The sequence below is a fragment of the Mesorhizobium sp. M1329 genome, assembly GCF_040318035.1.
Lineage (GTDB): Bacteria > Pseudomonadota > Alphaproteobacteria > Rhizobiales > Rhizobiaceae > Mesorhizobium.
Genome location: NZ_JAMYLN010000038.1, coordinates 1 through 56,294 on the forward strand (window position 1 = coordinate 1; position 56,294 = coordinate 56,294).

Annotated in this window: 38 protein-coding genes and 18 pseudogenes; 40 read left to right on the forward strand and 16 right to left on the reverse strand. The window is 59.2% G+C overall.

What is annotated here, in order from left to right:
- Positions 1 to 202 precede the first annotated feature (202 nt).
- The gene (locus NKH21_RS27820) at positions 203 to 1,243 is read right to left on the reverse strand and encodes an IS110 family RNA-guided transposase (protein ID WP_352868981.1); all 1,041 of its coding nucleotides are present in this window, start codon (positions 1,241 to 1,243) and stop codon (positions 203 to 205) included.
- Between the two features lie 219 nt (positions 1,244 to 1,462).
- On the opposite strand from NKH21_RS27820, the pseudogene NKH21_RS32875 reads away from it, so the two are divergent.
- The 7 genes and pseudogenes from NKH21_RS32875 to NKH21_RS27845 form a co-directional block, all read left to right on the forward strand.
- Positions 1,463 to 1,594 (forward strand): annotated as a pseudogene (locus NKH21_RS32875) (hypothetical protein); the annotation flags it as partial.
- Positions 1,530 to 1,799, forward strand: a pseudogene (locus NKH21_RS32880) (transposase); the annotation flags it as partial. The pseudogenes NKH21_RS32875 and NKH21_RS32880, both read left to right, overlap by 65 nt.
- A 23-nt stretch (positions 1,800 to 1,822) precedes the next feature.
- The gene (locus tag NKH21_RS32885; protein ID WP_502911920.1) at positions 1,823 to 2,527 is read left to right on the forward strand and encodes an IS5 family transposase; all 705 of its coding nucleotides are present in this window, start codon (positions 1,823 to 1,825) and stop codon (positions 2,525 to 2,527) included.
- Positions 2,527 to 2,870, forward strand: a pseudogene (locus NKH21_RS27830) (hypothetical protein). Before NKH21_RS32885 ends, NKH21_RS27830 begins: the two are co-directional and overlap by 1 nt.
- 303 nt (positions 2,871 to 3,173) lie before the next feature.
- Entirely contained in the window at positions 3,174 to 3,713 is a 540-nt protein-coding gene (gene ectA, locus NKH21_RS27835) for a diaminobutyrate acetyltransferase (RefSeq protein WP_352868983.1), read from the forward strand.
- Positions 3,714 to 3,768: 55 nt separating this feature from the next.
- Positions 3,769 to 5,076 carry a diaminobutyrate--2-oxoglutarate transaminase gene (gene ectB / locus NKH21_RS27840; RefSeq protein WP_352868986.1) on the forward strand — a complete coding sequence of 436 codons (1,308 nt, stop codon included), beginning with the start codon at positions 3,769 to 3,771 and terminating at the stop codon, positions 5,074 to 5,076.
- A 10-nt stretch (positions 5,077 to 5,086) separates the two neighbouring features.
- A pseudogene (locus tag NKH21_RS27845) lies at positions 5,087 to 5,478 on the forward strand (ectoine synthase).
- Positions 5,479 to 6,087: 609 nt separating this feature from the next.
- Here the strand turns inward: NKH21_RS27845 and NKH21_RS27850 are convergent.
- Complete coding sequence (locus tag NKH21_RS27850; RefSeq protein ID WP_352868989.1) at positions 6,088 to 6,225, reverse strand: hypothetical protein; 138 nt, start codon at positions 6,223 to 6,225, stop codon at positions 6,088 to 6,090.
- Here NKH21_RS27850 and NKH21_RS27855 point away from each other — a divergent pair.
- The 5 genes from NKH21_RS27855 to NKH21_RS27875 all read left to right on the forward strand — a co-directional run bounded on the left by NKH21_RS27855 (position 6,218) and on the right by NKH21_RS27875 (position 9,806).
- Positions 6,218 to 6,427, forward strand: coding sequence for a hypothetical protein (locus NKH21_RS27855; protein ID WP_352868992.1), 210 nt, complete (start codon positions 6,218 to 6,220; stop codon positions 6,425 to 6,427). The two genes, NKH21_RS27850 and NKH21_RS27855, sit on opposite strands and share 8 nt — an antisense overlap.
- A gap of 78 nt (positions 6,428 to 6,505) precedes the next feature.
- Positions 6,506 to 6,979, forward strand: a complete 474-nt coding sequence (gene tnpA, locus NKH21_RS27860) for an IS66-like element accessory protein TnpA (RefSeq protein ID WP_352453912.1) — start codon at positions 6,506 to 6,508, stop codon at positions 6,977 to 6,979.
- Positions 6,960 to 7,313: an IS66 family insertion sequence element accessory protein TnpB gene (gene tnpB, locus NKH21_RS27865; protein WP_352469379.1), complete on the forward strand. Its 354-nt coding sequence runs from the start codon at positions 6,960 to 6,962 to the stop codon at positions 7,311 to 7,313. Before tnpA ends, tnpB begins: the two co-directional genes overlap by 20 nt.
- A gap of 54 nt (positions 7,314 to 7,367) precedes the next feature.
- Positions 7,368 to 8,939, forward strand: a complete 1,572-nt coding sequence (tnpC, locus tag NKH21_RS27870) for an IS66 family transposase (protein WP_352868995.1) — start codon at positions 7,368 to 7,370, stop codon at positions 8,937 to 8,939.
- Positions 8,940 to 9,002: 63 nt separating this feature from the next.
- On the forward strand, positions 9,003 to 9,806 hold the full coding sequence (locus NKH21_RS27875) for an ACT domain-containing protein (protein ID WP_352868998.1): 804 nt from the start codon (positions 9,003 to 9,005) through the stop codon (positions 9,804 to 9,806).
- Between the two features lie 43 nt (positions 9,807 to 9,849).
- Here the strand turns inward: NKH21_RS27875 and NKH21_RS27880 are convergent, their stop codons facing one another.
- Positions 9,850 to 10,608 (reverse strand): IS4 family transposase, encoded by a 759-nt coding sequence (locus NKH21_RS27880; RefSeq protein WP_352869000.1) that lies wholly within the window; start codon positions 10,606 to 10,608, stop codon positions 9,850 to 9,852.
- Positions 10,609 to 11,348: 740 nt separating this feature from the next.
- Here NKH21_RS27880 and NKH21_RS27885 point away from each other — a divergent pair.
- From NKH21_RS27885 to NKH21_RS27910, 6 genes and pseudogenes are all read left to right on the forward strand, one after another.
- A pseudogene (locus NKH21_RS27885) lies at positions 11,349 to 11,867 on the forward strand (IS5 family transposase); the annotation flags it as partial.
- Between the two features lie 8 nt (positions 11,868 to 11,875).
- Positions 11,876 to 12,829 (forward strand): annotated as a pseudogene (locus NKH21_RS27890) (IS110 family RNA-guided transposase); the annotation flags it as partial.
- 520 nt (positions 12,830 to 13,349) lie between these two features.
- Positions 13,350 to 14,703 (forward strand): annotated as a pseudogene (locus NKH21_RS27895) (IS701 family transposase).
- 405 nt (positions 14,704 to 15,108) lie between these two features.
- Positions 15,109 to 15,867, forward strand: a complete 759-nt coding sequence (locus NKH21_RS27900) for a class I SAM-dependent methyltransferase (RefSeq protein WP_352869003.1) — start codon at positions 15,109 to 15,111, stop codon at positions 15,865 to 15,867.
- A gap of 47 nt (positions 15,868 to 15,914) precedes the next feature.
- Entirely contained in the window at positions 15,915 to 17,075 is a 1,161-nt protein-coding gene (locus NKH21_RS27905) for a M24 family metallopeptidase (RefSeq protein WP_352869006.1), read from the forward strand.
- A gap of 117 nt (positions 17,076 to 17,192) precedes the next feature.
- A complete protein-coding gene (locus NKH21_RS27910) occupies positions 17,193 to 17,981 on the forward strand; it encodes an aspartate/glutamate racemase family protein (RefSeq protein WP_352869008.1) in 789 nt (262 codons plus the stop codon).
- Here the strand turns inward: NKH21_RS27910 and NKH21_RS27915 are convergent.
- The 6 genes and pseudogenes from NKH21_RS27915 to NKH21_RS27940 all read right to left on the reverse strand — a co-directional run.
- Positions 17,862 to 18,383, reverse strand: a complete 522-nt coding sequence (locus tag NKH21_RS27915; RefSeq protein ID WP_352869011.1) for a transposase — start codon at positions 18,381 to 18,383, stop codon at positions 17,862 to 17,864. The two genes, NKH21_RS27910 and NKH21_RS27915, sit on opposite strands and share 120 nt — an antisense overlap.
- A gap of 498 nt (positions 18,384 to 18,881) precedes the next feature.
- Positions 18,882 to 19,187 (reverse strand): hypothetical protein, encoded by a 306-nt coding sequence (locus NKH21_RS27920; protein ID WP_352869014.1) that lies wholly within the window; start codon positions 19,185 to 19,187, stop codon positions 18,882 to 18,884.
- Between the two features lie 41 nt (positions 19,188 to 19,228).
- Positions 19,229 to 19,417: a hypothetical protein gene (locus tag NKH21_RS27925; protein WP_352869017.1), complete on the reverse strand. Its 189-nt coding sequence runs from the start codon at positions 19,415 to 19,417 to the stop codon at positions 19,229 to 19,231.
- A gap of 81 nt (positions 19,418 to 19,498) precedes the next feature.
- Positions 19,499 to 19,810, reverse strand: a pseudogene (locus NKH21_RS27930) (transposase); the annotation flags it as partial.
- Between the two features lie 859 nt (positions 19,811 to 20,669).
- Positions 20,670 to 21,635: a MurR/RpiR family transcriptional regulator gene (locus NKH21_RS27935; protein ID WP_352869020.1), complete on the reverse strand. Its 966-nt coding sequence runs from the start codon at positions 21,633 to 21,635 to the stop codon at positions 20,670 to 20,672.
- Between the two features lie 419 nt (positions 21,636 to 22,054).
- Positions 22,055 to 22,249 (reverse strand): annotated as a pseudogene (locus NKH21_RS27940) (3-keto-5-aminohexanoate cleavage protein); the annotation flags it as partial.
- Between the two features lie 289 nt (positions 22,250 to 22,538).
- On the opposite strand from NKH21_RS27940, the gene NKH21_RS27945 reads away from it, so the two are divergent.
- The 5 genes from NKH21_RS27945 (at position 22,539) to NKH21_RS27965 (ending at position 29,157) form a co-directional block, all read left to right on the forward strand.
- Positions 22,539 to 23,318, forward strand: a complete 780-nt coding sequence (locus NKH21_RS27945; RefSeq protein ID WP_352869022.1) for an enoyl-CoA hydratase/isomerase family protein — start codon at positions 22,539 to 22,541, stop codon at positions 23,316 to 23,318.
- Position 23,319: 1 nt separating this feature from the next.
- The gene (locus tag NKH21_RS27950) at positions 23,320 to 25,512 is read left to right on the forward strand and encodes an acetate--CoA ligase family protein (RefSeq protein ID WP_352869025.1); all 2,193 of its coding nucleotides are present in this window, start codon (positions 23,320 to 23,322) and stop codon (positions 25,510 to 25,512) included.
- The gene (locus NKH21_RS27955) at positions 25,509 to 26,324 is read left to right on the forward strand and encodes an enoyl-CoA hydratase-related protein (protein WP_352869027.1); all 816 of its coding nucleotides are present in this window, start codon (positions 25,509 to 25,511) and stop codon (positions 26,322 to 26,324) included. Before NKH21_RS27950 ends, NKH21_RS27955 begins: the two co-directional genes overlap by 4 nt.
- A 736-nt stretch (positions 26,325 to 27,060) precedes the next feature.
- Positions 27,061 to 28,251: a M24 family metallopeptidase gene (locus NKH21_RS27960; protein WP_352869030.1), complete on the forward strand. Its 1,191-nt coding sequence runs from the start codon at positions 27,061 to 27,063 to the stop codon at positions 28,249 to 28,251.
- Positions 28,252 to 28,368: 117 nt separating this feature from the next.
- On the forward strand, positions 28,369 to 29,157 hold the full coding sequence (locus NKH21_RS27965) for an aspartate/glutamate racemase family protein (RefSeq protein ID WP_352869008.1): 789 nt from the start codon (positions 28,369 to 28,371) through the stop codon (positions 29,155 to 29,157).
- A 214-nt stretch (positions 29,158 to 29,371) separates the two neighbouring features.
- Here NKH21_RS27965 and NKH21_RS27970 read toward each other — a convergent pair whose 3' ends face one another.
- From NKH21_RS27970 to NKH21_RS27980, 3 genes and pseudogenes are all read right to left on the reverse strand, one after another.
- The gene (locus tag NKH21_RS27970; protein WP_352495909.1) at positions 29,372 to 29,716 is read right to left on the reverse strand and encodes a hypothetical protein; all 345 of its coding nucleotides are present in this window, start codon (positions 29,714 to 29,716) and stop codon (positions 29,372 to 29,374) included.
- Positions 29,716 to 30,819, reverse strand: a complete 1,104-nt coding sequence (locus NKH21_RS27975) for an IS5 family transposase (RefSeq protein WP_352869033.1) — start codon at positions 30,817 to 30,819, stop codon at positions 29,716 to 29,718. The genes NKH21_RS27970 and NKH21_RS27975 overlap by 1 nt, the downstream gene beginning before the upstream one ends.
- Positions 30,820 to 31,178: 359 nt before the next feature.
- Positions 31,179 to 32,157 (reverse strand): annotated as a pseudogene (locus NKH21_RS27980) (IS256 family transposase); the annotation flags it as partial.
- A gap of 275 nt (positions 32,158 to 32,432) precedes the next feature.
- Between NKH21_RS27980 and NKH21_RS27985 the strand changes: the two are divergent.
- Together NKH21_RS27985 and istB are read left to right on the forward strand one after the other, a co-directional pair.
- Positions 32,433 to 33,249: pseudogene (locus NKH21_RS27985) on the forward strand (IS21 family transposase); the annotation flags it as partial.
- Positions 33,186 to 33,740 (forward strand): annotated as a pseudogene (istB, locus tag NKH21_RS27990) (IS21-like element helper ATPase IstB); the annotation flags it as partial. The pseudogenes NKH21_RS27985 and istB, both read left to right, overlap by 64 nt.
- An 87-nt stretch (positions 33,741 to 33,827) precedes the next feature.
- Here istB and NKH21_RS27995 read toward each other — a convergent pair.
- Positions 33,828 to 33,989: pseudogene (locus NKH21_RS27995) on the reverse strand (IS701 family transposase); the annotation flags it as partial.
- A gap of 210 nt (positions 33,990 to 34,199) precedes the next feature.
- On the opposite strand from NKH21_RS27995, the gene NKH21_RS28000 reads away from it, so the two are divergent.
- The 4 genes and pseudogenes from NKH21_RS28000 (at position 34,200) to NKH21_RS28020 (ending at position 40,157) form a co-directional block, all read left to right on the forward strand.
- On the forward strand, positions 34,200 to 35,492 hold the full coding sequence (locus tag NKH21_RS28000) for an ATP-grasp domain-containing protein (protein WP_352869035.1): 1,293 nt from the start codon (positions 34,200 to 34,202) through the stop codon (positions 35,490 to 35,492).
- Between the two features lie 188 nt (positions 35,493 to 35,680).
- A pseudogene (locus NKH21_RS28005) lies at positions 35,681 to 36,089 on the forward strand (transposase); the annotation flags it as partial.
- Between the two features lie 813 nt (positions 36,090 to 36,902).
- Entirely contained in the window at positions 36,903 to 38,753 is a 1,851-nt protein-coding gene (locus NKH21_RS32890; RefSeq protein WP_502911921.1) for a KamA family radical SAM protein, read from the forward strand.
- A gap of 513 nt (positions 38,754 to 39,266) precedes the next feature.
- Entirely contained in the window at positions 39,267 to 40,157 is an 891-nt protein-coding gene (locus NKH21_RS28020; RefSeq protein WP_352869038.1) for a MurR/RpiR family transcriptional regulator, read from the forward strand.
- A gap of 641 nt (positions 40,158 to 40,798) precedes the next feature.
- Here NKH21_RS28020 and NKH21_RS28030 read toward each other — a convergent pair.
- Both NKH21_RS28030 and NKH21_RS28035 read right to left on the reverse strand, forming a co-directional pair.
- Positions 40,799 to 41,008 (reverse strand): annotated as a pseudogene (locus tag NKH21_RS28030) (transposase); the annotation flags it as partial.
- 724 nt (positions 41,009 to 41,732) lie between these two features.
- Positions 41,733 to 41,883: pseudogene (locus tag NKH21_RS28035) on the reverse strand (IS3 family transposase); the annotation flags it as partial.
- Positions 41,884 to 42,183: 300 nt separating this feature from the next.
- Between NKH21_RS28035 and NKH21_RS28040 the strand changes: the two are divergent.
- The 8 genes from NKH21_RS28040 (at position 42,184) to NKH21_RS28075 (ending at position 52,235) form a co-directional block, all read left to right on the forward strand.
- The gene (locus NKH21_RS28040; RefSeq protein WP_352869069.1) at positions 42,184 to 43,023 is read left to right on the forward strand and encodes a transporter substrate-binding domain-containing protein; all 840 of its coding nucleotides are present in this window, start codon (positions 42,184 to 42,186) and stop codon (positions 43,021 to 43,023) included.
- Between the two features lie 60 nt (positions 43,024 to 43,083).
- On the forward strand, positions 43,084 to 44,058 hold the full coding sequence (locus NKH21_RS28045; RefSeq protein ID WP_352869041.1) for an amino acid ABC transporter permease: 975 nt from the start codon (positions 43,084 to 43,086) through the stop codon (positions 44,056 to 44,058).
- 122 nt (positions 44,059 to 44,180) lie between these two features.
- Positions 44,181 to 44,924 (forward strand): amino acid ABC transporter ATP-binding protein, encoded by a 744-nt coding sequence (locus tag NKH21_RS28050; RefSeq protein WP_352869072.1) that lies wholly within the window; start codon positions 44,181 to 44,183, stop codon positions 44,922 to 44,924.
- Between the two features lie 245 nt (positions 44,925 to 45,169).
- Positions 45,170 to 46,594, forward strand: coding sequence for a dipeptidase (locus NKH21_RS28055; protein ID WP_352869044.1), 1,425 nt, complete (start codon positions 45,170 to 45,172; stop codon positions 46,592 to 46,594).
- Positions 46,595 to 47,072: 478 nt separating this feature from the next.
- A complete protein-coding gene (locus NKH21_RS28060) occupies positions 47,073 to 48,329 on the forward strand; it encodes a sarcosine oxidase subunit beta family protein (protein ID WP_352869047.1) in 1,257 nt (418 codons plus the stop codon).
- Positions 48,330 to 48,347: 18 nt separating this feature from the next.
- Entirely contained in the window at positions 48,348 to 48,614 is a 267-nt protein-coding gene (locus NKH21_RS28065) for a sarcosine oxidase subunit delta (RefSeq protein WP_352869050.1), read from the forward strand.
- Positions 48,611 to 51,697: a 2Fe-2S iron-sulfur cluster-binding protein gene (locus NKH21_RS28070; RefSeq protein ID WP_352869053.1), complete on the forward strand. Its 3,087-nt coding sequence runs from the start codon at positions 48,611 to 48,613 to the stop codon at positions 51,695 to 51,697. The genes NKH21_RS28065 and NKH21_RS28070 overlap by 4 nt, the downstream gene beginning before the upstream one ends.
- The gene (locus NKH21_RS28075; RefSeq protein ID WP_352869056.1) at positions 51,690 to 52,235 is read left to right on the forward strand and encodes a sarcosine oxidase subunit gamma; all 546 of its coding nucleotides are present in this window, start codon (positions 51,690 to 51,692) and stop codon (positions 52,233 to 52,235) included. The genes NKH21_RS28070 and NKH21_RS28075 overlap by 8 nt, the downstream gene beginning before the upstream one ends.
- 1,738 nt (positions 52,236 to 53,973) lie before the next feature.
- Here NKH21_RS28075 and NKH21_RS28080 read toward each other — a convergent pair.
- A complete protein-coding gene (locus NKH21_RS28080; RefSeq protein ID WP_352869059.1) occupies positions 53,974 to 54,177 on the reverse strand; it encodes a hypothetical protein in 204 nt (67 codons plus the stop codon).
- A 95-nt stretch (positions 54,178 to 54,272) separates the two neighbouring features.
- Here NKH21_RS28080 and NKH21_RS32895 point away from each other — a divergent pair.
- The 3 genes and pseudogenes from NKH21_RS32895 to NKH21_RS28090 form a co-directional block, all read left to right on the forward strand.
- Positions 54,273 to 54,433, forward strand: a pseudogene (locus tag NKH21_RS32895) (transposase); the annotation flags it as partial.
- A gap of 634 nt (positions 54,434 to 55,067) precedes the next feature.
- A complete protein-coding gene (locus NKH21_RS28085) occupies positions 55,068 to 56,066 on the forward strand; it encodes a D-alanine--D-alanine ligase family protein (RefSeq protein WP_352869063.1) in 999 nt (332 codons plus the stop codon).
- Between the two features lie 119 nt (positions 56,067 to 56,185).
- Positions 56,186 to 56,294, forward strand: a pseudogene (locus NKH21_RS28090) (IS630 family transposase); the annotation flags it as partial.

Below are 56,294 nucleotides of genomic sequence, written 5' to 3' on the forward strand. Positions count from 1 at the left end.
CAGATTTCCGGCAAAATCAAAGCCGAAATCAGGGGGAAAATCCTAAATTGAATCAAAGCGTTCCGAGTTTTTCACGGGCGACTATCCAGGATCTAGCCTGCCAACGAGATCGCCTTGCCCATCGTCCCCGGGAACGATCCGGATCACCCTCTCGGGTAAATCACTGCCTGTATGTTCCTCTTCGTTTATCTGTTCTCCTGTTTCATGCCGACTCGGGTCCGCCGGCTTCCTTGCCAAAGCGGAACGCGGTCGCATCGCTCCACATGCGATGCAGGATGACGGCGAGCTTGCGGGCAACCGCGACCCGGGCTATCGCCATACCGCGCCGTTTGGCGACATTCATGCCCCATGCCCTGAGGCTCGACCATTTCCTGCTGAGCAAAAGCAGCGAATCCGCCGCCTCATAGAGGGCCGTGCGGGCGAGTTCGTCACCGCATCGGCTGACCTTGCCCTGAATGTCCGTTTCACCGGATTGATAACGTGCCGGGGTCAGACCCAAATGCGCTCCGACATCCCTGGATCGGCGAAAGCGGTCCGGCTGATCGACCGTGGCACGAAAGGCGAGCGCGGTGATGGGTCCCACACCGGGCACGGACATGAGGCGCCGGCAGACTTGCTCCTTGCGGGCGATATTGAAGACCTGCTTTGTCAGTCGCCCGAACTCGCGCAACATCGTTGCCACGATCGCCAGAAGCGGCTCGACAAGCGCCATGATGACCGTATCTGCGCCAATCAGTTCGCGCACGCGATGGGCGAAAGCTGCGCGGCCTGGAGTGCCGAGCTTGATGCCGGCCTCCCGCAGAATCGCCCTGACGACATTTTCGATCGTCCGCATTTCATTGAGGACCGTGCGTCGCGCAACGAGGAGGGATCGCCAGAGCCGACACTGCTGGCTTTTCACATGCACCTGCCGATACCAGCCGGTGCGCATGATCTGCGCCAAGGCGCGGGCGTCGTTGCGATCGGTTTTGTTCGGCATCGTTTTCATCGCCGCGTTGGCCTGCCGGGTCTCGATGCAGATCGCCGGCAATCCTTCGGCGCGAATACCGTCATAAAGCCAGGCTGTCAGCGAACAGGCTTCGAGCCCGATGCGCTCCAGCGGCAGATCGATTTTCCGCAAGGCTTCATAAAGCGGCCTCGGCTCACTCGCCGCCCGCCCTTCCTTCACGATCCGGCCGCTCTCGTCGACGACACAGATCGCGGTCTCTTCCAAAGACACGTCAAGTCCGGCAAAATACTTCATGGCTGCTCCTCCTGATGTTTGTGGCGATCTACATCGACCACGTTCTCACATCTCGACAGGAGCAGCCGCCCTCAATTTGGCTCGGGCGAGACCCCAATCACCCCATCTGTTGAAAAAGTGGCTCGCAGCGGGCCTGTGAGCGTGATTCAGCGTCTCCGGAGAGATTCGGAGAACGAGGCATGCGCGGCGGAGACGAACGGTCTGGCGAACTGTTCAGTTATGTTTGGATCTGGAGGCTCGGGTGCGGCGCGATCATCCGTTGCGCCGCATTCGGGCGATTGTGAACGAGGCGCTGGCGGCGTTGAGCGGGAATTGGCGGCGCTGTATTCGCCGATGGGGCGGCCTTCGATCCCGCCGGAAAAGCTGCTGCGAGCGATGCTGCTACAGGCGTTTCTACTCGATCCGCTCGGAGCGGCTTTTGATGGAACGGCTGGAATACGACCCTCTGTTTCGCAGGTTCGTCGGCATCGGCATCGATGACGCGGCCTGGGACCATTCGGTGTTCTCAAAGAACCGCGACCGGTTGCTGGAAGTTGATATCGCGGCGAATTCTTAGGCGCAGTGCTGGCGCAGCCCAAGGTGAAGAAGCTTCTGTCTACGGACCACTTCTCGGTCGATGGCACACTGATCGAGGCGTGGGCATCGATGAAGAGCGTCAAACCGAAGGACGGCCCAAGCGGGGGTCATGGCGAGCCACCGGCTGAAGGGGGCGGGCGAAACGCGGAAGCGGACTTCCATGGCCACAAGCGTTCTAACGACACACATGCCTCGACCACCGATCCGGATGCCCGGCTCTATCGCAAGGGCAAAGGCAAGGAGGCCAAGCTGTGGTTTATGGGACATGGCTTGATGGAGAACCGCCACGGCCTGTTGGTCGACGCCTGCCTGACACTGGCCGACGGACATGCTGAGCGGATGGCCGCACTGCACATGATCGAACCTCGAGCGGAGCGGCCACAGGCGATCACGCTCGGCGCCGACAAGGCCTACGACGCGGAAGACTTCGTCAATGAGCTACGCTCGATGAGGGTGACGCCGCATCTAGCGCAGAACACGAGCGGCCGCAGTTCCGCGATCGACGGGCGCACGACGCGACATGGCGGCTATGCCGTCAGCGAGCGCATCAGGAAGCGCATCGAAGAGGCGTTCGGTTGGATCAAGGTCGTGGCCGGCCAGCACAAGACCAGGTTCCGCGGCCGCGACCGTGTCGGATGGGCCTTCACCTTCGCAGCCGCTGCCTACAATCTGGTGCGACTGCCAAAGCTCATGGCGGAGACCGGCTGATGGCCAAGGTTCCCGGCTTCGCCAAGGCCTTCGCCGGCCGCTGGCGCATCATCGAGATGGAAGTTTGGGATAACGACTTCCTCGATCTCGTCGAGGAAGCCCATCTGACATTCAAAGGCCCGGCGGATGGCGAGATCGCCTTCGGCGCACTCAAGGGCTTCCTCGATGTCCGATATGGGACCCGCGACGGCTCAGCCTGCGCGGAATTCTCGTGGAGGGACATGATGAGAACGACTCAGCCTGTGGCCGCGGCTGGGTTGTCTTTGGCACTGCAGGCCGCCTTGTCGGCCACTTCTACATCCACAACGCCGACGATTCAGGCTTCGTTTGCGAAAGAGCCTGACTTCTTCAACAGCCTGCTAGTTTAGGTCGCTGACTTGGCTCTTCGAGTTGCCGCTCATGCCTATCCTTGACCAGACGACCATCGACTAAACGCGTAGAGATCCACGATCCCGGCATTTTCCAACCCAATTTAACAAAACATTAATCCCTATCATTTCAGCGAATGTTATCTTCCAGTCCGCTGCGGGTCTCGGATTGAAGTATTGGAAGAAAAGATCTTTGCGGTTGTTGATGGAAATCTGGTCAAGAAAGTCGTTGGCCTCTCCGGTCGAGAGGCGGTGCGAGTGTTCGCTGGAAGGCTCCGATGGTTCATAATGGTCAGAGGTTCTCGTTGCGATCCGATGGTCAGTTGGAGCGACTGACATTCCGAAGACCGACGAAGATTCATGCAGCCGATGTATGGGAACTCATAGCGAAGTGCCCGCAACTAGACCGCAACTCGCTGTATTGCGAGCTGCTGCTTTGCAGTGATTTCGCCGACACCTGCGTTCTCGCTGAGCGTGCCGGGGCGGTGGTTGGCTGGTTGTCGGCTTATCGGCGGCCGAGCGAACCCGCGACGCTCTTCGTTTGGCAGATTGCCGTGCATCCTGAGATACGCAACACAGGGCTGGGCAAGGGCCTGATCATGTCCGCCCTGAAGAGACGATCTTGCCAGCATGTGACGCACATCAAGGCCACGGTGACGCTCAGCAACCCGACCTCCGGATTGTTTTTTGCTGCCCTGGCTCGGGACCTCGGCGCACCAATCCAGCAAGCTCTCTGGTTCGATCGCCAAGCTCATTTTAAGGGGCGGTATGATAGCGAGTACCTGCTAGCAATCGGCCCTATCGAATGCTCCCCTTAGCTCCGCAACCATTCCGGCGGGTCTGCCAAGTCAATGTCCAAATGAGGAAGCAACGATGATTGTCCAAAGTCCATCAAATCACGAGGAGGAATTTGCGATCTTCAACCATCTCGAGTCTGAAGTGCGCAGCTACGCCCGCAGCTTTCCCGTCGTTTTCGCGGCGGCGCGAGGGGCTCAGCTGTTTGCGCGCGATGGGACAGCCTATCTCGACTTTCTCATGGGTTGCTCAAGTTTAAACTATGGCCACAACCCCCCTGAGCTGAAGGCCGCGCTCATAGACTACATTGCGGGCGACGGCCTCACGCATGGCCTTGATCTGTATAACGAAGCCAAGGAGTCCTTTCTGTGGGAATTCCACGAGACGATCCTAAGGCCACGACAATTAGACTACGTCGTACAGTTTCCCGGCCCGACCGGCGCCAACGCGGTCGAGGCCGCCCTCAAGCTGGCGCGCAAGATCACTGGTCGGGCCAACATCATAGCCTTCACCAACGGCTTTCACGGCGCGAGCCTTGGCGCTCTCTCCTGCACCGGCAACCGATATCACCGCGCTGCCGCCGGCCAGCTGCTCGGCGGCGTGACGCGGCTACCCTATGACGGCTATCTTGGGTCCTCTGTAGACACGGCCGATTACCTTGATCGCCTGCTCTCGGATCCCTCCAGCGGCGTGGACGCCCCGGCGGCGGTGATTGTCGAGACAGTTCAGGGCGAAGGCGGTCTGAATGTCGCCGGCACGGAGTGGCTGCGCAAAGTGGCGGCCATTGCGCGCAGACATGGAGCACTGCTGATCGTCGATGACATTCAGGCGGGTGTTGGCCGGACCGATGCATTTTTCAGCTTCGAAGCTTCGGGTCTCCGTCCGGACATCGTCACGATGGCGAAATCGATATCGGGCTATGGCCTGCCTATGGCCCTCGTCCTAATTGATCGTCACCTCGACAAGTGGGAGCCGGGAGAGCACAACGGCACATTCCGCGGCAATTGCCACGCTTTCGTGACCGCCCGGGCAGCCCTTGAGCACTTCTGGCGGACGGACAGCTTGGCAGCGTCCGTCAGGGAGAAAGGCAATCTGCTGAAAAACCGCTTTGAGCAGATCGCGCAGAAATACGACCCAAGCCGCGTGTCAGCCAAGGGTCGTGGCATGATGCGGGGCATCGATCTGAAGTCCGGCGAGGTTGCCCGTCAGGTCGTCAGCACCGCCTTCCAGAGGGGCCTCATTGTCGAGACCGCCGGTCCCAAAGACGAGGTCGTGAAGTGTCTGCCACCTCTCGTCAGTGGGGAGGATCAGCTTAGCCAAGGCCTCGACATCCTCGAAGACGCTGTCGATAGCGTGATCGGCAGCGCAATGAATACGACAGCCTGAGAGGTGAATCATGATCGTCAAGGATTTCAATGAGGAGAAACTGACAGCCCGCCGTGTTGAGACGTCGAGCTGGGAAAGCGTTCGGCTGGTCCTCAAGAACGATGGGATGGGCTTCTCCTTCCACATCACCACGATCCATTCGGGTGCCCGGCTCAAGATGCACTACCGAACCACCTTGAGGCGGTCTACTGCGTCTCTGGAACGGGTTCTATCGAGGATCTGCAGGCAGATGAGGTCCATGTCGTGCGACCCGGCGTCATTTACGCGCTCGATAAGCATGATGCTCACCTGCTCTCTGCCGAGACCGAATTGGTGTTAGCCTGCGTTTTTGTACCTCCCTTCGAGAGCCGCGAGGTGCATGATGAGACTGGCGCTTATCCTCTGGTCTCCGAAGCTGTGTGACATCGCCACAGGGACGACTCCAAAATTGGGGGGTCGGCTACTTCGCCTCTCGGCCGTTCTAGCGGGTCTAGCGGGCCTCCTAGAAGACAAGTCTACCAGACCGGATGACCCGAGGAATTGCTGGCAATAGAAACGGTCTGCGCCAATGCAAACGACCGAGGTCCAAATAAATCCGATGGATGGTCGCGAAGCCGCGCTTAGCCGGAGAGCAACACTGAAAATTGGGGATTTCCTTGCTTAACTTGAAGTCTGGCATACATACCGTAGAGAAGATCGGAGGCACGTCGATCTCCGATGTAGCTGCCGTCGAGAACGTCCTGGTTGCGGGACGCAAGGGAAGTGCTCTCTACAATCGAATTTTCGTCGTATCCGCCTACAGCGGGATGACGGACCGGCTTCTCGAGCAGAAGAAGACTGGCGAGGCCGGCGTGTATACACTCTTCGCTCGGATCAGCTTGGGTCGAAGCGATCGCAGAGACCCATCAAGAGATGAGGAGGATCAATGCGGAAATCTTTCGCGGCACATCGCAAAAGCTCGTCGCAGATGAGTTCGTGAGCGAACGCATTGAAGGAGTGCGCAGCTGCCTTTTGGATCTACAGCGGCTTTGCTCATATGGTCACTTCAGGCGCGAAGAGCACCTGAATACCGTGCGCGAGATTCTGGCCGCGCAGGGCGAAGCTCACAGTGCGCACAACACCGCTCTGCTGCTCAGGGGTCTCCGGCGTGGAGGCGATCTTCGTGGACATGACGGGCTGGCGCGAAGAAGCTGAAATGAGCCTTGACGCGCGAGAGAGAGCGCTGTCCGTAATCGATCTCGGCAAGCAACTACCGATCGTCACGGGTTACAGCTTATGCCCGGGTGGCATGGTGCGGGTCTATAGCCGGGGCTACACCGAGGTCACATTCGCTCGAATCGCCGCCCTCACAGGTGCCAGGGAAGCAATGTAAGCGCGAATTTCCCCGCACCTTTTGCTGTTGAGTGCTCTGATGCATGAGGTGTCCACCAAAATAGGTGGACACCAAGTGATGGAAGAAGATGAGCAGAAACTGCGGGTGAGGCTTGTCGGTCGGGACGGGCGACGCCGATACGACCCGGCATCGAAGGACCGTCTTGTCTCGGCCTGTCTTGAGCCTGGCGTGTCGGTATCGAGGCTTGCGCTCGAACATGGGGTCAATGCGAACCTTCTTCGGAAGTGGATAAAGAAGCGGGCGGAGACCCAGTCCCTCCCACAGCCCCCACCATCGGCGTTCATCCCGGTTCAGATTGAAAGCACTTCCGATCGGGCCTTGCTGCGACAGAGCAGCATGGCTGCGGTGGATTTGCCGGGGACTTGCGATGGGGCACGTAGGTCGGCATCGAAAAGGACAGCGCCTTTTTCCTCTCCAGCCAAGGTGAGCGCGTCGCTGCCGAACGGCGTGAAGTTGACGCTGGAATGCGGTGATGTGGATGCGTTGACGGCGACCATCGGAGCACTGGGTCATGTTCAGACTGGGCGCTGACCTGAAAGTCTACCTGCACCGCGAGCCGATCGACTTCCGGGCCGGCATCAACAGCCTTGCGGTTCTGGTCCAAGAGACGATGGCGCTCGATCCGTTTGCTCCGGCGGTTTTTGCGTTCTGCAATCGCCGTCGCGACCGGATGAAGCTCCTGTTCTTCGATCGGTCGGGCTTTGTGCTGGTAATGAAGCGGCTGACCGAGGACAAGTTCCGGTGGCCGCGCCGGGAGGCAGCGGTGGTCACGCTTACGACCGAGCAATTGCACTGGATCCTCGACGGCATCGACATCGATGCGATGGTCCGCCATCCGGTGCGGCAATATCAGGTTGCCGGTTGAGGGCTCTCGAATTGAGCGGTTGACGCGGCGGCATGCTTTCGATTCAAGAATCTGATGAATCGACCCGGCGAACCGACTGTTGAAGCGTTGATGGCGCGTATTGCTGCGCTGCAGGCGCAGAACCGTCAACTCACCGAACGCGTCGTCAAACTCGAGGAAGAGCTGGCGCTTGCACGACTGCATCGTTTTGCGCCGCGCAGTGAAAAGCACATTGACCGCCTCTTCAATGAAGCCGAACAGGCCGCGGATGAGGACGCCGCCGACAACGAAGATGGCGGCGTCGTTGTCCTGCCGGACACGGGCTTGCCGGCGAGCGAAGGGGCGACGGGAAAGAAGCGCGGCCGCAAGGCCTTGCCGGAAAACCTGCCGCGCGAGCGCGTCGAGTATGACCTTCCCGACGATCAGAAGGCTTGTCCTTGCTGCCGTCACCAGATGCATCGCATGGGCGAGGCCGTTACCGAGCAACTTCATATCGAGGTGAAGGCGAAGGTCCTGCAGAATGTGCGGTTCAAATATGCTTGCCGTCATTGCGACCGTACCGGCATCAACACGCCGGTCGTGACCGCGCCGATGCCCGCGCAACCCTTGCCTGGCAGCATCGCCACGGCTTCGACGCTGGCCTTCGCGCTCGTTCACAAATACGTCGACGGCACACCGCTCTACCGCCTGGCGCAGGCCTTCGAGCGCGCGGGCGTTCCTGTCAGCCGTGGCGCTCTGGGTCACTGGGTGATCGGCTCGAGCGAAAAGCATCTCGCCCGCATCTATGACGTGCTGAAGCTGCGGCTCAGATCGCAGCCCCTCATCCATGGCGACGAGACCACGGTCCAGGTGCTGAAGGAAATGGACAGAGAGGCCACCAGCACCTCGTACATGTGGGCATACCGGAGCGGCCACGACAGTGACGAGCCGATCGTGCTGCTCGATTATCAGCCGGGTCGCGGCCAGATACACCCGCAGACCTTCTTGGGCGATTACCGCGGCATCGTGATGAGTGACGGTTATTCCGCCTGGCGCACGCTGGAAGGGGCAACGCATCTTGGCTGCATGGCCCATTCCAGGCGGCGCTTCGTCGATGCCCTAAAGGCGAGGAAGAAAGGCGGCGGCCCGCCGGAACAGGCGCTCCGGTTCTTTGAACAGCTCTATCGGGTTGAAAGGCAGGCGCGGAACGAAATCCCCGATGACGGCGAAACGCGAGATCACTGCATTCGCCGCTTCCGCCAGCAACATAGTGTCCCGATCCTCCAGGCTCTCAAGGCATGGCTCGACGACATCGCCCCAAAAGTCTTGCCGGACAGCAAGCTCGGCGACGCCGTCTCCTACACCCTGAACCAATGGGGATATCTGACTCGTTACACCGAGGACGGCAGCATGCCGATCGACAACAATCTTCTCGAGCGTGACATCAGAATCTTTGCCACTGGCCGGAAAAGTTGGCTGTTCAGCGATACCGTCGACGGAGCCAGGGCCAGCGCCGTCATCTACAGCCTGATGTTGACCTGCCGCGCCTGTGGCGTCGAGCCGTTAGCGTGGCTGCGCCACGTCCTCACCGAGCTGCCTCAACGCGCTGTCGATACTGATATCGACGACCTGCTGCCCTTCAACTTCGCCAAAACCGCCGCAGCCTGATCCGCCCGGACGCGTCCATCTGAAAGCGACCGTCGTTGAAAGGCGGCGTCGACGTGCGGGGAAATGAGCGCTTTCGAAGCAATAATCCAAAAGGAGTTCCATCTATCAACAGCCGATCCCAAGATTGTCGGCATCAACCGGGTTCACGTTGTCGGCCGTACCAACTATGAGGTCGCCAATCAGCTGTCTAACCTCCAATTGGAAGCAATTCATTCGGTCGTGTCCAAGGAGTTGCGTCGCGCAAATATCCCTCTTCGTGTCAAGAATACGTTTGATCCTCAGAACGGTGGAACCCTCATCACTCGCGACTATGTCTCTGACTCCCCCCAGGCAGAAATCATCGCAGGCCTCAGAGGAGTGCATGCGCTAGAGTTTTTCGAGCCGGAAATGGTGGGTGTGGCGAACTATGATGCTGCCATTCTCAAAACGTTGAAAAGGCAAGACGTCCGCGTCTTTATGAAAGCATCGAATGCAAATACCATCACGCATTACCTCGCCGCGACGCCCGACGCAATCGCCCTCGTTGTCAAGGCGCTGCAAGGTGATTTTCCAATGGCTAACATAGCAACAAGAAAGGTGGGCATTGTTTCAGCCATCGGAAGCGCTCTTAATCCTCAGGGCATAACTGCCATTGCGGCGCAAGCGCTAGCGGATGCCTGCATAGAGGTACTGGGAGTACATCAACTCATGAGCAACGTAGACATAATTTTCATTGTAGATGAGTTGTACTTTGATGACGCAGTTAGGGCGCTTCACGGCACCCTGATCGAAGATTCCCGGCTGCGTGTTGCGGCTAAGCGTTCTCCTCGTGTGGCGCGGGCTGCGCCAACCAATCCCGTCCAGCACGTAGGCGAGCTGCGCCGCTGAACCGTACCGTCGGCGGCGACGGCGTACCCCTCCGGTGAAGCTTTCAATTACCGCATCGTCGGCTTGATCCAATGGAGATGCCAAAGGCGATGTCGTGCAAGCGGGTCATGCCGCGCCAGACGACTATGTTGCCGGGAGGAGGATCATGGTTGCGGGCGAGATAGCCGCCAAGCATGGCGATTTGCAGCAGGTAAGCGGCGAGCGTGGGCCGTTGGAGCCGTGGTCGCGTTCGGGACGCGTCGATCCGGTCGAGCGCAGTGATCTCGGCGAAGGTGAGAACGCTGTCGGGCGCGGCGTCTGGCTTGGCGCGCGCCGACATAGTGACGAAGAATATGCGCCAGCTGACCACCGCGATGAGAGCGAGGAACTTCGCCAGCCTCTCTGCGGTCTCGAGCCTCGCCTCCTCGGCGCGGCAGCCGGACTTCATGACCTTGTGGAACACCTCCGCCTTCCAGCGCAGAGCGTACCAGCCGAGCTTCTCGACCGCCACGGAGAGATCTTCGACCGGCAGGTTGGTTACCAGCTTCCAGTCGATCGGCTCGCGACCGGCCGGCGGATCCTCTTCGAGGGCATGGATGTATGTCAGAACCTGCGGACTGTAGCGCTTCTGTTTGCCCACGGGCGGCAAGGTGTTGATGGCGGCGAACTTCACCTGCAGCCAGGTCGTCTCGTCCTGATCGACCGTAATGCGATGACGTCCCGCCCAAGGCGCCGCCGCAAGTTGGGCAAAGACGCGATGAGCAGGATCGTGTGGGGCAGCATCGGCAGGCCGCTCTGCCAGCCTGTTCGTCTGCACCCGCACGATGAAGCTCGTACACAAGGTCTTGCGCCGTGCAATAGAGCTCGTAGATATCGCTCTCCCGGTCACCCACATGCACGCAGCGCTCGGGCGCGCCAACGAGCGCGATGGACTGGCGCAGGTTCTCCAGCCAGCGGTAGCACTCCTTCGTCTCGATCGGCACGCGCGTGGGATTGATGTGCCGCTTGAGCGCGAGCGTTCCCTTGAACTTCGTTCGTGTCCAGAACTTCGCCGCCGTCAGACCGAGGGGTGTGCCGGTGAGGGTGACGGCCAGGCTCGAATGCATCAGCACCCCGCACAAGGTCAGCACGTTGGGCTGCCCGGCCTTGTAGCGCCCGGCGTTGATGGTTTTGGTGAAGCCGATTTTGCCCGGCTGCGAGCGGCTGTAGATAAATTCGGTCGTGTCCTGCAGGATAAGGATCGGACCTTCGCTCGCCGCAACGCGCGCCGCGGTCGCGGCGAAATGGCCGGCCAGAACGCCATGTTCGGTCACACGCGGGTTGTCAAAGAAGCGGTAGGCCGCCTTCGCCGTCATCGGCCTTCAGGCGGGGTTGCGCCAGCCCGATCAGACAGGACCTTGGTCAGCGGGTGCGTGTGGATATGATCTCGTGCGTGCTTCACTTGCTGGCGCCGGAGTCTTGCTAAGAGCCTGACCCGAAACTCGGTTTTGGGGGTGGAAGCGGTTGAGTGGCCCCGTCCGTTGTGATTCGTTTGAGTTGTCTAGACTTGAACGGGATCACGACATGGGTTGGACGGAGAGCACCCGCCGGCGATATTGCCGCGCGGGGCAGCGAGATGCAAACGCGTTGACGGACAGGGGATGGGCGTTGATCGAGCCGTTCCTGCCGGGAACGAAGCAACGGGACGACCGCGGACGACAGAACTTCGCGCGGTTGTGGACGCGCTTCTCTACATCGCCTGGACCGGCTGCCAATGGGGCATTGCCCGACCGGTTGCCGCCGGTTTCGACGGTTCAACCCTAGTTCTATGCCTGGCGGGACAACGGGCTGTGGAAGACTATCAACTTGCACTTGGTGGCTGCGGCACGCCTGGCGCTTGGTCGCGAGGCGAGCCCGAGCGCCGGTGTCATCGACAGCCAATCGGCAAAGACCATGGACGTTGCCGGTTTGCGTGGTTACGACGCCGGCAAGAAGGTCAGAGGCCGCAAGCGCCATATCATTACCGACACCGAGGGACACTTGGTCGGGCTGACGGTGCACACGGCCGACATCCAGGACAGGGATGGGGCCGTCGGCGTCATCGCCTTCAGCTGCATGGTGTCGACGCTGCGGGGCGTCCGGTGCTGGTGCGTAAATTGCAACGGCGGGCGGTAGTCCCGCTCTTCGCCAAGCTTGCGCCGGTGAGGATCGGGCTGGAGGCGTGCGGCGGCTCGCATTACTGGGCGCGCACGCTGTCGGGGCTGGGTCATGAGGTGGTGCTGATCGCGGCGCAGCACGTGAAGCCGTATGTGCGGCGCGGCAAGCATGACGCGGCTGACGCCGAGGCGATCTGCGAGGCGATGAGCCGGCCCAGGACACGCTTTGTTGGGGTCAAGAGCGGCGAGCAGCAAGCGGCGCAGATGCTGTTTGGGGTGCGCGAGCAGCTGGTGCGGCGGCGCACGCAGCTTTCCAACACGATCCGCGGCTACGCAGCTGAATTCGGCCTGGTGGCCGCACAAGGCCTTGCCCGCATCGAGCCACTGCTGGCCCGCATTGCCGGCGACGCGACGGTGCCGGCGCTGGCAAAGGAACTGCTTGAGACGCTCGGCGAGGAATACCGCGCGGTGTGCGCGCGATACGCGGCAATCGACAAGAAGCTGTTGGCCCATCACCGCAAGGACGAGACTGGACAGCGGCTGGCTGCGATGCCCGGCGTCGGGCCGGTCGTGGCGAGCCTGCTCGGCGTCAAGGTCACTGATGCGACAGCGTTCGGTTCGGGACGCGACTTCGCGGCGTGGCTGGGGCTGACGCCGAAGAACCATTCGACCGCCGGCAAGAACCGGCTGGGGGTGATCACGCGGGCCGGCGACGAGATGCTGCGGCAGGCGCTGGTGGTGGGCGCGACGGCCCACATCCAGCAGGTGCGTCGCGGCCGCGCCAAGGCCTCGCCGTGGCTGGCGGCGTTGATTGCGCGCAAGCCGCCGAAGCTGGCGGCTGTGGCGCTCGCCAACAAGACCGCCCGTATGGCCTGGAAGATGATGATCACCGGCGAGCCGTACCGTTGTGGCCTATCCGGGCAGCCTGACGCCTCCTCGCCGCCCTCAAGGCCGCTTCGCGCCGCCTACGGCGGTGGCCTGCGGCCAGCCCTGACCGCGGCTCAGCACGGCGCTGACATGCCCGGACAGGCCGCAACGGAGGAACACCGAACACAGCTCTTGCAACGGAAGGAAGATGGCGTGATCGATCGATCCGTGACGCGCGAAACTCCGAGGGATCCATTGGCCAACGAAACCGCTGGCATGATTGGAACGGGCGTCGCGAACCCCACCTTGGCCAGCGGCCGCAAGGACCGTGCTCAAAGGCCGGACATATGGACGCAAGCGATCGAAAACGACGCAAAACAACCGTTGCAGGCAGGGCGCCGTCCCATATGGATCTTCATCGCCTCGATCCGCCTCACGCTTCGCCGCATGGCAGCTCCGCGTCGTGCGTAACCGAGTTTTGAGTCAGGCTCTAAGTCCTAACACTACTTTGGCAGATTTTTAGTTCCGGGAGCGTTTCGAGGATTCCCAAGAGCGGTTTTGCGTGATTCATGAGAGGTCGGCTGTTGGAGGGGCCGGCCATGAACAGGGATTGGCAACTCGATCTGGAGCGGTGGCTTGAGCCGTTCGTCTCGGCGTTGAGGCACAAGACGCGTGCGCGGATGTGTCCGGCCTATATTGCTGGGCTGATTGGCCTTGGGGATCGCAAGAGCGTCCAACCGATGGCTGCGCGCGACGCAGGCGTCAACTATGACCAGCTGCACCACTTCATCGCGAGCGGCGTGTGGGATGCTGCGCCGCTGGAGAAGGTGCTGCTCGCGGAGGCCGACAGACAAGTTGGCGGGAACGATGCGTGGCTGATCGTGGACGACACCGCGCTCCCCAAGAAGGGGCGCCACTCGGTCGGCGTCGCGCCGCAATATGCCTCGGCACTTGGCAAGAACGCCAACTGCCAGACGCTGGTGTCGCTGACGCTGGCCTCTGGCGAAGTGCCGGTCATGGTGGGGCTGCGACTGTTTCTGCCCGAGAGCTGGACTTCCGATCCCGCCCGGCTCGACCGTGCCGGTGTGCCCGAGGACCATCGTGCCTACAGGACCAAGCCCGAAATCGCGCTGGCCGAGATCGACCGGGCTCGCGCAGCCGGCTTACGCTTTGGCTGCGTGCTCGCCGATGCCGGATATGGCTTGAGCGCCCCCTTCCGGCAGGCGCTCACCGAGCGCGGCCTTACCTGGGCCGTCGGTATCCCGTTCAAGCAGAAGGTCTATGCCGCCGACGTGGCGATGATCTTCCCCGTTGCCGGACACGGCCGCCCGCGCCGCCGGCATATCCCCGATGTGAAGTCGATGGCCGCGCAGGCGATGCTGGAAAAAGCCCAATGGCGGACGGTCAGTTGGCGGCGTGGCACCAAAGGCCGCCTCTCGGCCCGCTTCGCCGCTGTCCGTGTCCGGGTTGCAGATGGCCCACCCCAGCGCATCCGCGACATGGGCGCTCAGCATCTGCCTGGCGAGGAGGTCTGGGTGATCGGCGAGCACCGCTCGACCGGCGAGCGCAAATACTACCTCTCCAACTTGCCCGCCGACACCCCGCTCAAGCAGATCGCAGGCGCCATCAAGGCGCGCTGGGTCTGCGAACAGGCGCATCAGCAGCTCAAGGAGGAACTTGGCCTCGACCACTTCGAGGGGCGCTCATGGACGGGCCTGCACCGGCACGCGCTGATGACGATGATCGCCTACGCCTTCCTGCAATCTCGCCGCCTCAAACAAGCGGGAGGGGGAAAAAAGAATCCTCGGCCCGCCGCCCCAACCGAGCCTACCCGCCGTCAGGCAAGCCATCCTCACCGCGCTCGCGCAGCCGCCCCCAATCCGTTGTCCCCACTGCCGCAGAACCATCTCCGCTAAAAATCTGCCAAAGTAGTGCTAAGAGCTGAACGCAAAGGAGCGGGCAAGCCGAGGGCGTCATGCATTAGCCACAGTCACCACCCGGCGTCTTACGGCATCTATTCCACCTTGGAGGGCGCGATTGGTGTCGCGGCTCACCCTGAATCGATCCCCGATCTTGCTGCTGCGCTGGGTCTCAGTAGGCAGAACGTACCACTGGTGGAGGAGGCGCTTGGACAAACCGGGACCAGATAGCCGGTATCCTGTCAGGTCGGCGGGCAGCTGACCAGCGATGATGCGCTTGAGGTCAAGACTTTTGCAAAAATGCTAAGAGGACATATGAAAACATTCACAAATGTTTTCTTTCAATATCGTAGTCATTGTGAGACAAATGACATATACGACAGAAACTAACAGGAAAAGTACATGCAGCAACAAACGCGCACGACAGTGTCCCTATCAGAACTTGACGTGTATTTCGGCGAAGATTACATCTATTTTGGAGATGCTGTAAATCCGGCGGAGACAAGTGACCGACAGGCGGAGTCAATTTGGACCCTGCTTTCCCTTGTGCAGGGCAGCTCAGTTCTTGAACTTGGATGCGGTTATGGGCGGATCACCAACCGGTTGGCTGAAAGAGGAGCGCGGGTAACCGGACTTGATATCTCGCCGATCTTGCTACAAAAGGCCGAAGCGGATGCAATAGGACTCGGAGTAAACGTTGAATATATTCTAGGCGACATGCGCACACTTCCCTGGCGCGGTCGATTTGATGCGGCTTTTCTGTGGTACACCACTTTTGGCTATTTCGATGACGCAGACAATGAGGGAGTTCTTCGTGAGGCTGCATCTTCACTTCGAAAGGGTGGGCGTCTTCTAATCCACCACCCTAACCACTTCGCTTATCTGCGCCAGAAGTCGCCTGTCTACGTTGTGCAGCGTAACGATGACCTGAGAATCGATATAATGAGCGACGACGTGCTAAGTGACCGTCGAAACCTCGAAAGGATTATCGTGCGCGATGGATGCGTTAGACGGACGCATCTTTCCTTCAGACAGTATGGGTTTTCTGAATACGTTCGCATGTTGCGAAGCGCGGGGTTTGAGACAGTTGACGCTTTCGGGGATGAAGGTGGCGAGTTTACATCCGATAGCTTGTATCTCGTTGTTGTCGCGCACAAATAGTACTAGAATTGTTTCTCTGAGATTTATTTTATGAAGGAGAACTGCAGGTGTCTGCATTTAGTCAAGATGAATACCGCGCGCGCACGACCCGCCTGCGCCAGCAGATGGCGGAGCGTGGCATCGATGCCCTGCTTGTCTTGAATGAAGGGAATATGAACTATCTTACGGGCTACGAAGGTTTTTCCGACTACGTTCCACAACTCGCTCTTGTTTGCCAGGACGAGGAAGATCCGTGGCTTATATTGCGTGAGATGGACACTCTGTGCGCGCATGCCAGCTCGTGTCTGCCGGAATCGCGCGTCCTCAGTTATCCGGAGAAATACATAGCTTCGAGCCAACTCACGGCATGGCAGCCCATTGCTGAGCTTGTTCGAGAGCGGTGCAAATCGAACCGGATTGGAGTGGAACTGTCTGGGAAGATGCTTGGACTGAAGGGCCATGCCGCCTTGAGCAATAGTTTAGGCATGTCGGAATTTATCGATGCCGATGGGATGGTTTCAGCGCTAAAGGCGATTAAATCACCTGCGGAGCTCACCTATATGGAGCAGGCGGGAAAGATCGTCGATAGAGCTATGAAAGTCGGCAGGCTTGCAATCTCTGTGGGCGCCAGAGAAAGCGACGTTGCCGCTACTATAACGCATGCACTAATAGCGGGCACTCCAGAATTTCCGGGAGGAACGTCCCGGAGTCCTTTGGTTACTATGCCGGTAGGGTCCCCAGGCGCCGCGCCGCATCTCACGTGGACTGGCCAATACTACAAGATGGGATGCCAGACGAATTTCGAACTCGGCGCCGTCCGTCACCGATATTGCTGCGCATTGTCGCGTACAATATTTTTAGGGGAACCGACCGCTCGATCGCGGCACGTGCACCAAGCGTGTCTTGACGGCTTCCAAGCTGCCTTTGAAGCTATACGGGCTGGAGTGACGAGCAGTAACGTGGAGCGAGCTTTTCGGCGCGAATTTGAACCTCGGGGCGTGCGAAAAGAATCTAGAATTGGATACTCAATAGGCATCGATTGGACGGACGGCGGCCCGAGCTTCCAAGAGGGGGACGAGACCGTGCTTCAGACCAACATGACCTTCCACCTCCTCATTGGTATCTGGGAAAAGACTGATGGTTATATCTTCAGCGAAACCGTTCGCGTGACCGATGATGGCGCGAAGTCGCTGAGCAATATGACACGCGAACTGCTGGTCAATTGCTGACTTTTTGAGAATTGCGATGCCGGCGTAGACCCAATTCGATCCTGCGGCACGCCGCAGTCCGCATCGCTACGACGACCGCCCATCACCCATGTATGGACTTCAATAGGGAGAGAACACATGACTGATTTTCCTCACACCCACGGGAAGCGCTGGCCCTCTTGGGTGAAACCTCGGCTTGCATTTCATGGAGCACCCGTGGGCATTTTGATGCTTGACCGCATGCCTGGACCTGGCCTCCGCCCGTATTTGCCGGGAGACTGCGGCAATGCTACCACGTGGAGTGTTCCCGTGCGCTATAAGACGGTGTTTGGCCTCAATAATACGTGTATTTTCGGGCCTAATGATGAGAAAATGACGGCGACCGTGGTTGAGGCCGCAACTGAGCTCGTACGGGAGGGTGCGCGATCAATCACTGCGGGTTGCGGCTATTTCATCCGGTACCAAGAAGCGGTTCGTGCCGCAGTTGACGTTCCCGTGTTCCTGTCGAGCCTTCTACTCGCTCCCTTCCTTGAGCAAGTGCTTCCTCGAAGCCAGTCGCTTGGCGTGATTGTGGCAAGCAAAACTGCATTGAGCCAAGACATGGTGGAGGCAGCAGGGATACGACCGGGCATTAGGGACAGGATGGTCATCAGGGGACTCGACGACGCTGCTGTATTTGCCGGCAAATTTCTTGAGCCAAACGGTGATCTAGACCCTGAGGCGCTCGAGGCCGACGTCGTGGACGCCATCTTGAGGCTTCAGAAGGAGAGGCCGGACCTTGGGATGCTTTTGCTTGAGTGCGGGGGGCTACCGCCATACGCGGTTGCCGTTCAAGAGGCGACCAGCCTTCCAGTCTTTGACTTTACCTCTATGGTCGAATTCTTCATCGGCGGACTGACCCGCAAACGATTCACGGGGCTTCTCTGAATGAACCATCTCTCGACCTTTGAACTTCAGTTGCTGAATTCCTGCTAGGACCTGTGAGACACTTATCTGATCCATCGGACGGTTGCCGCGATGGTGACGATGGCAAGGTCGTTTCGGGCTGTCTTCGCGAATCGAGTTGCGACGCGTCGGAACTGCTTGAGCCTGGAGAGGCAACATTTGATCAGGTGACGCTGGGCATAGAGGTGCTCGTCGATCGGGTATTTGCGCCCGTGACGGGTTGTTGGGAATGACGGCGATGGCGCCCTTGTCTGCGATTTCCTGGCGCAATGGATCGGCATCGTAGGCCGCATCGGCCATGACGACCTTTGCGGGCAACCCCTCGATCAAGGTGTAGGCGTGCGGGCAGTCGCCGCGTTGGCCAGCCGTCAGAATGAAGCGCACCGGGCATCCAAGGCCTCAGACGGCCATGTGGATCTTGGTACTCAGGCCACCGCGTGAACGAGGTCTGATCTTCAGACCCCCCTCATATGAGGCACGTGGTGTCAATGGTAGTGGTGACGGCCTAGTCACTTTCGAACGCAGTCGGGACCGCCTCGCGGCGAATTGCGGAACAAGTCCACATCACCTCCTATCCGGTCGGCTCGGGTGGAGCCTGCACCCATATCCCGCATGCACGGGCAAGTTTGGCGAGACCGGGAAGGATGGGACCCATCTTTTTTGACGGCGTTAAAAGCCATGGGGGGCGTCGGTCCACATCCATCCCGCTTCGTCGCGGGTGACGTTGGCCGCCCTCGCGTCGACGCTTTCGTCAGGCCTTGGTCATGGCGCCCTCCGGCAGCAGGCCCTGGGTCAGATATCGGCACTAGGCGATTATCAGCTTGCGCGCCAAGGCGACGATCACGGTGCGGCGGATGCGTCCTTTGCCGGTGCCCTGGGTCATCAAGAGCCTTTGACGCAGCTCGAATGCTGGCCGCGTTCGTTGACGAGCCGAGCCCGTTCCCGGCTGCGACGGCGATCGTTCTCCTGCTCGAGACTCGGGACGCGCACGACCCCGCAAACCCTCGGCTCGCCACGTTCCAGCGCCATCAGCGTGCGCAGCAGCGCCGCCGCATCGAGGCGGTCCGTCTTGGCGCGGCGTGACCGGCGGTCGACCAGGATGCTAGCCGCGTCCAGAACCTGATTGTCGATGCCGCGGTCGCACAGGAAACGATCCAGCCAGAAACCGTCGTAGCCGGCCCGTAGCACGACATTACCCGAACTGGACGCGTCAAGGCGGCCTGCGCCTGTTAGCGCCGGTGTTCAATGAGAGCCATAAGCCCTTCAGTGTCACCTCCTTGCAGGCGATGCAGGCTGATCTTGTCGACCGCCGGCGAGTGGAGGGCCACAAGCCAGGTCGACTTACTCAATTCCAGTGCCATGAAAATTGTGACAGTCTTCTTGTCGACGGGCGGCAGAGCAACGGATGAGAGATTCATGAGACGTCTCCAAAGTTAGGATGTCGACCCCGAAACCTTACCTGAGTTCCGCCGCCCGCCGCCTCATGGGATCTTTTGGTCCCGGTGGGCGCGAATGATGGTGGAATGGACGATCAGATACTCAAAATCGGGATCGTCCGACATCGCCGCGAAGATGCGCCATCAGACACCCTTGTGGCTCCAGCTGAAACGGCGGAACACGCTGTTCCGGTCCCCGAAAGCATCGGGCAGATCACGCAAGGGTGACCCAGTGCGCACGTTCCAAAGCACCGCTTCCACGAGCATCCGGTTGTCGCGGCCCGACGATCCTCGCGTCCGCTGGTCGCCGATAATGTGCGCCGACATGCGCTCCCACTGATCGTCACGAAGAATCAGACGGTCGAGAACACTCATTGCTGCCTCCAATAGACAGCCTTGAAACTGATTTGCTCAGCCTTGGGAATCCCAAGAGTCCACACGTCCTAGAGTTCGGGCTCGACACGCTGCGCGACCCGCCGGATTTTGAGGAGCGTGAGGATGCGGGCCTGCTCTCTTCCGCGCTTCGGCGATCGGCACGCTGAGCTTGTCAAGCGGGCAGGAGGCGTGTCTGGTACCCTGTCCGGCCCGTTGCTGGAGGGGTCGGAACAAGAGCAGTGCGAAATCGTATGCGGCCCTTTATCAACCAAAGGCAGCTAAGGCTGATTTGATGTTGATGCCGCCATACGGGCTTCAGCGCATCCAACGACCCGTGGCTGTCTTTGGTTGATAAAGGAAAGTTCCCAGAGTCGCATAGAGAGGCGGCGCGGAACCGTCTATAACAGGAGCGGAATGCTCGACACGTGCCGACGCAGTGCATTTTCCGCAGATCGTGGATGCGGCCTCGGCAGAAACCACACGCCTTCACACCCGTCGCATTAGTGCTTTAGTCGATCGCGTTGCAACACATCAGCATCTCTTGCTCCTGGGTGGGCCTCATCCGATAGAGCTCCACCACAGAGGAAACAACAGGAGTTCAATCCTCGCAACAGGCGTACAGAGGCTCCCTTCGGATTTTCAGATTGATGGTCCCAGAGCAGCCTTGCCGAGAATGTCCCAGCGTACCGCGTCGAACCAGCGGACTGCTTTCGTAGACAGAATTGCTTCGAAGTTGCGAGCCAGGACGCGACATCCTCATTCATGCCAGTCCGCTGTAGGCCAGCGGCGGCTGCATGACGACAGTCGATACGCCTTGCACAAGGAGATGGAGCCGGTCGTAGGCTGCAATGCATCGACATCACGCCTGATTCGGCATGACCGCTTTGCGCCTCTTGCCATCCATTTTCTTTGTCGTCGAAGAGGCCGACGGGGACGGGCGGACTTCCCGTGTCCAAGTTCTCGATTTCAAGTGTGTGCTGAAATCCGCAAGATGAGCATCGAACCGGAGTAGCGAGTCACGCGCGGCCTGCGCATCCTGTCCGGCGACCAACGCCCCCAACACTTCAGCCACCGCGAACGCTGGTGTCATCGTGTGGAAAAACGAGGGACTCTTCGTCTGGACAAGAATAACATCGTCGGCGATTCGGGCCAGCGGGGCCACCTCGCTGTCGGTGACGGCGACGATAGGAATACGGTGTTGATGCGCATACTCAGCGATCTCAACCGTGGCGCGCGTATATGGGAACACGCTTGTCGCGAAGAGCACGTCATTGCGGGAGGCACGGGCCAGCGCGTCCGAACCGGTGCCGCCGACCGCATCGAGCATGACCGACTTTTCCCTAATCATCGAAAGAATATAGTGCAGATGCCAAGCAGTTGCGTGGCTCGATCTCAATCCGATGCAGAAGACACACTTGGCGGACGCAAGGCGTCTTGCCGTTGATACTATTGAATCAAGTTGAGACTCGGCCAGATGGAGAATCTCGGCCGCTTGCCCCCGGAGAATTTCGCGCGCAATACCATGATCGCCTTTACGCTTTTGAGCGATCGCTTGTACGCCGGCCTTTCCGGCGAATCCGACGTCGCCGCTGCGAACGGCCTCGGCATAGATTTCGCGAAGCTCGTCGTAACCTGTGAGACCAAGATGCTTTGCCAATCGTGTCATGGTAGCGGGCTGGACCCCTGCGACACGCGCCTGGTCGCGCATTGACAACAGCGCGACGTCATGTGGTTGGTCGATGATATAGCGCGCCGCCAATTGGAACTGCTCCGACATTGTGTCGAAGCTGGCGATCAATCGTTCTGAAAGAGGTCCGTCAGCCATGACTCCTACCTAGCGCAGCGTTATAGCATGCGCAACATATGTTACACTCTGGGCCAAGGCGCGTTCTCCTGACGCGAGTACCGCTGTTTCTTCCTTTGAAACGCAGCGACACGGATTGACAGGAGCTTGCCCCCGATGGTGGCGCTCCCTTGTAGCCGCCGAAAGTTCACTGTGAGGAAGGCGCGGAAGGCCCTGTCGTCATCGGCGCGTTCCCAGAATAGGAGTATCGCATTTCCTGCCATGCATTACGTAGGTCGGCTGGCGTTGGCTCTAGGGAGGCCAAGTCAAGGAGGGCTTCTTGATACACAGAGCGCCGCAAACTCCGTTTCATAAGCTTCCGTAGGTACGAATTCTCGTAGCGCCAGCGAAACGGCCTCCGGCCAAGTTTCCATTTTGACAGCAATCTGTTCCTGCGGTGTTTAGCGACCGAGCGACTCGCTCGTGACCTGAACGATCATTTCATTGCCCACGGTGCAGCCGATGGCCTCAATGACATCCCAATCTGCAGACGCATCTAGGACATGGCGGCCGCCCCGATCGCGCACATGGACCTGGATAAGGCAGGCTCCCGCATCGAGGCACGTCCGGGCCGTCCGCGCCAGATCGGCTGGCCCGAGCGGTAAGGAAGATGATCAGCCTTGGTCAGCCGTCCGCCATTGGGCGCAACGCAAATTGCGGTCGGCCGTCCAATTTCGATCATTCTTCCTGAGCCAATCGTGTTTCTTCCCCCGACTATGTGCAAAGACGCGCGCTCCTGCCCGTGTCGACCTCTCATTAGGATGCAAAATGATCCAGGCAGCTCACTAGTGCAATTTTGAAACATGTGTTGCAAATCAAATCGCCTCTGTTATCGTGCCCGCCAACCGTGATCACCCGTCCAGCGGGGTAATAGGGGAGTACATAATGTTTGAAACAGTTGCCTACGAAATCCAGAATGGTATCGCCGAAATTCGTCTGAACCGCCCGCACCGCCTGAACGCAATGGTGCAGAGATTATACGATGATGTTCTGGCGGCTCTTGATGAGGCGGAACGCGACAAGACCGTGCGCGTCATTATCCTGACGGGAGAAGGCCGGGCGTTTTGTGTCGGCGCCGATTTGAAGGAGCACAAGGCGGGTCGCACGGCCTTCGATAGGCGACAATATCTGATGAGCGAACAAAGGGTGTGTAGACGTCTGGTCTCACATCCAAAACCAATCATTGCGGGCGTGAACGGCTATGCGCTTGGCGCCGGTGCCGAGATGGCTCTCGCTTGCGATTTTATGGTCATGGCCGCCTCGGCGCGGATCGGATTTCCCGAAATTGGCCTTGGCGCATTCCTCGGGGGTGGGGTTACGAATATCCTTCCACGACTTGTCGGCCTCGCAAAAGCGCGTGAGCTGATCTTCTTCGGTCGGCAGATCGACGCAGCGGAAGCGGTTAGGATCGGGCTGGCCTCACGCTGTATCCCCGACGAGGCGTTCGCTGCAGGCATCCGCACTTTGGCGAGCGAACTGTCAAAGAAGGCGCCATTCTCGATGCAGCTTGCCAAAGAACAGTTGGCGTCGGCTGCTCACGAGACGTTCGACTCTGCTCTTACTGCTGAGCTTGAGGGCATGACGTTTTGTTCGACTACGCGCGATTGGCGGGAGGGCGTCGACGCCTTCGCGGAAAAGCGTTCGCCGGTCTTTCGGGGGGAGTAACATGGCGTCGAATGACCTCCTCAACATTCTGTCCCCCGACTCCATTGCGATCATCGGCGCATCGAAGAACCCCGCCAAGAGGGGATATCGGTCGCTAAGAAAACTCTTGGATGACGGCTATGCCGGGGAGATCTACCCAATTAATCCAAAGGAGAGTGAAATCTGCGGGGTTAGGTGTCTACCCGATCTGGCGAGCTTGCCGGGGCCTGTCGACCTTGCGCTGGTCTGTACTCCTGCTTCGACGGTCCCCTCAGTCATCGCCGAATGCGCGGCAAAGGGTGTGCGCGGTGCCGTGGTTCTGGCGGGTGGCTTTGGGGAGGCTGGAGACGACGGTAAGCGGCTCCAGGATGGAATGCTTGCCGCTGCGCACGCTGGCGGTGTGCGGATTATCGGGCCAAACACCTCAGGCATGTTCAATAGTCACAAAGCCTGCAATCTCGTCGGCTTTTCGGACTTGCGGAAGGGTACCATCGGCCTTTTGTCTCAATCCGGCAACATGGCCCTGTCGCTCGTCACCGAAGCTCAAGCCAACGGGCATGTAGGTTTGAGCACTTATGTGGGGGTCGGTAACGAGGCCGATATCCGCTTCGACGAGTACCTCGACTACTTTGCGGCCGATACCAACACCAACGTGCTGATCGCCTACGTGGAAGGCCTGAAAGACGGCCGCCGCTTTTTAAACGCCTTGAGGCGGATCTCGCTAGAGAAACCAGTTGTCATCTACAAATCGGGTCGGACAAGTGCCGGACGCGATTGCGCGAAGTCTCATACCGGCGCTTTGGCTGGCGAATATGCGGTCAGCGGGGGCGTGCTGAGGCAAGCCGGCGCAATCCTTGCACATCGGTCCGATGAGATCCTGCCGATGGCGGAGGCGCTCTCGCTGCTGCCCCCCCTGCGTTCGCGCCGCCTCGCCATTCTGGCGGATGGAGGAGGCCACGCGACAATTGCCGCCGACGCATTGTGCGAACGCGGGCTGGTGCTCGCTCCCTTGAGCGAAGACACGCGGCGGCGGCTTGCGACAGTGCTCCCTCCGGCCGCATCGGTTGCAAATCCAGTCGACGTGGCTGGCGGCACGGACACGGATCCGTCAGTGTTCGCCGCTTGCGCCGAGATTCTCTTGCAGGATTCGATGGTGGATGGACTTCTGATATCCGGTCTCTACGGCGGCTACGCGGTCCGTTTCTCTGAAGACCTGCTCGCCGCAGAAATCGATGCTACGAACCTCATCGGCGCAATGCCGCGCCGGTTCGGCAAGCCAGTGGTCGTTCACAGCCTGTACAGTGCCCTTCAGTCAGATCAGCGGCCGTTACCACTCCTGGAGATGCGGCGAGCCGGCATCCCCGTGCACCGCTCCCTGGAAACGGCCGTGCTGTGCATGCAGGCTCTGGCGGAGTACGGTGAGGTGGGCAGCGCCTTTTCAACGCCGCTGCCAAACCGAGCAGGGCACCGCAGAGAATTCGAGCAGGTTCTTGCGCGCTGTAGGGCTGAGGGCAGGCGGGTAGTTTTGGAGCATGAGGGGCGAGCCAGCCTTCACGATTTCGGCCTGGATCTCGCTCCGGCTTTGCTGGCTCACGATGAAAAGGAGGCCGAAGAGGCTTTTCTCCGTCTCGGCGCACAGCCGGTGGCAATGAAGATCGTATCTCGCGATATCCTGCACAAGACGGAGGCGGGCGGCGTCCATCTCAATGTTGTCGACGTCGCATCGGTGCGCAGTGGCTTCCTTGAGATCGTCGCCAATGCCAAGGCTGCAGTAACCAATCCGAACATTGCAGGCGTCCTCGTCACTCCGATGGCGGCCAAGGGGGGAGTCGAGGTCATCGTCGGCGTCGTACGCGATGCCGCGTACGGTCCCATCATGATGTTCGGACTGGGCGGGGTCCTCGTCGAAGTTCTTAGGGATGTGGTATTCCGCGCGCTTCCGATCTCACGAAATGATGCATTTACGATGTTGGACGAAATCAAGGCGCAAGCGATTCTCGATGGCGTGCGCGGGGGAGCGCCGGTTGATCGAGACGCGCTCGCAGACTTGATGGTGAGTATTTCCGATTTCGTTGGAACCTGCCCGGAAATCGACGAACTCGACCTCAATCCCATCCTTGCCTATCCCGACGGTCTGAGCGTGCTCGATGTGCGCATTCTTCTCACCGCGTCCTCCACAGCGCGGTCGGTAGAGAAGCAAGGGATTGAGGCATGACCGATCTGCCAAAACTGATCGACTCGAAACTCGAGGTTAGCGACCGTGTCGCCATGCTCGTGCTGGACCGCGACGATGTCAGAAACGAACTCACCGGGACGGCCCTCATCGACGATATCGTGCGGACGGTCGACTGGATCAATGGCGGTGGGGCCGTCTCGGTCCTGGTCTTAACGGGGGCTGGCAAGGCGTTTTCCTCCGGCGGCAACGTCAAGGACATGCGGGACCGTAGAGGAAGCTTCGCTGGCGATGTCTTTGAAGTGCAAGAACGCTATCGGCGCGGCATCCAACGAATTGCACTTGCCATGCACCGGCTGGACGTCCCGGTCATTTCTGCGGTCAACGGCGCAGCAATCGGTGCTGGTTTCGATCTGGCAACCATGTGCGACATCCGTATTGCAGTAGAGGACGCGGTATTCGGCTCCACGTTCATCAATCTTGGCATCGTACCGGGAGATGGCGGTGCCTGGTTCCTGCAGGATCTGCTCGGTCCTCAAAGGGCGGCGGAGCTGATCTTCACCGGGCGTCTGGTGCGCGCCGAGGAAGCTCTACGACTGGGAATCGTCCTTGAGATCGCGGCAGCGTCCGAATTGCAGTCGCGAGCCCTGCAGCTTGCTGCAAGCATTGCAGGAAAACCTCCTCAGGCACTTCGACTCGCAAAACGACTGCTGAAGGCAGCGCGGCGATTGGACCTGCCTGATTTCCTTGATCTCTGCGCAGCATTTCAGGGCATGTGCCACAATACAGAGGACCATGTTGAAGCGGTCGAAGCATTCCTGGACAAACGTCCGCCCCGGTTCCAGGGGCGCTAGCCGCCGTTATCACTTACGCAGTGTGCCATCAGTGACGCTCGAAGCAGTTTGTCGCTGGCAAGCGGTAGGACCAAGGTTGGGGTGCTACTCACCCCTATCAAGGGGTCACACCGGCTCCGCGTTCCGCATTTGTGACTATCCTATGTGACTACCCTAATGTGATCCATATGACTTTATCGACAACAAACGAAACACTTGTTGCAAACGAGGCCGAAGTCTGTTTATCGTGTGGAAATCGTCATCGCTAACGCTATGAGATATGTCCAGTCATCGTGGCCGCGGTTTGCAAGATGCTTAACGAAAACAGCGAAATTCGGCAGAAGGTGCCAAGCGGTCCGTAATCAAACACGCGGGAACAATGCGCAGTGTTGAACTTGGCCGAACCTGCAGATTGAGGCCGAATGGTGGCGCCCGACCTTCATCGCAATGCCCAGCTCGGTTATTGGTCGAAAGCATGGCGCCCCAACAGAGAAATGGCTTCATTCGCGTCAATATTATCCAACGAGCATAGCCGAGACGTGTCTTTGAAGAGCTGGTTTAGGGAGAATGTGAACGGGGCAGATAAATGGAGTTGAAGCCCTACCTGGAGGCTCTGCCGATCCGAGTCTCGAACAAGTGCCGTTGTTCGCGGATTCCAGGCAAGATGCACGCGTAACGACTATAACCCAGCAAAACATCTTACGGGCGTTAACTGGTTTCACCGTCGGCAAATGTCCCGGTTCGAAGAAGCGGGACATTGGCCATTATCAAGATAGGAGAACTGCAGGTGTCTGCATTTAGTCAAGATGAATACCGCGCGCGCACGACCCGCCTGCGCCAGCAGATGGCGGAGCGTGGCATCGATGCCCTGCTTGTCTTGAATGAAGGGAATATGAACTATCTTACGGGCTACGAAGGTTTTTCCGACTACGTTCCACAACTCGCTCTTGTTTGCCAGGACGAGGAAGATCCGTGGCTTATATTGCGTGAGATGGACACTCTGTGCGCGCATGCCAGCTCGTGTCTGCCGGAATCGCGCGTCCTCAGTTATCCGGAGAAATACATAGCTTCGAGCCAACTCACGGCATGGCAGCCCATTGCTGAGCTTGTTCGAGAGCGGTGCAAATCGAACCGGATTGGAGTGGAACTGTCTGGGAAGATGCTTGGACTGAAGGGCCATGCCGCCTTGAGCAATAGTTTAGGCATGTCGGAATTTATCGATGCCGATGGGATGGTTTCAGCGCTAAAGGCGATTAAATCACCTGCGGAGCTCACCTATATGGAGCAGGCGGGAAAGATCGTCGATAGAGCTATGAAAGTCGGCAGGCTTGCAATCTCTGTGGGCGCCAGAGAAAGCGACGTTGCCGCTACTATAACGCATGCACTAATAGCGGGCACTCCAGAATTTCCGGGAGGAACGTCCCGGAGTCCTTTGGTTACTATGCCGGTAGGGTCCCCAGGCGCCGCGCCGCATCTCACGTGGACTGGCCAATACTACAAGATGGGATGCCAGACGAATTTCGAACTCGGCGCCGTCCGTCACCGATATTGCTGCGCATTGTCGCGTACAATATTTTTAGGGGAACCGACCGCTCGATCGCGGCACGTGCACCAAGCGTGTCTTGACGGCTTCCAAGCTGCCTTTGAAGCTATACGGGCTGGAGTGACGAGCAGTAACGTGGAGCGAGCTTTTCGGCGCGAATTTGAACCTCGGGGCGTGCGAAAAGAATCTAGAATTGGATACTCAATAGGCATCGATTGGACGGACGGCGGCCCGAGCTTCCAAGAGGGGGACGAGACCGTGCTTCAGACCAACATGACCTTCCACCTCCTCATTGGTATCTGGGAAAAGACTGATGGTTATATCTTCAGCGAAACCGTTCGCGTGACCGATGATGGCGCGAAGTCGCTGAGCAATATGACACGCGAACTGCTGGTCAATTGCTGACTTTTTGAGAATTGCGATGCCGGCGTAGACCCAATTCGATCCTGCGGCACGCCGCAGTCCGCATCGCTACGACGACCGCCCATCACCCATGTATGGACTTCAATAGGGAGAGAACACATGACTGATTTTCCTCACACCCACGGGAAGCGCTGGCCCTCTTGGGTGAAACCTCGGCTTGCATTTCATGGAGCACCCGTGGGCATTTTGATGCTTGACCGCATGCCTGGACCTGGCCTCCGCCCGTATTTGCCGGGAGACTGCGGCAATGCTACCACGTGGAGTGTTCCCGTGCGCTATAAGACGGTGTTTGGCCTCAATAATACGTGTATTTTCGGGCCTAATGATGAGAAAATGACGGCGACCGTGGTTGAGGCCGCAACTGAGCTCGTACGGGAGGGTGCGCGATCAATCACTGCGGGTTGCGGCTATTTCATCCGGTACCAAGAAGCGGTTCGTGCCGCAGTTGACGTTCCCGTGTTCCTGTCGAGCCTTCTACTCGCTCCCTTCCTTGAGCAAGTGCTTCCTCGAAGCCAGTCGCTTGGCGTGATTGTGGCAAGCAAAACTGCATTGAGCCAAGACATGGTGGAGGCAGCAGGGATACGACCGGGCATTAGGGACAGGATGGTCATCAGGGGACTCGACGACGCTGCTGTATTTGCCGGCAAATTTCTTGAGCCAAACGGTGATCTAGACCCTGAGGCGCTCGAGGCCGACGTCGTGGACGCCATCTTGAGGCTTCAGAAGGAGAGGCCGGACCTTGGGATGCTTTTGCTTGAGTGCGGGGGGCTACCGCCATACGCGGTTGCCGTTCAAGAGGCGACCAGCCTTCCAGTCTTTGACTTTACCTCTATGGTCGAATTCTTCATCGGCGGACTGACCCGCAAACGATTCACGGGGCTTCTCTGAATGAACCATCTCTCGACCTTTGAACTTCAGTTGCTGAATTCCGAACGAGCGTCCCTCCGGGGACATCATGATCCAAAAACTGTTGTGTTCAGGCGGTGTCAAGCAACCCCTTGGCGGCCACGCGGGCCGAAGCGGCGCACGGACGCCACAAAGGAGGAACGACTATAACGGCTGCGTGGCGGCACTCTCATCCTCTAGCAGGCCGTTGAAGAAGTCAGGCTCTTTCGCAAACGAAGCCGGAATCGTCGGCGTTGTGGATGTAGAAGTGGCCGACGAGGCGACCTGCAGTGCCAAAGACAACCCAGCCGCGGCCACAGGCTGGGTCGTTCTCATCATGCCCCTCCCACGAGAACTCCGCGCAGGCTGAGCCATCGCGGGTGCCATATCGGACATCGAGGAAGCCCTTGAGTGCGCCGAAGGCGATCTCGCCATCCGCCGAGCCTTTGAATGTCAGATGCGCTTCCTCTACGAGATCGAGGAAGTCGTTATCCCAAACATCCATCTCGACGATGCGCCAGCGGCCGGCAAAGGCCTTGGCGAAGCCGGGAACCTTGGCCATCAGCCGGTCTCCGCCATGAGCTTTGGCAGTCGCACCAGATTGTAGGCTGCGGCTGCGAAGGTGAAGGCCCATCCGACACGATCGCGGCCGCGGAACCTGGTCTTGTGCTGGCCGGCCACGACCTTGATCCAACCGAATGCCTCTTCGATGCGCTTCCTGATACGCTGGCTGACGGCATAGCCGCCATGCCGCGTTGTGCGCCCGTCGATCGCGGAACTGCGGCCGCTCGTGTTCTGCGCTACATGCGGCGTCACCCTCATCGAGCGCAGCTCATTGACGAAGTCTTCCGCGTCGTAGGCCTTGTCGGCGCCGAGCGTGATCGCCTGTGGCCGCTCCGCTCGAGGTTCGATCATGTGCAGTGCGGCCACCCGCTCAGCATGTCCGTCGGCCAGTGTCAGGCAGGCGTCGACCAGCAGGCCGTGGCGGTTCTCCATCAAGCCATGTCCCATAAAGCACAGCTTGGCCTCCTTGCCTTTGCCCTTGCGATAGAGCCGGGCATCCGGATCGGTGGTCGAGGCATGTGTGTCGTTAGAACGCTTGTGGCCATGGAAGTCCGCTTCCGCGTTTCGCCCGCCCCCTTCAGCCGGTGGCTCGCCATGACCCCCGCTTGGGCCGTCCTTCGGTTTGACGCTCTTCATCGACGCCCACGCCTCGATCAATGTGCCATCGACCGAGAAGTGGTCCGTAGACAGAAGCTTCGTCACCTTGGGCTGCGCCAGCACCGCAGCAAGGAACTTCGTCGCGATGTCGCCCTCCAGCAGCCGGTCGCGATTTTTGGAGAACACCGAATGGTCCCAGGCCGCGTCATCGACGCCGATGCCGACGAACCAGCGGAACAGAAGGTCGTATTCCAGCCGCTCCATCAACAGCCGCTCCGAGCGGATCGAGTAGAACGCCTGTAGCAGCATCGCTCGCAGAAGCTTTTCTGGCGGGATCGAAGGTCGCCCAATCGGCGAATACAGCGCCGCCAAGTCCCGCTCCAACGCCGCCAGCGCCTCGTTCACAATCGCCCGAATGCGGCGCAACGGATGATCGCGCCGCACCCGAGCCTCGAGATCAACATAACTGAACAGTTCGCCAGACCGTTCGTCTCCACCGCGCATGCCTCGTTCTCCGAATCTCTCCGGAGACACTGAATCACGCTCACAGCCCCGCTGCGAGCCACTTTTTCAACAGCCTGCTAGCACACTCTTTGCCACGTGGTCGTCCGTGCCGGACAAATATAGCATAAGGAATGTGCCGGCACGACCGCCGCCTCGGTCCCGCTCCAGACTGGCGCCGTGCTCGACGCAGTCAAGGCGTGGCCTGGAAACCTGGCAGCTGGCCGTGCCGCCATCGCACCGGCCAACCTTGACTGCGTCTCGACACGCTCGCACGGGAAATCCTGTGGGCCGGGACGAAGAAACACGCTCACCTGAGCCGAACAAAGAAACGCAACAGGAATCGAAAAGCCGAAATCAGGCTTGTCGATGTCATCCGTCGAGTGCAGCTTGGCGCGGTGCTCCTTGGGGAAAGTCATGTAGGCAAGCACGTCGGGCTCGGCGTCGTCCATGATTGTCGCCAGCTTCGGCACCTTCGGTCGGATCTGGTCGGCGACGGCGCGCCATTGCGTGCTTGCGGCCTCGGGCGTTTCCTGGGCGAAGGCGGTGGCGATGAAAGCGGAGACGACGCGGCGCCCGCTCTCGCCGGCATGGGCCAGCACGTTCCTCATGAAGTGGACGCGGCACCTCTGCCATGTCGCGCACAGCACCTTGGTGACGGCCGCCTTGATGCCTTCATGGGCATCGGAGACGACGAGCTTGACGCCGCGCAGGCCGCGGCGGGTCAGCTTGCGCAAGAACTCCGTCCAGATCGGCTCGGCCTCAGACGTGCCGACCTCCATGCCCAGCACCTTGCGCCGGCCGTCCGCGTTGACGCCGACACCGATGATGACGGCGACCGAGACGATGCGGCCGCCGCGGCGCACCTTCAGGTAGGTGGCGTCGATCCACAGATATGGCCAGTCGCCCTCGATGGGTCTTTCAAGGAACGCTTTGACCTTGCCGTCGATCTCTTCGCACAGCCGGCTGACCTGGCTTTTGGAGATGCCGCTCGTGCCCATGGCCTTGACCAGGTCGTCGACCGAGCGGGTCGAGATCCCCTGGACGTAGGCCTCCTGGATGACGGCGGTCAGCGCCTTCTCGGCCATGCGGCGCGGTTCTAGGAAACCGGGGAAATAGGAGCCCTTCCTGAGCTTGGGGATGCGCAGCTCGACGGTGCCGGCGCGCGTCTCCCAGTCGCGCTCGCGATAGCCGTTGCGCTGGCCGTGCGCAACGGGCTCCGGTGGCGGCCCCAACCTCCAGTTCCATCAGCCGCTCGGCGGCAAAGCCAATCATCTCGCGCAAGAGATCGGAATCCGGAGTCGGACAGAAGCATGATCCTGGCGATGAGATATCGTTCAGAGAGACTTGACGATCGAAGGCCCAGTACAGAAGTACTACTGCGTCATAAATTGCGAGCCCGACGCGGGACTGTCCATTGCCTTATGCAGAAGGACATCGTTGCAGACGGTTGGCCACGGCCACAGTCAGGCGTTGCCTGAGGATTGGGATCGAGGTCGGGACGTGCCGCTCTGGTCGGATCGGAGGACCCTGCGGGGTCGACAACCGTCGGGAAGACCAGGTGTTTGGCGGCCCTGGGCGCGAGTTGGAGTTGAGGTGCGTGTTTCGGTTATTCCCGGGCGCGGGAGGCCGGGCTGTCATGCTGGCCGCTGGCGCCGGGCCATGACGACGCGACGCTTGAGCGGCTACTGTTCGGCCGTGCCGGTCGTCCGCCGCATGATCTGAGCGAACCGGACTTTGCGCTAATCGCCCGGGAGTTGAAGCGCAAGGGGGTGACGCTGACGCTGTTGTGGCAGGAGTATCGCGCCGCCCATCCCGACGGCTACGGCTACACCTGGTTCTGCGAGCACTTCGCCGCTTTCGAGCGCCGGACGAGCGCGACATTCCGCAATCGGCATGCGGCGGGCGCGGTGATGCGGACGGACTATGCCGGGCAGACGGTGCCGGTGATCGATCCGGCGACCGGCGCCATTTACCCGGCGCAGATTTTTGTCGCGGTGCTGGGCGCCTCCAATCGCCTTTGCCAGCTCCAGCCAAAAGCTGCCGGACTGGATCGAGGGCCAGGTGCGAGCGCTCGCCTTCTTCGGCGGCGTTGCGATGACCGAGCATTACGACACCGCCATCCTGCCGACCCGCAGCCGCAAGCCGCGCGACAAAGGCAAGGTCGAGGGCGCGGTGCCGATCATCGAGCGCTGGATCCTGGCACGGCTGAGGAACCGGTCCTTCTTCTCGCTCGCCGAGCTCAACGCGGCGATCGCCGAACTGCTCGAGGAGCTGAACAACCGGCCGATGCGCCATGTCGGCCAAAGCCGCCGCGAACTGTTCGAGGAGATCAAGCGGGCTGCGTTGAAGCCGCTGCCGGCGGCACCGTGGACTTTGCCGCGCCGCGCGGGCTCGACCGGCGCAGCACCATGGCGCTCGCGCAGGGTGAATGGCTGAAGGCGCATGAGAACCTGATCGTCACCGGCCAGACCGGAACCGGCAAGTCGTGGCTGGCCTGCGCCTTCGGCCGGCAAGCGGCACGGCTCGATCATTCCGTGCTCTATGTGCGCGTGCCGCGCCTGTTCGAGGATTTGGCCCTCGCCCGTCTCGATGGCCGCTTTCCACGCCTCATCGACAAACTCACGCGCGCACAACTGCTCATCCTCGATGACTTCGGAACCCACGTCCTCACCGATCAACAGCGCTTCCATCTGTTCGAAATCATCGAGGAACGCTATCGCCGCAAATCCACCCTGATCACCGCCCAGGTCCCAGTGGCCAGATGGCATGACCTGATCGCAGACCCTACCGTCGCCGACGCCATTCTCGACAGGATCGTTCACAACGCCCACCGCATCGTGCTCCAGGGCGATAGCATGCGAAAGCAAAAAGCAGCGCCCCTCTTGACCGGCACTGAAAACGGCGAAATCAATCATCCATGAACGCAACAAGGCACCCGAGGACCAACGCCGCCAAACTGTCCGGGAATTAGCGGAACCCCTGTCCGGCTTTTGCGAAATGCGCAGTTGAGGGGGAAATCGTTTCCTCAGAGAGACCAAGAAGCCATGGGCCGCGATACAGAGGCTGGCGTGGTGGTGGAAGCCCCGCCACCCTCGGTCTTCGTAGTGGCCCAGTCCCAGTTCCTGCTTGAGTTCCTGATAGTCTAGCTCGATCAGCCAGCGCAGCTTGGTCGCAATCGTCTGAAATTGGTAGAAACGCTCCGTACCACGCGATAACCAAAACATTGTAACAGATTCTTCAAATAACTTTATAGAATCTTTGCAACCGCAGATCCCTGATAATGGTACCCTCACCACAAAGTCTGAGATCAGGCATGAATAAAAGCCGACGCGTGCCTACGCTCAGGCTGCCGCCACAGCACACAACGGAAGTCGACGCCAATGGCAAGAAGAGCGCTCATCCTGGTTGAAGGCCACAGGAGTATTGGTCTGCTATATGTGAATGCGGCCCTGCGTCTTGGCGTGCATCCAATTACCCTGTCGGCTGATCCAGCTCAGTACGACTATCTTGCGGCAGAAAGCCTCGAAGCCATCCGTGTCAATACAGACGATTTCGATGCGCTCATCCGCGAATGTTCCCGGCTACGTGCAACGTATGACATCGCTGGCATTACTGGCTTTTCAGGTCTCGATGAGTCGATCTATGCGACAGTTGGTAAGCTCTGCCGGCATTTCGATCTGCCAGGTCCGGACCCTGCATCCATCGAACGATGCTGCGACAAATATACTCAACGTCAACTCCTCGCGGCGGCGGGCGTTCCAATGCCGGCTTATCGCCTTGCAGCAGACGCGACGGAAGTGGAAAGCTCTGCAATGGAGATCGGCCTACCGGTGATTGTTAAGCCAGCCGTCGGTAGCGGCAGCTGCGGTGTCCGGTTGTGCCGCGACGTCGATGAGTTAGCCAAACATGCGGCCAATCTCCTAGCTGGGCAGCCGACATGGGGGAGGTGTTCGCCGAGGATACTGATCGAAGAATTCGCACAAGGCCCCCAGTATAGCGCTGACACAATGGGAAATGAGGTCATTGCAGTAGGTGCCGCAGACTTCGACTGCCCACCCAATTTCGTCGTTCGTGGCAGCATCTTTCCGGCCCCGTTGACTGATTATGAGCATAAACGCATCACTGATGTTTCACTGAGCTGTTTGAGCGCTCTCGGCCTAGGCTGGGGACCAGCGAACATTGAATTCCGGTGGACGGAGCGTGGCCCAGTGGTCATCGAAGTCAATCCGCGTCTTCCGGGTTGGACCACCCCTCGGCTGATTCAGCTGGCTTACGGTATTGATCCCATTGCCGAGCACCTCAAGGTTGTGATCGGCGAGGAATGGAATTTGAGCAGAAGGCATTCGCAGACTGCGGCCGCCCGGTTCCTCGTTCCTGAGGGCGACGGCATCCTCGACAGGATCGAGGGCCACAATCTGGCGGTTTCCATACCAGGTGTCGTCGAGGTCAAGTTGTATGTTGAACCCAAGACGTCGATCGTCAGGAATGACGATTATCGAGACATCATGGGACATGTGATCGCTGCCTCACCCAGCCGTGCTGAGACCGAGGCGATACTGCAGCGTGCCGTCGACTTAGTCAGTTGGTCGATCACACCGTTTCCAACTAATGGCGAAAAGAAGAAAACTGCGGTCCCTGACCTTCTGGAGACCAGGGCAGGTGGCGCCAGTTGACGAGAGATCGCGCGGAACATTGGTGCAACCGAAAGCACGAAGGAGCTGCGGTGCAAAGTCAATGGACCAGACCAATCAGGCCCTCTCAGGCTGTTGAAAAAGGGTTGGCGATAGTCTCAGGTTCGTGGTTCAACCTGACCACGAAGGTGGTAGTGATCGTGCGCGGTGGTGACGGATAGACGGGCGAACTGTTCAGCTACGTGGACCTCGAGCTCGGGTGCGGTCCGATCATCCATTGTGCCGTATTCGGGCGATTGTGAATGAGGCGCTTTCCGCCTTGGAGCGGGAGTTTGCGGCGCTGTACACGCCGGTTGGGCGGCCGTCGATCCCGCCGGAGAAGCTGCTGCGGCGATGCTTTTGCAGGCGTTCTATTCGATCCGCTCGGAGCGGCTGTTGATGGAGCGCTGGTTCGTCGGGATTGGCGTCGACGATGCGACCTCGGATCATTCGGTGTTCTCCAAAACCGTGACCGGCTGCTGGAGGGCGACATCGCTGCAAAGTTGCTGGCGGCGGTGGTGCAACCCAAGGTGAAAGCTTTTGCCCATGGAGCACTTCTCGGTGGACGGGACGCTGATCGAGGCGTGGGCTTCGATGAAGTTGGCGGCAGCAAATCGCATGTTCGGAGCGCGTACGCGCCATGGCCGACTGGATCGCATGGCCGATGACGGCAGTTAGACAAACCGGGAGGCCATCGTCTCTATGACGTTGATCGGTCACCACGGGCATTGAAATCGGCGTTGGACCAGCCAAAGATCAATGGGATCGAGCACGATCCGCGTCTGGTCAAACTTCGGGGCGACCGATGTGATCGCAACAAGTGGCAGGCAGCGAGATGATTCACATGATGCGGAAGCGGTAGGAGCTGCCTTGACTTCGGGCAAGCTCTTTCGCCCAGCACGCAATTCAAGGCAATCGTTGTGTGAATTGTTGACCAATGGAGGCATGCAGGGCTGCAATCCAGAATTTGCAACACAATCGTCCGGCTTGCTGCCGCTACCGGCATGCTTTCCGAAGCCCTCGTCCTTCGATCCGACTGCTGGTAGTCTGATCCTCCGGCAAGCAAGTTCATTGAAAGCCGTTGCTGCCGCTCCAACCCACAACACGGGGTATGTTTGGATCGGCATTTGGCGGCGTGTCGCCCGGCTCGGAACGTTGAACAGTACGCTATTCGTTCCACCGCGGGCACTCCGCCCGCCTACAGCACTCTGTTTCAGCCGTGTTCGGTTGAAGACGTCCGTGTTCGGAACATAGCACGCTGAGGCACAAGTGTTCCGCGGTTGCGGCGCGAAACACGTGGTTTTGCCCTTCTTGCTCCCACAGTCTTATTGGTGGCACGCCGATTGCAGAAAACACGGCGAAGGATCCGTTACGACCATAGCGGTCCCGCAGTCTCCAGCCCAGGGGGTCTCAATGAAACTTGCGCGAATGATCCACGTCAAAGCGATCGATGCTGCAAAGAGTGCGGTCCCGCCAATGGGAGCTTTGCCGCGTCCGTCGTGGGTGCCACTGTCATTCCCCCACCAGGGGATGTGGTTCGTTTCGCGTCCGGCCGGTGGCAGCGAGGCCCGTAACACCCAGATGGGACTACGAATTCGCGGCGAGCTCGACGATGCGGCCCTGCAGACAGGCTTGGACGCCTTGATGGCGCATCATGAGGTCACTTTCGGGGTGGAGGGCGGCGCGCCATTCCTGCGGGTCGGGCCGGCAGACGTCGGCCTGCCGCTGAAACGAGACGATCTGAAAGCGGCGGCGAATGTGGAGGCGACGCTCGCGGATCTGATGCGCGATGAAGGGCAGTTTGCGTTCGACCTGGAGGCCGGGCCGCTGATCCGTGGGCGGATGATACGCTTGGCGGTGCATGATCACATGCTGGTGATCACGCGGAGCACCGTCGAGCGCCTTGTGAACAAATTGCAGCAAGCATTGACCCAGATGGCGGCCGACCCCGGGCAGCGAGTCTGGTCGGCACCGCTTCTGTTGGCGGAGGAACGCCATCGTCTTTTGATAGAGCCGAATTCGACGGAATCGGCCTCTCCCCAAGCACCTTGCATACCCCAGTTGCCAGAGGCGCAGACGGGGCGAGATGCGGAGGCGATTGCCCTTGACCGCGAGAACCAGGGCCTGACCGAACATGAGCTGAACGCGCGGGTGATTTGCCCGCCTCAAGCACCACCCATCAACTCGGACCCGGGGGCCCGAACTGTGGTCATGAATTTTATCGAGGGGACGCGCGTCGTTACTCAAGGTGAGCTGCAAGCCAACAGCATCACGCGTTATCAGGTCACAAAATTCTATCGTGAACAAATCAAAGCCGGCGGTTACTACGATCAGCTTAGATACATCGTCGAGCCCACATTCGACGAGTTCAAGAGTCCTGGCAATCTGGACACGAGCGGCGAGCACGACAATACGGTCATGCCCGGACTTCAGCACAAGTACGCTCAGACCGGATTGTTGCTGGTAACAGACCGTTGCGCTTCATACTGCCGTTATTGCTTTCGTAAACGCATCGTTGGCAAGGACTCCGATGAAATCACAGCTGATTTCGCCCAGATTGCGCGATACATCAGCAATCATCCTGAGATGACGAATGTGTTGCTTTCGGGAGGCGACCCGTTCGTGCTCAGCACCGCCAAGCTTAACAAAATTCTTGATCATCTGCTGCCGATCCCGCATTTGGATTCGATTCGATTCGGCACAAAAGCGCTTGGGTATGAGCCCAAGCGGTTCGAGGATCCCGCTCTACCGGCTCTGTTCCAACGGATCCATGAAACGGGTAAAACCTCGGTGATCGTCACACATTTCGACCATATTGGTGAAATCTCCGTCGATACGGAGCGCAATATTCGCTCGTTGCGCGCTCAGGGCGTGCAATTCCTCAATCAGTCCGTGCTTCTCGCCAAAATCAACGACGATCCCGAGATCTTGGCGGCAACCTTCGCTAAGTGCCACCAAATGGGTGTCCGCCCCTATTATCTTTTTCAGGCCAGGCCCGTGAAAGGCGCATCGCATTTTCAGGTTCCGCTGCGCCGCGGACTGGACATTGCGCACGGCATCAACCAACGTCTCAGCGGCATCCAAAAGACATTCAAATACATCATGTCCCATTACACGGGAAAGATCGAGATTCTCGACCTTGGAGCCGATGGCCGTGTGTATATGCGATATCATCAAAACAAGACTCCGGGAAAGATTGGAAAGATATTCTCTCGGGCGCACCGTGAGGGCGCCTGCTGGTTGGACGATGTGCCTGAAGGATGAGATCGGAAAGCGCAATGCTGATTGTCAAACAGAGGGAGTGCAGCACAGAAGCCTCTTCCTTTCCGTGTGGGAGCGCCACCCAGGCGGCGACTTTCCCGCTCTTTGGGGGGATGCTGCGTGCCGACGATGCTATTGATGGGGCGATGACTGTGGCGGGCGAGCAGCGGAGGCGCCATAATTTGCGCGATTCCCCCGACTACCGCCACGCTGGGCCGCGGGTGCCGGAAATACGGCGTGCTCGGCGTGAAGGATGAAGGCGCTCCCGCTATCTACATCGTCCAAAATGGTTATCCGGTCACGTGCGACCAATGCTGGATTCAGGACCCTCCAAACAGCGATCGCTTCATTGTCTGGCAGGGGTGGTTCACATGGTGCGGAAGCGGCAGGCGCTCGTTGCCTTCGAATTAGTCCGTTGGCTCGGGACCCAGCGCGAGGCAATCGCCTCCTGAATCGTGTCCAATGGAGGTGTGCACGGCAATCGCAGGGTTGCCACGCAGCCGGGGAGATATGGTTATGGACCAGGGACCGCTGAGGCAGGCAATCCTCAAGGCTTTCGACAGCATGTCGGAGCAACTGCAAAACGCAGCGCGCTTCGTGCTCGACCGGCCACGTGATGTCGCTCTTCTTTCGATGCGTGAACAGGCTCGGCAGGCCGGCGTCCAACCTGCAACAATGACGCGTCTTGCCAAGCATCTTGGCCTGGGGGGATTTGACGATATCCGCAACATGTACGCTGAGACTTTGCGCGATGCAGGTGCTGGATTTGCTGGAAAGGCAGGAAAACAGGTTGCAAACCAGAAGCTGAAGGGCGACCACGCGCTTGCTGCAAAAATGCTCAATTCAATCGCAAAGCAGATTGCACAGCTTGCGGAGCCTCGATCCCTCGATCGAGTGGTAACATCGGCAGCGTCACTGGCCAAGGCCCGAAGGATCTACTGTCTTGGACTGCGCTCCAGTCACGCTGTAGCCTGGCAGTTCCGACATGTTCTCAGGTTTGTCGGCGAGAAGTCGGTGCTTCTCGATGGGATTGCGGGCACTGGTAGCGACGCCATTGGAAGCGCTTGTAAGGATGATGTCCTACTTGTCGCGAGTGTCCACCCGTACACCAAGGCGACCGTTGAATTAGCGGAGTTTGCGAAATCTAAGGGAATCCCAGTTATTGCTATAACCGACAGCGAGGTCGCCCCCTCAGCGTTGATTGCAGAAACCACCGTCGTGGTTTCGACCAACAGTCCATCATTCATTCATACGATGACCCCTGCCTTTGCAATAGGTGAGGTTCTAGGGTCTCTGATTACAGGTCATGGCGGTGGCGAAGTACTGGAAGCCATCAAGCGCTTCGATGAACAACTCGCAGCCCTCGACATCCATTTGAAACCCCGCATTCCGCAGAAATGGCCGTGACCAAGGGCGTGTAAAAGCACGTTTGCGAGGAAGGCGACGCGGTCACGCGCCCTTATACATAAGACGGGCTTCTGTAACGGAGCCTCGAGTTGTCGATCCCTCGTAACTTCGTCCGCTGCCGGGGTCTTGCTTCTGTCCGCAGTCGGCGCTTTTGGCTGCTGCCTGATGGGATCTGATCGGGATCGGCTGGCCAATCTGGCTAGGGACGCGCAGTGATGAATCGAGCTGCTCCCGTCTTAGTGGCCAACCGGGTCCACCCCGGCAAGGGACGTCGGTAACGGCAGGAGCTGGTGTCGATGCCCGCCATGTTCCTTCTTATCCTTACCTCTCATGAACGCTTCACGATACGACTGCCGCAGGACGGCCTGTCGGCAGAAAGCGCTCAGCGCTGCACATCATCTGGTGCAGAACCACCGCCTGCTTGCGCAAAAGTGTAAGCTTGGCCTTTCACCCATGGCGCGCTTGGCCACCGCAAGCGCCCAGGACTTCAAAGCCGAGCCCTTGACCGATCGCGTCAGCAGTGCTTTAGCCGCCTCGTAAAGCGCCACACGCACCCCGTGGTCGCCGACCTTGGAGATGCGAGCAACCGCGACGGGTCATCGATGGCCGCCGAAACTATCAGCCCTACCAAAGCCCTGACCCGCCTGCAACAGCATTGCCCGCAGCGGCTTCTCCGGTGGGATCGACGGCCGCCCGATCGGCGAGTACAGCGCCGCGAACTCAGGCTCCATTGCCGAAAGCGCCTCGATCACAATCGCCCGAATATGGCGCAACGGATGATCGCGCCGCACTCCCGCCCAAAGGTCTACGCAGCTGAACAGCCCACCCGTCTGTCCGTCACCGCCGCGCACGATTCCCCCCACCCCTTCGTGGCCAGAGTGAATCAGCGCTTGGCCGAGTCGCTGACCTTCACGAAGCCGACCGGGGCCGTGACAATGAGTTCGCCGCCGGGCCTTCTCGTAGCGTGCCGACAGGGGGACTCTGACGCAGAAGGTCGAGTTCGTACTCGTTGAGGCTGCCCTTCAATCTCAGCAGCAGTCGGTCGCACCCTGACGCGCGCATAGACCGATCTGATCGGCCAGCACAGGATCGACGACGCGGCATCACGGCTGTGTTGCGGGCGAAGCGCGATGCTTCCCGGACTACGACCGCACCGTTTTGCCAAGGCAGACTTCGGCTACCATCCGGTCGAATCCGTCAACGTGTGTGACGCCGGCCGCGGAGCGACCGAGGTCTTCGTCGACCGCCTCGATGCGAGACCAGCCAAGTGCCGTCACGCGATCGCGCACCACATATTGAAGAGCGCAGATCTCACGATAGCAAAGCGATCTCACGATTGTGGAGCACCGGAGGGACCGAGGATTGCCGAACATACAGAATAGCCTAAGCCTAGGGTGACATGGCGTCCTCGAGGTTCGCGGGCGTTTCGCCTTCCCAACGTTCGGCCCTTCGCGGCTACCGCTACTATGGCCTCTGCTGACTTCTCGCTCCGCCGACCTCACGGTCATCGTCGCCTTTCAGGCGTCAGGCGAGACTAGGGCGGCCTTTTCTTCTCAGACGTGATGACGCACCCTACTTGCGACGCTTCACCTGGTCACCCTTCAAGCCGCAGAACTCCTTGCGCCAGCGATAATACTGAACTGTGTCACGCCGATCGAGCGAACAGCTTTGCCAACTGAGCCCTCGTGGACGACAGAACATCGACCTGACGCAGTTTCGCGATGATCTCTCCAGCTCTGTACTTCTCGGCATACCGACGTCCTCTCTAACGGCAACGAGCCTGCTTCACGGAGGACCACCTTTCGGGGAACAACGCGGAACAGCCTTGTGGTCCCGTCGATAATGTTGCGGCCGCGTTCCTCAAGCCCGGACAGGAGATATCGAGATGATCCATATGCGCCATCTATCGGCTGCCGCAAACATATGTTGCATTGTTGGCCGCGACAAGCTAGATTTCGATCCGCTGCCGGTCAGGAGTGAGCCCTTGCTGGCGACCGAGAAAACAACGAAAGACAGGGGAATATCCATGAACAGACTTATGACGATGATTGCAGCTGCGGCATCGCTAGCGGTCGGGATCGGGGCTGCGACAAGTGCAGCCAATGCCGGCGCCGTACTCGACAAGGTTCTGCAGTCAAAGACACTGACGGTGGCAGCCGGTACGGACTGGGGGCCGATTTCACACTTGGACGAGAACCATCAACTCGTTGGCTATGACGTCGATATCGCCAAACAAATTGGGAAATCTCTCGGCGTGGAGGTCAAATTCGTGACACCTGGTTGGGACATCATCACCGCAGGCAATTGGCAGGGCCGCTGGGACGTCGCCATGGGTCAGATGACGCCAACCAAGGCCAGAGCGGAAGTAATTGACTTTCCCGCCGTCTATATCTGGGGCGCGGCAGTGGCCATCGTGCACAAGGATAGCAAGGCAACCAAACCTGCCGATCTTGAAGGCAAAGTGGTGGGAGTTTCCGCTGGCTCCGACACAGAAGCCTATGTCAATCATAAGCTGACGCCAGCCTGGGTAAACGCCAGCCCCGTTGAGTATCAATTCAAGCCGGGCCAGGTGAAAACTTACGGATCTGCCAATATTGCATTTGATGACCTCCGCCTTGGCGATGGCGTTCGGCTTGATGCGATCGCCAATGACGAGTTCCAAACAGATGACGCGATAAAGGCCGGTTACCCCTTCAGGATTCTCGAGCCAGCATTGTTCTACGCGCCGGGCGCTATCGCGGTCTCCAAGGATGACAAGGAATTCAGTGACAAGATAGCAGCGGCTATGAAGGAAATGAAGGACAACGGCACACTCACCAAACTGTCGATCAAGTGGTACGGGAAGGATTACTCCGTCCAGAAGTGAGTTCGGAAAGTTTTAGGCGGCCCAGCTTAGTCTGGGCCCCCATGTCGTAGAGGACTCCTCATGCTTTATTTGGATACAGTTGAATCCGAGGTACTCGTCCATAAGCCTTGGTTTGTTGCCTCAATCTTTGCTGTCGTGCTCGCGGTTTTTCTCATGATCAACCTGACGGGCACCACCTTCGGCGAACTCATGCGGCCGGTCATCGGCGATCCGCTGCAAAGCGGCGTCTACGGTCGCTTCGCGATAGCCTTTGTGATTGCAATCCTATTCTGCCTCAACATCGTGCTGATCGGTTTTGTTTCGCTGAAGGTGCAAATCGGCGTTGTTTGGACAGAGCTGCTACTTCTGTTTCTTGCCTTCTTCAATGCATTTAACCTAAGCATGCCTTTCATCTGGGAGAATGTGCCGTATCTCATCACGCAGGGGGCGATTACCACGATCTATATCTCAGCGGTATCATTGATATTCGCCTCAATCATCGCGATGATTGCGGCGATTGCAAAGCTTTCAAGCAACGGCTTCGCCTATGCCATCGCCAGTTTCTACACTTCATTTTTCCGCGGCCTACCGCTGCTCATCCAGATTTACCTGATTTACCTCGGGCTGCCGCAACTTGGTATCGTGATCGATGCTGTTCCTTCAGGCATCTTGGCACTGTCGCTTTGCGTCGGTGCCTATATGACAGAAATTTTCCGTGCCGGTATCCAAAGCATCGACCGCGGTCAATGGGAAGCTTCACGATCCATGGGTTTCGGCTTCGGCCTCACCATGCGCAAGATCATCCTGCCGCAGGCGCTGCCGGTCATCATTCCCCCGATGGGAAACACGTTCATCTCAATGTTGAAGGACAGTTCGCTCGTGTCGGTCCTCGGCGTATGGGAGTTGACGTTCCTTGCTCGGACTATCGGTCAGCCGACCTTTCATCACATGGAGATGCTGATAACAGCCGCGCTCATCTATTGGATCATGTCTGCCTGCCTCGAGGTTGGTCAATCATGGCTCGAGCGTCACTTCGCAAGGAGTAAGGTGCGATGACCGCTAGCATCCTAAACCAGTTTAAAGGTCTCGATGGAGGCAGCCCTTCGCAGGCGATTGGCAATGCGCCGCACGTGCAGCTACTTTCATCCCAAGAGCCTTACAGCCAGAAGCAGGTGCCAATGAGTGCAGACAAAATTATTGAAGCGACGAACGTGTCCAAGTGGTACGGCTCTTTCAGAGCATTGACTGACGTCAATCTCACCGTCCGCAAGGGCGAACGCATCGTTATTTGCGGCCCCTCCGGATCGGGAAAGTCGACGCTGATCCGCTGCTTCAATCGACTCGAAGCACACCAAGAGGGTGAGATCACGGTCAACGGGATCAGGTTGCACAACAAAATGCGCAACGTGACTGAAGTTCGCAAGAACGTTGGCTTGGTGTTCCAGCACTTCAATCTCTTCCCCCACATGACCGTGCTAATGAACTGCATGGCCGCCCCGATGTGGATCAAGGGCATGCCCGAGGTCGAGGCAAGGAAGATCGCATCGAAGTTCCTTGAGCGCGTGCGCATACCGGAACAGGCGAACAAATATCCGGGTCAGCTCTCCGGAGGACAGCAGCAGCGCGTCGCAATTGCCCGTTCCCTTTGTATGGAGCCTGCCGTCATGCTCTTCGACGAGCCGACCTCGTCGCTCGATCCGGAGATGGTCGCCGAGGTGCTTGAGACAATGACCGGTCTCGCGCGCGATGGCATGACCATGGTTTGCGTCACACACGAGATGGGCTTTGCGCGCTCCGTCGCGGACCGAGTGATCTTCATGGACGCGGGCCAAATTGTCGAACAGGGCGCTCCGAACGACTTCTTCACCAGGCCGCAGCATGAAAGAACAAAACTCTTCCTCAGTCAGATCTTGTCGCACTGAGTATCATCAACCGTTGGAGGGTATGGTTAGTTGAACTCGTAGTACTTTTAATAAGAAGAAATATCGATGATCTATTCCAATGAATTCGTCTTCCTATCTTCGTCGAAAAATCTAAAAACCTTTTGAAAAAGCTCGGCCTGCAATGGAGAAAGCGGGTATCGATCTACTGGTCGTTACGGACGCCGCCAATTTACAACTTGTCTTATGAGAAGTCCACGGTTCTACCGGACGCCAAGGAGAATACAATGAAAGCGGATGAAGTTGTTCATGACATGCTCGATCGCCAGGATCAAATCGTGGATAGACTTTGCGCGTTCCTGCGCTTACCAAGTGTAAGCACAGATCCAGCTTTCATTGGAGGGATGCGGGACGCGCAAGCGTTTCTAGTGAACTGGCTCGAGCGCATTGGCCTGAGCGATGTCCAGCTTCTCGACGGCGGCGGTCACCCAGCCGTTTACGGAGCTTGGAACGGTGCGCCCGGAAAGCCTACGTTGCTCATCTATGGGCACTATGATGTTCAACCCCCCGACCCGGTAGAAGCTTGGTTTACTCCACCTTTCGAACCAACCATCCGCGGCGGACGGCTCTACGCGCGAGGGGCGTCTGACGTCAAAGGCTCGACTGCAATTGCACTTGAAACTATCGCTGCGTTTCTGAAGGTCCGAGGCGCCTGCCCCGTCAACGTGAAAGTCTTTTTGGAGGGTGAAGAGGAGACCAACAGTCCTAGTTTGCGCCTTATTGTGGAGCGGTACGGCGACTTGCTGCAGGCTGATGGAATGATATCCGCTGATGGCTCGCGAGCGCATCCCGAAATTCCGACGATTAATGTCGGCTCGCGCGGAATTGTAGAGTTTGAAATTTCAGTTCGAACCGCCGACAAGGACCTTCATTCTGGTCGTTACGGCGGCGCGGTTCGGAACGCCGTACATGAGATGGCGAGAATCATCGCTTCGTTACATGACGAGGATGGCGCAATCGCGGTCCCGGGATTGTTGCCGGTCGTATCTTCCGTCTCAGTCGACGCCCGTGCCGAGACGGCCAGATTTGCCTTCGACGAGGTCGCTTTCGTCAAAGACGTTGGGGCGCAAGCCCACGGGGAACCTGGCTTCTCGACACGTGAACGGCTAACGCTTCGACCGGCCTTGGACATAAATGGCATGTGGGGAGGTTACACTGGGTTTGGCAGTAAAACAGTGATCTCAAGTACAGCCCACGCTAAGCTATCTTTGAGAATCGTGCCCGGACAGGACCCCGACCAAGTCTCAAACGCGCTTAAGTTTCATCTGCGTGCCGTTTGCCCCCCGGATGTTGAGCTGTCAATTGACGACCCGGGAACTGGAAGCCGCGCCTTCGACCTACCGACCGGACATCCCCTCGTGCTTGCGGCCAAGAAAGTCTTGTCCGAGGCGACCGGTCAAGAGCCGATACTTGTCCGCCTGGCGGCGTCCATTCCCATTACAGTGATATTCCAAGAGTTGCTCGGGGTTCAGACACTGATGTTCGGCTTTGCCCTTCCGGATGAGGATATTCATTCGCCCAACGAATTCTTCCGGTTAGCCTCGTTGGCGGAAGGCCTTTCTGCGTGGCCAAGGTTGCTAGAGCAAATCGGTGAGTACAGTGCCGATGAGTTTCGATCGATGGCCATAGCGGCCGAGAAGCCGCTAACTTAGCATGTAAAGAGTTTTGGATGAAAGCCCTTTGCAAGGCCGTCCTGTGCTCGGAAATCTTTCGCATGGAAGACTTGTCGTCCGATAGCTCGTTTCGAGTTTGTAGGGCGGGAGTCTTTTCGAAGCAACGAAGCCAATTTGATGGGTAAACGTCCTCTGATCATCTGAAAACGCGATGGCACAGTGCGCGGCTTTATGTTGGTAATTCCAACGCCAAGTGGCGCATATTTGGCGCGGAATGGGTCGATCTGGTCCCCCTGCTAACGGAAGGTGAAGTGCATGCAGATCAAAGATATCGGGTCGGCGAGACTGAGAAGCGAATGATCTCTGTTGGTAAAACCCACGCCTGGGTTCACAATCATCCGTGTCTGGCAGAAGGACTGCGCCATCGCGATCTCCAAATTCATAAGTATCACGAAGGAGGTGCGGAAACTTTCTGCGACTTCCCTCGACGCTTATTCGTTAAATAACGGAGATCGGCATGCGCGGATATTCGGTTTTTTCCATCCTTCGCAATGGTCTCACCGGCCAAAGGCACTGGCGACGCGCCTGGCGGGCGCCCGTTCCGAAGTCGACCTATGATGTTGTTATCGTAGGCGGCGGCGGGCACGGTCTGGCGACCGCTTTCTATCTCGCCGAGAACCACGGCGTCCGCAATGTCGCCGTGCTGGAGAAGGGCTATATCGGTGGCGGCAACGTCGGCCGTAACACCACAATCATCCGGTCGAACTATCGGCTTGATGGCAATACCCAGTTCTACGAATTTTCGATGAAGCTGTGGGAGGGCCTGTCGCGAGCGCTCAATTTCAACGTGATGTTCTCGCAGCGCGGCTTTTTGCTGACAGCCAATTCGGCCGGCGAATTCGACGCCTTCGGCTATCGCGCAAATGTCATGCGGCTGAACGGGATCGACGCCGAATTGCTTGATAGCGAGGAAGTGCGCCGGATGGCGCCCTATCTGGATTTTTCGGAGAAGGCGCTGTTCCCGATTCACGGCGCGATACTTCAGGGCCGGGCGGGCACTGCGCGCCATGACGCGGTGGCATGGGGCTACGCACGCGCCGCCGACGCTCACGGCGTCGACATCATCCAGGGCTGCGAGGTGACGGGTTTCGTCCATGACGGCGAGCGCATCGTTGGCGTCGAGACGACGAAGGGCCGGATCGGCGCCGGAAAAGTCGGGCTTGCGGTGGCGGGGCACACCTCGGTGCTCGGCCACAAAGCCGGCCTCGAACTGCCGATCGAGAGCCATATCCTGCAGGCTTTCGTGACCGAACCGATCAAGCCGCTGGTCCACCACGTCTTGGCCTATGGCGCCGACCACTTTTATGTCAGCCAGTCGGACAAGGGTGGACTGGTCTTTGGCGGGGGCCTGGACGGCTATAATTCCTATGCGCAACGCGGCAATCTTGGCGTCGTTCGCGAGGTTGCCGAGGCTGCGATCGCGATGATGCCCTCCATCTCGCGGCTACGCATCCTGCGCCACTGGGGTGGCGTGATGGACATGACGCCCGACGCCAGCCCGATCATCGGCCCGACGCCGGTCGACGGGCTCTACCTCAACGCTGGCTGGTGCTACGGCGGCTTCAAGGCCACGCCTGCTTCGGGCTGGTGCTTTGCGCATACGCTCGCCAAGGGCGAAGCCCATCCGCTTGCGGCCGCCTATCGGCTCGACCGCTTCCGTGCCGGCCGCACGATCGACGAGGCCGGCGCCGGCCCATTCGCCTGGCTGCAATAACAGAGAGACTGGAAGATCATGCTGCGCATCGAATGTCCCTGCTGCGGGCCGCGCGACCACGACGAGTTCCGCTATGGCGGAGACGCCTCGGTGAGCCGGCCAGCGTATGACGATCCGGATTTCGAAGCCTGGTACCGCTACGTCTTCGTGCGCGAGAACCCGGCCGGGCTGCATCGCGAATACTGGCAGCACGTGATGGGCTGCCGACAATGGCTCGTCGTCGAGCGTGACACGCGGAGCCATGCCATCGCCTCGACCCGCTTTGCTCGGGAGGCGCGCGCATGAGCCGGGTCATGGGAGGCGGGCGGATCGACCGCTCGCAGCCAATCGAATTCACCTTCGACGGCAGGGCGATGACCGGTTTTCGCGGCGACACGCTCGCCTCGGCACTGCTGGCAAACGGCGTCCGCCTTGTCGGCCGCAGCTTTAAGTATCACCGGCCGCGCGGCATCTATTCAGCGGGGCCCGAGGAGCCGAATGCGCTTGTGACATTAGGAACCGGCGGGCGGCGCGAGCCGAACCTGCCGGCGACCATGGTGGAATTGGCGGACGGCTTGGTAGCCGAAAGCCAGAACCGCTGGCCATCGCTCAAGTTCGATGCCCAGGGCATCAACGGCCTGTTCGCACCCTTCTTGGCGGCGGGCTTCTACTACAAGACCTTCATGGGCCCGACCCGGCGGGCTTGGATGTTCTATGAACATTTCATCCGCAAGGCTGCGGGGCTGGGCCGCGCGGGAGAAGAACCTGATCCGGACCGCTACGAAGTACGCCATCTCTTCGCGGATGTCGCGGTGATCGGGACCGGGCCGGCGGGACTTTCGGCGGCGCTGGTGGCGGGCGAGGCGGGCGCCAGGGTGGTCCTCGTAGAGCAGGATTTTCTGGCCGGCGGTACGCTTTTGTCGGAGCGGGCGGAGGCCAGGGAATGGCTTTCCGGAACGCTTGGAAGGCTCGCCGATATGCCGAATGTTTCGATGATGATGCGCACCACGGCGTTCGGCGCCTATGATGGCAATGTGCTCGGGCTCGTGGAGCGGCACGGGTCCCGAACCGCCGATCCGAAAGAAGGGCAAACGCGCCAGGCGCTACTGCTTTTGCGCGCGAAATCGATCCTTTATGCGACTGGGTCGATTGAGCGGCCGCTGACGTTCGCCAATAACGACCGACCCGGGATCATGCTAGCCTCCGCGGCGCGGATCTATCTGAACCGCTTTGCGGTCCTGGCGGGTACCAGGGCTGTGGTTGCGACCGACAATGACAGCGCCTACAGAGCAGCCTTTGATCTTGCCGCAGCCGGGGCGGAAGTGACGATAGCAGACAGCCGCGCCGAACCGGCACATGAACTTCTGGAACAGGCGCGCCGCCAGGGCATCGCCGTCCGCACCAAATCGCTGGTTTCCAACGCTTTGGGACGGCATGCCGTACGCGCTATCGCGCTTTCCGAACCTGCTGGTTCGACTACGATCGGATGCGACCTGGTCGCGGTCTCCGCCGGCTGGTCGCCGACGGTGCATCTGACCTCCCATCTCGGGGTGAAGCCGATCTATCGCGAAGACATTTGCGCTTTCGTCCCGGGAAAGCTCGGAGCGGGGCAATTCGTGGCCGGTGCTGTGACGGGAGGCTTCACCACAGCCAGCGCGATCGAAGAGGGGCATCGTGCAGGGGTTGAGGCATCTGCTTTCTGCGGCGCAGCCAAATTGATCGCGCATCCTGTCATGCTCAAACTTACTGAAATCAATGCGGGACCTAATGATAACCCCCTCTCCACCTCACTTCGCTCGGCCCCTCTCCCCCACTTAGTGAGGGGGGAGGACAGAAGCCCCGCCATGAGGCCGGAGCGTCATCTCCCCCGTCGGTCGGGCGAGAGGTGGTTCGCGCCGCGATCCCGAAATGGGAACGAAAAAGAAGCTGAACTTACCGAAGGCAAGGCCTTCGTCGACCTGCAGATGGACGTGACCGCCACTGACATTGCGCTGGCGCATCGCGAGGGATACGAGGCAGTCGAGCATCTGAAGCGGTACACCACACTCGGTATGGGCACCGACCAAGGTAAGACAAGCAACTTCCATGCGCTTTCAATTATGGCCGGCCTGCGCGCCATGGCGGTTCCGGACGTTGGCACCACAACGTTCCGGCCGCCCTACACACCGGTCGCCGTCGGGGCGCTGGCCGGGCGTGGCATCGGCCATCATTACAAGCCGATCCGGCACACGCCGATGCACGACTGGCATGTCGCCAACGGCGCGCAGATGGTGGAGGGCGGCCTCTGGATGCGGCCCTGGTTCTATCGTGCTTCCGGCCGCGACGTGAACGACGCCTATGTCGCAGAGATGCGGATGGTGCGCGAGGCGGCCGGGCTAATGGACATCTCCACGCTCGGCAAGATCCACATACACGGGCCGGACGCAGCCAGCTTCCTCGACCGGGTCTATGTCAACGGCTTTGCCAGGCTGCCGGTCGGCCGCGCGCGCTACGGCGTCATGTTACGCGACGATGGCATCGTCTTCGACGACGGCACCACGAGCCGACTCGGTGAGCGGCACTTCTTCATGACGACATCGACCGCGAAGGCCGCGGACGTGATGTCCCGGCTCGAATTCCTGCTCGATACCGCTTGGCCCGACCTGCGCGTTTCGGTGACTTCGGTCACCTACGAATGGGCGGCGATGTCGGTAGCCGGTCCGAAGAGCCGCGATATCCTCGCCGCCGCGTTTCCCGATTTAGACCTCTCAAACGAGGCGTTGCCGCATATGGGGCTGATCGAAGAGAAATATGGCGACAAGCCCCTGCGCATCATCCGCCTCAGCTTTTCCGGCGAGCGGGCTTACGAGATCTATGTCGGCGCGAGCATGGGCAAGGAGGTATGGTGCCGGCTGATGGAGGCCGGCGCGCCCTTTGGCTTGAAGCCCTACGGCGTCGAGGCCCTGGGCGCCCTGCGCGTTGAGAAGGGCCATGTCGCGGGACCGGAGATCGACGGCAGGACGACGCTCGAGGACCTAGGGCTCAGCCGCATGGCGGGCAAGCGCAGTGGCTATGTGGGCGAGGTACTTGGCCGCCGCGAAGCCTTCGGCGACCCGGAGCGACCGCGACTGGTCGGGCTGCGCTGCATCGAGCCTGGAAAGCAGTTATACGTCGGCGCGATCCTATTCAGGCCTAGCGAGCCGTTGCAGGGCCACGGTCTCGGCCGCGTCACTTCCGTGACCTACAGCCCCACGCTCGACGCCTGGATCGGGCTCGGACTGCTTGCCCGGAAAGCAGCGGAGGAGGGTGCCGAGATCGTCGCCACTTATCCGATCGCAGGCCAGACGGTGCGGGTCCGGGTAGTCTCGCCCCTATTCCTCGACCCGAAGGGAGAACGGCTCCATGGCTGAAGGTCCCACCGTGGCTGGGTTCGAAATGGCGGCGTATGACTGCGCGATCGTCCAATTGGAGGGCTGGGGCGGCGCGATGGCGCAATTCGAAGCGGAACTGCAACGGACGCTAGGCGGGCCGCTGCCGAACGAGACCGGCGAGACCGCTCGTCATGACAGCCGGCTCGTGGTCCGCGTCGCGCCACGCCGGTTCTGGCTGCTTTGTGACGGCCCGCCGCCGGTTATCGATGTCGACCCGGAACTTGGCTGCGCACTCCCGCTCGGCGAGGGCAGGGTCGGGCTGCGGCTTTCCGGCGGGGGCCTCAAATATGTGCTGGAGCGGTGCGTCCCGGTGGATTGGGAGACGCTGGACGAGGGACGGGCGCTCCACACCGGCCTCCATCGCGTGCCGGTCCTCCTGCTGCGCAGGAGCGCATTCGAATGCGACATCATCGCCCCGCGCAGCTTCAGCAAGAGCCTGACGGAGTGGATTGCAGACGTTTCCGCGGCCGGCAACTTCGCTACCACCTCAAATAGTCCCGCGGCAGACCTCGAATAAAAGCGGGTCACCTTCCGCAACGACCTTCAAGCGTGATGTGCCGCTCATCTGTATCCACCAAGGCGAGAATGAACGTCTCGTGCGCATCCAGCTTCGAAATCTTGGCTTGCCCTGCCGGCCAGGCTCCAGCCTGCCGATCGAAAACGCCAATCGCGATACCACGCACCAGACTTCGAAATCCCGATCGAAAACCGGCGTGCCGCTTCCCGACAGACCTTCGTCTATCGCCTCGACGACACGCTTTCGCAAATCCAGGCTGTAGGCTCGCGCCATGCAGTTGCTCCTTCCGCAAATTGATTCGATCAGGGAATCAGAGCAAGCCACTCAATGCAAACCCGCGACTCCGATTTAAGCAAAACCGCTCTAGCCCTGCGATCGCATGATGCCCCTTGGGACCAACTCCTCCCGCTGCGAACTTTCATATACACTCGTATTCGACGTAATGGTCTGGCTTTTTGAAGACAGTTGAGTTTTCCGCAACCCATGCTATCAAGCCTATGACTGTCATACCATAATGGTGAAGCATTTTTTCGAATGAGCTCCCTTTAGCCACTCCTGGAATATAATTAGATTCGAGAAACCAGATCTTTGATATCTCTACAAACTCGGAATCGAATCAAATATCGATAGAAGAAGCAATAGTTTTTGCCAACAATTGCAGGCTATGAGAAATTTTATCATCTAGATTAATCATTTTCTCTTGGCGATTTTTTCCGAATATTTTTGATCTCGTCCACAAAATTGCATATCTGCTTCCAGTTTTAAAACCGGAAGCGGCTCTACCCCCGACGTACTTATTATGCAACCACACGTATACTCATCCCCTCATGAGCTCTTGTAACACAGCTGCACTGTCGTAGGCAAATATCTTGTGAAGAAGGGCCTCAATCTCCGTCCCCGACCTTGCAGGATTGTGAAAAAGTTTTGCAAATAGCGATGAACCAAGTTAATTCGGTTTCACTACAATTGGACTTAAGCAGGACGTAGGGATCATCTTCATTACATCGTCGACATTTCTAGGTGTTATTAGTGTTGTCTTCGGCGCTCTCACGATTTCAGTGGGCAACAACGAGGAAACGATCGACGACATTGCATACTTGTTCATCGTCAACGATGCGACATGTGGGTCGCCGAACGTGCCCTCTAAGCCTGAAAGCGCCGCAAGCGTCTGAACTCCTCCGTCTTCGCCAAACTGTCCGTGTAACAAATTCACAACATATTCATTGCGAGGCCGTCAAGATGCATTTTCCGGCCCCTTCGTCACTGACAGGCGTAAGCTTATAGTTATTTGATGTTTATTTTCGCTAAGAACTCTTGTGGCTTGAATAGAGTCCTCTCTGATCGGGGTCATTGAAGTCTATTTACTCCTGCTCTTCTTCCGGATCGTATCGCCAGTGGGCATGGGCTTCTGTTCGCGCTCGCAGCTTGGGCGCGGCATGATGGCTTCAGAAGAGCAAGGCGTCTCAATCTGTGTCACGACTTTGAAGGCTTTGATCTTCTCGCCGAGATCGCTCTTGTCCATCCTCGGTACGGGCGGCCTGCTAGGGTATGCCGACGCCGAAATGCCGCGGGTGGGCTACATCCAGAGGCGGTTGGGTTCATCGCGAGTTTTGCAGATGCTCTCTTCCCGTAGAATGGGATCCTGACGCATACGTGACACGTTCGTTTCCTTAGCAATTATCACCAGTCGACAGCTTCCGCCGCCCTAAGCCAACGCAGCAAAACTCACGCCAAATAGCTAATCGAGCCAAAGAAGAATTGTATGGCAGCGTTCAGCTATCTCGCCTGAGGCAAGCGAGAGGGATTGGTACACAAAACTTGTCGCTAACCCGACAAAGTGTCGAATGTGCCCCAGCACGTGGTGTAAGTCGTCGGCGAAGGCGCCGGTCGCGATCGCGCCTTCAACAGCGCTGTAGCGCGCGAGCGGCGTAGCGGTGGTCATAGATGTTCCCCCCGTAGGCTCGGGTTGCTGAAGCCAAACTGATTCGAAGGAACCACCGATGATCGGCGAGATGATGGACTAGCGTGCGCTCGTGGCAGATGATGGGGTTTGCCGCCGGAGCGGCTGATGGAGGTGGAGGTTCGCGCCGCCTACGGGCGCCATCTATGGCGAGAAAGGGGCCGCTGCGGACGGTCCAGCGCACCGGTTATCGAGGCAGGACTGGGAGACGCGAGCCGGCACCGTCGAGCTGCGCCTGTGTACTGACCCGCAAGTATTCCGCGTCGCGGCGCGAGACACCCGGTTTTCCCACTTACCCGCACAATCTCTTCGTTGGTCCGCCGATTGCATATCCGTTCAAGATTGCGATCTGGCGGTCTCGAACCGATGAGGTCTAGATGAAACTTGCTAAAACGATGCTGCTTCATGCGATAGATACTGCACTGTTGAGTGCTGTACCGCGAAGCTTTGCCGCATCCGTCCCAGGTTCCGCTGACCCCCCAGCAGCAGCTTGGTTCTTTCGCTCCTACGGGCGGTAGCGAGGCCTGTCACATGCAGATGGGCGTCGGCTCAGCGGCAAGATGTACCACGCGGCCCTGCAGCCAACTGCGGACGAATTGGTGGCGCTTCATGAGGTGCTGCGCACCACCTTCAGGGCGGTAGACCGAGGAGTTCCAGCGAATCGGACGATCTGACGATGACATAGAATGTGTAGGGGACGCTCGCTAACCTGATGCGCCATGGAGCAGCAGCCGAAGTTTGTATGAGAAGCCGGGAGTCCATTCGCGGCTTAAAGGCAGCACAGGCGGGGCGCGCGGGTCGTAGTTGTTGGCCTCGATTAACCAAATCCGAGTGATCGAACGTGGCAGTAGGTAAATATTAGGGAGTAACTCATGCGGGTAGCTATCGTTGTTAACTACGACTGTAAGGGCGTGATCAATCGATTTGGCCAGCCTCGTCCGGAGCAATACCACGGCGACAGGACGTTTGAAAGCCTGATGGCAGCACTGCAAAAGGGCGGCCACGAGACCCTGCTGTGCGAAGGTGATAAAGGACTGCTCACAGCACTCGAGCGGTTCATGCCACCCGATTCGCAGGCCCGCCCTTCGGGAATCGTCTTCAACTGGGCGGGCGGGATTCAGGGCGAGTGCCCTTACGCCCACGTTCCGGCCATGCTCGAAATGGCGGGCGTTCCTTACACCGGATCGAGCCCGCTCGGGTATGGACTGGCGGACGACAAGGTGGTTACCAAGATGCTCATCCGCAGTCGCGGCGTGCCAACGCCCAACTTTCGAGTGATGCGTGTTGGCACAGAGAGTACCGGCGACCTTCGATTCCCGGTGGTAGTAAAGCCGCGTTACGGTTCCGACAGCTTGGGGCTGCAGTTCGTACGTGAGCCTGCTCAGTTGAGGCAGGCTGTAGAAGTGATCGTCAGGCAGTATGCGCAGGATGCGCTCGTGGAAGAATATATCGACGGGCGAGAAATTGCTGTCGCGCTGCTCGGAAACGAAGAGCTCGAAATGCTACCTCCGGTGGAGCAAGACTTCGGCGAACACGAAACGCGCCTTTTCAATTGGGAAATGAAAAGCATGGCGGTCGCGACGCCGCTCCCAATTTGTCCTGCGGAAATCGGGAGCGATCTCGCGACGGTGCTTCGAGATAATTCGGTTGCGACCTTCCGTGCCTGCCAGTGCCGGGACTTTGCCCGCGTCGACCTTCGGATCGATCGCTCCGGCAAGCCCTTTGTCCTGGAGATTAACGCCATGCCGGGGCTCGGTGCCACTGGCTTTTTTGCCTTAGCCGCAAGGGCCGCCGGACACAGTTATTCTAGGTTGGTCAATCGCATCCTGGATGTAGCTCACACGCGGTATTTCGGAGTGGGCCTTCCCTAGCCACTGCACATTAGGAGCGAATCGTTGCGCTAGAGCACGTCCTGTGATCGATGAATCGATTGTGATGTGACGGCTGCGTTTTGTGCTGATTCAACATCCACCTCGATGGGAGGTGGACGATGGGAAGAGCATTGAGCGGTGACCTTCGGTCGCGGGTCTTGAAGGCTTCGGACGAGGGCATGTCGGCGCGGCAAGCGGCGGCGCGGTTCGGCGTGGGAGTGTCCAGCG

What these genes read in the sequence shown, in the direction of transcription:
- NKH21_RS28045 (WP_352869041.1), top strand. Translation starts at nt 43,084, where the DNA reads ATGCTTTATTTGGATACAGTTGAATCCGAGGTACTCGTCCATAAGCCT.
- NKH21_RS27910 (WP_352869008.1), top strand. Translation starts at nt 17,193, where the DNA reads ATGACTGATTTTCCTCACACCCACGGGAAGCGCTGGCCCTCTTGGGTG.
- NKH21_RS27935 (WP_352869020.1), bottom strand. Translation starts at nt 21,635, where the DNA reads ATGGCTGACGGACCTCTTTCAGAACGATTGATCGCCAGCTTCGACACA.
- NKH21_RS28020 (WP_352869038.1), top strand. Translation starts at nt 39,267, where the DNA reads ATGGACCAGGGACCGCTGAGGCAGGCAATCCTCAAGGCTTTCGACAGC.
- tnpA (WP_352453912.1), top strand. Translation starts at nt 6,506, where the DNA reads ATGGAAGAAGATGAGCAGAAACTGCGGGTGAGGCTTGTCGGTCGGGAC.
- NKH21_RS27875 (WP_352868998.1), top strand. Translation starts at nt 9,003, where the DNA reads ATGAGCGCTTTCGAAGCAATAATCCAAAAGGAGTTCCATCTATCAACA.
- NKH21_RS28065 (WP_352869050.1), top strand. Translation starts at nt 48,348, where the DNA reads ATGCTGCGCATCGAATGTCCCTGCTGCGGGCCGCGCGACCACGACGAG.
- NKH21_RS28080 (WP_352869059.1), bottom strand. Translation starts at nt 54,177, where the DNA reads ATGACCACCGCTACGCCGCTCGCGCGCTACAGCGCTGTTGAAGGCGCG.
- ectA (WP_352868983.1), top strand. Translation starts at nt 3,174, where the DNA reads ATGGTTCATAATGGTCAGAGGTTCTCGTTGCGATCCGATGGTCAGTTG.
- NKH21_RS28085 (WP_352869063.1), top strand. Translation starts at nt 55,068, where the DNA reads ATGCGGGTAGCTATCGTTGTTAACTACGACTGTAAGGGCGTGATCAAT.
- NKH21_RS28075 (WP_352869056.1), top strand. Translation starts at nt 51,690, where the DNA reads ATGGCTGAAGGTCCCACCGTGGCTGGGTTCGAAATGGCGGCGTATGAC.
- NKH21_RS27970 (WP_352495909.1), bottom strand. Translation starts at nt 29,716, where the DNA reads ATGGCCAAGGTTCCCGGCTTCGCCAAGGCCTTTGCCGGCCGCTGGCGC.
- NKH21_RS28060 (WP_352869047.1), top strand. Translation starts at nt 47,073, where the DNA reads ATGCGCGGATATTCGGTTTTTTCCATCCTTCGCAATGGTCTCACCGGC.
- NKH21_RS28070 (WP_352869053.1), top strand. Translation starts at nt 48,611, where the DNA reads ATGAGCCGGGTCATGGGAGGCGGGCGGATCGACCGCTCGCAGCCAATC.
- NKH21_RS27820 (WP_352868981.1), bottom strand. Translation starts at nt 1,243, where the DNA reads ATGAAGTATTTTGCCGGACTTGACGTGTCTTTGGAAGAGACCGCGATC.
- NKH21_RS27925 (WP_352869017.1), bottom strand. Translation starts at nt 19,417, where the DNA reads ATGAATCTCTCATCCGTTGCTCTGCCGCCCGTCGACAAGAAGACTGTC.
- tnpC (WP_352868995.1), top strand. Translation starts at nt 7,368, where the DNA reads ATGAATCGACCCGGCGAACCGACTGTTGAAGCGTTGATGGCGCGTATT.
- NKH21_RS32890 (WP_502911921.1), top strand. Translation starts at nt 36,903, where the DNA reads ATGAAACTTGCGCGAATGATCCACGTCAAAGCGATCGATGCTGCAAAG.
- NKH21_RS28040 (WP_352869069.1), top strand. Translation starts at nt 42,184, where the DNA reads ATGAACAGACTTATGACGATGATTGCAGCTGCGGCATCGCTAGCGGTC.
- NKH21_RS28055 (WP_352869044.1), top strand. Translation starts at nt 45,170, where the DNA reads ATGAAAGCGGATGAAGTTGTTCATGACATGCTCGATCGCCAGGATCAA.
- ectB (WP_352868986.1), top strand. Translation starts at nt 3,769, where the DNA reads ATGATTGTCCAAAGTCCATCAAATCACGAGGAGGAATTTGCGATCTTC.
- NKH21_RS28000 (WP_352869035.1), top strand. Translation starts at nt 34,200, where the DNA reads ATGGCAAGAAGAGCGCTCATCCTGGTTGAAGGCCACAGGAGTATTGGT.
- NKH21_RS27850 (WP_352868989.1), bottom strand. Translation starts at nt 6,225, where the DNA reads ATGTCCACGAAGATCGCCTCCACGCCGGAGACCCCTGAGCAGCAGAGC.
- NKH21_RS27975 (WP_352869033.1), bottom strand. Translation starts at nt 30,819, where the DNA reads ATGCGCGGTGGAGACGAACGGTCTGGCGAACTGTTCAGTTATGTTGAT.
- NKH21_RS27965 (WP_352869008.1), top strand. Translation starts at nt 28,369, where the DNA reads ATGACTGATTTTCCTCACACCCACGGGAAGCGCTGGCCCTCTTGGGTG.
- NKH21_RS27955 (WP_352869027.1), top strand. Translation starts at nt 25,509, where the DNA reads ATGACCGATCTGCCAAAACTGATCGACTCGAAACTCGAGGTTAGCGAC.
- NKH21_RS27900 (WP_352869003.1), top strand. Translation starts at nt 15,109, where the DNA reads ATGCAGCAACAAACGCGCACGACAGTGTCCCTATCAGAACTTGACGTG.
- NKH21_RS27950 (WP_352869025.1), top strand. Translation starts at nt 23,320, where the DNA reads ATGGCGTCGAATGACCTCCTCAACATTCTGTCCCCCGACTCCATTGCG.
- NKH21_RS28050 (WP_352869072.1), top strand. Translation starts at nt 44,181, where the DNA reads ATGAGTGCAGACAAAATTATTGAAGCGACGAACGTGTCCAAGTGGTAC.
- NKH21_RS27945 (WP_352869022.1), top strand. Translation starts at nt 22,539, where the DNA reads ATGTTTGAAACAGTTGCCTACGAAATCCAGAATGGTATCGCCGAAATT.
- tnpB (WP_352469379.1), top strand. Translation starts at nt 6,960, where the DNA reads ATGTTCAGACTGGGCGCTGACCTGAAAGTCTACCTGCACCGCGAGCCG.